We start from the raw sequence: 57,671 nt of genomic DNA on the forward strand, positions 1-57,671 counted from the left end.
TGGTTCGAACGTCTTGTTAGAAACATTGGATGTTTACCATTCAATATTCGTAACCAACAGGAGCATGTTCCACCTAATCTAATAGTAAGTTACTTTATGAGATTAAGTGGCTTGGTCGAACTATAAGCCATTCAAGCAGGACTTTTAACAGTTGGTTAGGTTCCGCTTCGCTTCACATTTTAACCAACAATTAAAAGCCTCTTAATGGGGCGTTGAGGCTGTAGAATAACTAATTTAGTCAAAATCGCTGATTTTTCATGTTCCTGTATCGCACTGTGGACGATTAACTCGATATAGGTAATGCATTTGTGCCCTCTATTTTTTGGGGGTATTCATAATAAGCGAGTTATTCTACAAGCTCGTTATGTGTTTAGGGAAGGTTAGGTGAATAATCAACGTGATTTCAGCAATAGGCTTACATTCGATTTTGAGAAAATATCCTCATCTGATTACGCTAAAATAACCAAATCTGTTGTCGCCGAGTTTAAATTAAGTCCACACACTGAGTTAATTAAAGGTCTCGATGAAGCATTCCAAGACTTTACATTTAATCAATCAATTATTGGTTTAGAGTGGGATATTTGGTCTGGCTATACTGTTAATGCTAAAAATAGTGAAGCCAATAGTTTAGTAGAAAAAATAGCAACTTACATTAGAGTTAACAACACATAACAAGCTGTTCAAGTGGGACAAATTACAGTTGGCTAGTTCCGCTCCGCTTCACATTTTAGCCAACTACAATTTGCCCCTTAACAGGGCGTTGGTAAACAAGGAGAGTTTTGTGATTGGTGTTATTTTAGTTTCAATTGTACTATTTTTTGTAATAAATAAATTTGCTGTAGAAAAAACTACATTTAAAGATGTTTTGTTTTTCCTAGCTATTCCTTTTTTAGCTCTGTTTACTACTCGTTTGTTACTTTGGATAACGGAGGCGGATGCAATAGTCAATTTAGCTATATTATTATCACTTATTCTAGTTACAATTTTTTATGTCTTTATGCGCTCTAAATCTAAATTTGAGCTTTCAAATAAGCATGCTGTAATTGTTTCATTTGTTTATTTTTTTAGCTTATGGGCTTCAGAGTTTTTATCTGGTTTAGCTCAGGTGCTAATGTTTACCTAACAAGAACTTAAAGAGGGACAAAATAAAGTTGGCTGTTTTGTTCACTCCGTTCACCTATTTTAGCCAACTCTATTTTGCCCCTTAAGTGGGCGTTATCATTTCCCTACCTATATATTATTCCAGTACAGTTATTTACAGAACTCCAAGTAAAACCTTCTTTGCCAATATTGGTAAGTGCTTTACTAAAGCTAAAAGGAGTGTGATTTTGTTTTTATTGATAAGAGCTAAGGCCTATTTAATAGCTAAAGCCTATTTTGATGTTTCTTTACGTAGTTATTTTACTTTGTCTACCAGCTAAAGCCTAATGGGTAGCTTTAGTCCATAGCGATTAGGCTAGTCGCTCAATACGCCATTGTAGTTTTCGTGTTATTAAGGCTTTACCATCGAACCATAACCCTTTTATTTTTGTGACAAGCTCACCATCATAATAGCTTTGTGAACATTCCCCCGTTTTTGTATTAATATCTACATCGTAATGTAATTTTATTGGGTGTGATTTCGGTTTTGATTCAATTCCCCCCATCGCAACAATATAGCCCTGCCAGTCACTTGTATCTGCCGCAATGCGCGCTTTTTCAATGGTAGATTCAGGGAAGAACTTCTCTTTTAATCGCCTTAGCTCACGCCAAACAGAAACACTGGCTCCACCAATTTGTTGAAACTGACGAATACGCCAACATGAAGCCCAAGCTTTAATACGTTTAGCCGTTGTAATGGCATCATTACCAAACTTATCTTCACCTAACCCTTTACCATCAATATTCTTAACGATGTACTTTAAGATATAACCTGTTGCTGAGCCTTTTTCAGGGTCAATGCGTTTAAAGTCACAACGGTTTTCCATCGCGCCTTTTTCATCACCATCTACTTGGAGTGAATAAAAACGAATAATATCCTCTAAAGGTTGGACTTGCTCAGGTTTTACAAAAAACAAACAATGCCAATGTGGTGTTCCATCATGTTGAGGCTCTACAACACGAAAGCCATAAGGTTGAATATCCTTACGCTTAAGTTCAGCTCTAATTTTTTGCCACTGTTTATTTAAATATCGTTGTGAATCATCAGGCATGTATCCTGCCCACTTAGGATTTCTTGCACCTGACTTTGAAAATGATGAATGATATTTTGATGGACACGTAATAGTAATAAATAAGGCTTCATGCCCTAATGATTCAGCTAAGTCTTCAAAACCTCTAGCTCTGTTGATGAGCTCTGCTTTTCTAACTTCTGGATTTGAGACATTTACGTCTGAAATTTCCTGTAATGAAAACCGCTGACCCGCATCATTGATTATAAAATGAGAGCTTAGTAATTCTCTATTCATCGCTACACGTTCAAGATAATTTCTTGTGGTGATATTACTCGCATATATCTGTTTTGTTCTACTCACAACATTGGCAGTAATTGCGGCACTTTCGTTTGCTTGAGTAACAAGTTTTTGAATGCTTCGTTTCCACCAACGATTATCAACCAATCTTTTCAAACAGCCTGATATCTGTATTTTATTTGTGGGTACGGGAGGAGTTACGCCAAACTTTATTACGTAACGACAAAGAAATTCGTATACGCGTTGTTGGTCATACATGCTTTTCGGGAATTTATTTACTTTTCTGTTAACGATATAATTTTTTGATGTTTTTTCGTTAACGGAACTCAACACTGAATTATTTTCGTTAACGGAATTTTCCGTAACGGGATTTGTATTATTCGTTGGTTCAAAAAATTTAAGTAACGCTTCATTTTTTGGGTCAATCACAATAACGCGACAATACTCAGCACATGACTTTGCATACTGCTGAATTTCATATTGTTTAGCAAAATATAAATGAGCCAGTTTTTGGGGCAACAACCTAACAGCATTAATATCTGTGATTTTACATTCAATATTATTAGGTAAGTTACGTGAGTCAGCCAATTCAAAAATATGATTTGGCTTTCTCAATAACGGCGAATTGATATCATGCTTATTCATGAAATTCTTTCGCTATCGAAAGTAATGAGGCTGTTACATCACCTTTTTCCGTTAATGTGTATTTCTCCCATGGAATGCCAATATAATAAACAATCTCACCTTTGACTAATCCTTCCCCTTCAAGTGCATATAAGGTAAGAATATCAAACTTATAGAATCCACCCTGTTTTTTCGCATAACCTTGTAAACCATTATATTCATCATCCATAAAACCAACCTTCCTTGATACTTCTAAAAAAGAGCCGGGTAATGACAACCAAAATAAGAAACGTAACTGTTGATGAGTTAATTTAGACATGTGACGCCCCTAAAGGGTTATATTCACATGAGATACTTTTAAATGAAGGGTTAAGTACAGTCATTACGCTACCCCACCTTCACTGGTTGAATAACATAGATTATCTTCAATGTACTTTTCGATATCTTGTAAGCGATAACGTATGGCTCTTGCGCCTACTTTGATAAAAGGGATGCGTGCACCCGCCCATCTATCACGTTCAAGGAAGGCTTCGCTGACACTTAATATTTCAGCAGTTTCTTTGGTGTTTAGTAATTTGACTAACATGGCTCTTTACTCGTTGTTTTAAAAGACGAGTCATTTTTGAGCATGTGCTAATTTATATGAATGGCTGTACTTAGCAGAGAAATCATTATGCTTAGCAGGAGAATTCTTCTACTAAGCAAATGAATTTTTTGATTACTTATTGAACGGAAATTTATAGCTACCATTTAAAAATGAGCCAATCCATTTAGAAAACTGTAAATCTTTATCTTCAGAATATGATAATAATAAAAGTGGATGATCCTCTATCGTTAATTCTTGCTCAATTGCTCGCCCTGCTTTTTTCTTATTAAAGTGAGCGTAGCTTTTAAGATACCTTTCAATGACTTCAATTTTTAATGGTTCGATATTTTTAGCTTTACCTTCTCCCCCTGCTTTAGCAATCAATGATGAGGCTGACTTTTTATCAAACAAACACTCAGCACGAGCAATACTATCAATAATTTCTTCAAGTAAATCTCTAATAGCTCTATCTAAACTGGCTTGTTGCATAATCGAGAACTGTTCATCACCGACCTGTTCTTTTAACAATAAAGATAATGCGTCTTCTTTAAGGCGATTGTCGTAGGTAAATTTTATTTCAGCCGAATGCATTAACGTTAATGTGGCAAATATTTCGCACCACTGGAGGTTTTTAATATCAATAGTGTTTAAGTCAAAATAATCACACAACAAATACAAGGCTCTACCCTTAGATAAAGTAACACTCTGTCTTGTGCTTTTTTCGTTAAGTAGTGTTAACGATAATTCATTTAATAATCCGTTTCCTAACTTCAACATTGAATCAATTGCTTTAGAAAGAATGACAACATCTTCATTTGTTCGCTTTGACAAAATATCACGCGCTAAATGTGTTGCATCACAAGCAAATTCATAAGCTGTAAACGTTAATGGCTCTAATAAAGTGTATTCAAATACATTGAATCGATTTTCTGTATACACATTAGAAGCGATTGCTGTTTTTACTTTTTGTTCTATTTTATCTTGATACATAATCATCCATGTTTATTTTGCAGTTTTCTTTAAAAAAATCGGTTATGCGTTGCATAGGCGCTCTTAAACGGTCGTGATTGTTAATAATATAACCTTCTGTCACGTCTGAGCCGTTTTTGTGGTTAACGAGCCGTTTAATTGCATACGATGATATATCTAATGACTCAGCCACCGTAATAAAGGTTCTACGTAAGTCATGAAACGTAAATTTAATGTCTGATGTCTCACATAAGTGTTTTAGTGCTTGCTCTGGGTGCGCTAGATACTTTGCTTTTCTCGATGAAAAGACGTACTCATTGGTTTTGAATCGTAACCTGTAATTGAGTATACCAACAAGAACATCTGATAAAGGTAATGTTAACGGCTCTTTGTTTTTAGTATCAGGTATATAAATTGTTCCCTCCTCTAAATCTACGTTACTCCACGTTAATGTAGCCCCTTCATTTTTTCGTAGCCCTGTCAGTAATAAAAAAAGTAAATAATCTGCAACAACATGATGTGACTCTGCCCCCGTATTAAACTTCATTTCTTGCAGTTCTTTATACCAACGCTCAAATTGTTTGGGTTTAATCACCGTTTGGCGTCTTGGCTCTTTCGCCCATGCTTTTATTTGCCCTAAACGGTCAACGGGATTATGCGGAAATAGGCTTAAACCATTGTTATCTTCATATTGGTCTTTTGCAAACTTATAAATCGCACTCAATATACGCATAGCGGTATTGGCATAAGAAGGACTATGGCTTTTTAGTAACCTACCGTGACGAGTTGAAATCATATCTTTGGTAATATCAACAAGGCGCTTATTCTTCCAATCTTCTAATTCACCGTTCAGATACATTTCATATTGAACATAGGTTTTATCTTTTAGGTAGGACTTTATACGTCGGTAATCTTGCCAGACTTGCCAAAGCGTCATTTGTTCGGCTTGGGCTTGTTGGCGCTTTGCTATTGGGTCAATACCCGTTGCAATTTCACCTAGGTATTTAAGGGCTTCTTTACGTGCCATTTCGACCGTAATTTCAGGGTAACGCCCAAGCGTAATTCGTTTGAGTTTTCGGTTGATGCGTTTTTCTAAAACAAACGCTTTACTACCGCCCGTAGTGACACGAACAGCAAAGCCTTTAAGCTCTGAATCTCGATAGAAAACCTGCCCTTTTTCAGGAAGTACAAGTTTGTCTACAAAAGACTTGGTTATTTTGCATGTAGACATAGTGTAGTCATGCTATATAAAAAACAGGTGGGCTATTTAAAACAAGAAATAGGTAAGAAGTCAATTGAAATAAGGGGTTAATGGTTTATTGGTATTACTTCAAACTAGTTAAAACAACTATAAATAAAACAGTTTATTAGAAGGAAAAAGTTAGTAAATAGCACTACTCACCGTTCCTTCATTATTTACAGTTATAATTATCACATTTTACAACTTAATAACAACACTATCATTTTATTATTCTTAAATATTTCAAAAGATGTAACACCGAAATTGTCGTTATATTGGCAAAAGAACTGAAAACAACCTAAGCTGTATGTAATCACAGTGCTTGGGTTTTATATTATGGACGCTAAATCACCTTTTTTAATGAGTATCGTAGAACATATGCGTAATTTAAGATACGCAAAGAGAACGATAGAAACCTATATCCACTGGATAAAATATTTTATCAACTACTCAAATAAAACTCATCCCGCTCTCATGGGAAACACCGAAGTTGAAAGGTTTCTCAGTTATTTAGTTAATCAACAAAACGTTTCAACAGCAACCCAATCACTTGCACTCAATGCATTAGCTTTTTTATACAAAGAAATTTTAAAAAACGAATTAAGTCTAAACCTAAACTTTAACTTAAGTCGCCGACCTAGAAAATTACCCGATGTGCTTACGCCTACAGAAGTCATGAAACTTCTCACAAGAATACCAGCACAACATCATTTATTAGTAAGCCTTTTATATGGTAGTGGTTTGAGGCTTATGGAAGCTATTCGTTTAAGAGTTCAAGATATAGACTTTGACTATCACTGTATTGCAGTTTGGAATGGTAAAGGAAACAAACATCGTCGAGTTACGCTAGCCACTGAGCTCATACCCGAACTTTACCTTCAAATCCAAGGAGCTAAAAAATATCATACTCTCGATTTAGAGAATACTGAATATAAAGGTGTATGGATACCGAATGCACTCAATCGAAAATATCCTAATGCCGCAAAAGAATTCAAGTGGCAATATTTATTTCCTTCTGCTCGATTAAGTATCGAACCAGAATTCAAACACCTAAGTCGTCATCACCTCAATGAAAGTAGTATTCAAAAATCAGTCAAAAAAGCAGCGAATCAATTGAAGTTAAATAAGGTAATAACTTGTCATACTTTAAGGCATTCATTTGCTACTCATTTGTTGCAACGAGGGGCTGATATAAGAACAGTGCAAGAACAATTAGGGCACAGCGATCTACGTACAACCCAAATTTATACCCATGTACTTGAGCATGGTGCTAATGGTGTTAGAAGTCCTTTATCAGACTTACTTTAGCGGTTATAGATGTTTCTAAAGGTTTTTTTTAATACGCAATATTTCTACCCATGAATTTAATAACTTTATCGCTTCTTTTTTATCTGAAAATTCACGTTTACTATTAACAACTTCTACCAAGGTATTGAAGGCTTCTTTTTCACGATTAAGCGCTTTTAAAGTCAATACTAAGTGATATTTAATTTCAATCTTAGAAAAATCTAGCGCCAGTGCTTGTCGAAATAACGGTAGTGCCTTATCAAATTCTTGAGTTTGATAATAAACCCACCCTAGTGTATCAAGAGAGTCAGGCTGACTACTGGTAATATCTAAAGACGCTAAACTGTACTTTTTTGCATCATCAAAAAGCGATAACTTTGAAGCAATAAACGCTGTATTATTTAGTAGCATTGCTTGCTGAGGAAACTCAGCCAATAAATGAAGATAAATGTCATAAGCGCTCTGCCATTGATCTTTATTGATATGTATTTCAGCGAGTGAACTGTTAATTAAGAAGCTTTCGGGCTTATCTTCTAAAGCATTCATTAGCAGTTTAATTGCCTTATTATCTTGATTCTTCGCTTGATAAACCAAGCTTAAGCCTGCAATAACATTGTCACGATTATTTGCTTTCGCAGGAACTAATATCAATAATTTTTTATAACTGTCTTCAGCTTCATCATATTGTCCAGATAAGTAATAAGCGTGTGCTAAAACCATATTAAGCTGTATAGAATAATCTTCTTTTGTTAAAAACTGTTCAACAATTTTAATAGCTTCAAGGGGGTTTTGTTGTTGATTTAATAACTGGCTTAGCGAAATCAATGGTGCTTGTTTATTGTTAGACCAAGCAGCAGACTTTTTGTACATTTCAATAGCATCGCTGTACTTGTTCTGTTTTTGATAAAGTTGGGCAATCAAAAAATATATATCACCTTTATTACCCTCTGCGCGTATTGCGCTATTAAAGTTTTGTAGCGCTTTTTCAATATTATTTTGCTGTTGATAATACTGTGCTAATAAAACATACAGATCAGCTGTCTTTTGATGATTTGTTAAATAGCTTTCAATATTTTCTATGGCTTCTAATGGTTGACCTGCGGCTATGTAACTGAAAGACAACTGTTTGAGTAACTCTTTGTTATTATTATCTAACTGATAAGCTTTTTTAAACCAAACAACAGATTGCTCATACTGCTGTGTTCGTGCATAAATTTTAGCTAAAGCGTTAATAAGGGAACTATCATTTTCTTGTACCAACAATGCTTGTTCTAAAAGTGTGAAAGACTCTTTAACCTGCCCCATTACTTGCAGAGTTTCAGCTAGGCTAATAATAGATTTAGTGTGTGCAGTATCAATCTTTAAAGCTCTTTCAAACGACAATTTTGCCTTTGGAAAATCGGCAATTATTTGGTAAATAAAACCTAAATGATGAATAAACTCTTTATTACCCGGTTCAACTTGAACTAATTTTTCTGCAATGGCTAAAGCTTTACTTTTTTGTCCTGATTTGACATAAGCTTGAACGAGTAAAAAACTAATTGTTGATTGATATTGTGATGAGGAATTAATTGCCAGTAATGTGTCTATAGCTTGTTGATACTCGCCCATATCTATGTTGTTTTTGGCTAATTGTTGAGATGCAATTGAAGATTCAGGAAGCAAGTTAACAACTTGTTGAAAATAAAATTTTGCTTTTTCGTGCTGGTTAAGTTCTGTACTTACTAGCCCTAACAAAGAAAGTACCTTAGGGTTATTTTCCTCTTGTAAATTAGCCGTATTTAAAATGGATTGTGCGGCAGAATAATTTTTCATTGCTATATGAATAGTAGCCGAAAATGTCATTGCTTTAATGTTTAAACTGTCTATTTCAAGATAGTTTTTAATGTATTGCTCGGCTGCTGAATAACTTCCTTGCTGAAATGCAACAACACTGGCTAGGTAATAGTAATTAGGATTATTAACTAACGTATCGTTATCTAACCTCGAAATAGTCTCACTCAGCAGAGCAAATTGTTGCTTAGTGCTTATATCATCATTGGCTTTAGATTCTATTAAAGCGGCCAAAAATTGAGCTTTAGGCTCATTGGGGACCAGTTTAAAGATACTGTCTACGTCAGTTTGAGCGTTTAAATAATCACCTAGCTCTATTAACAAACTAGCGCGGATAACTAAAGCTTGAACATGTCTTGGGTTTTCTAACAATGCTTTGTTAATTGCTTTTAAAGCGGGCTTCAATTCAGCCAAGCTTTGATGAATACTCGCTTTTAATATCCAAGCGTTAACCGGAGGGAAATATCCTTTGAGCACATCATTTACATAAGTTTGAGCTTCATCAAAACGATAATAATTTAAGGCAACTTGAGCTAACCCTAATTTTGCATCGATATTATTAACATTAAGTGACAACGCATTTTTATAGCTTTTCGTTGAGGATTTTAATTGCCGTAACCCTAGCTGAGCATGCCCTCTTAACACATTAACTTTAGCTGCCAAAATCACTTCTTGAACGGGGTTATCTAAATGTGTCATCACCTCATTATATTTGCCTTGAAGCAAATAAGCTTCGGCAAACAATAATAACGTGAGGTTTTTATCTGCACCTAAACGTTCGGCGTTAACAAGCTCTACTTCCGCCGCAGCACCTTTAGCTGAGGCAATAAGGACTTCGGCCATTAATAGTCTTGCGGCTAAATTATCGGGGTCTGTTTGAGTTAAATTTTTAAGATGAATTAACGCTTCATTATAATTATTATCTTTAAAAGCAATATTAGCTTGTTCGAGTACATTTTTGTCACTTGCTTGCGCACTACAAGTTAACGCAATCAGTATTAAAAAAAAATATATTCTTGAGGTTGGTAATTTCTGGCTCATTAACGTCTCGGTAAATTTAAAAGCTATAGATATAGTGCTTTTTATCTGTTTATATTTCAACAATAACCCCTACTTTATATTCGTAATTTTAACTTTTGATATAATCTGCTAACAAAGTCAATGCTATTACCTTTATTTAACGTATTGTTTACATTGTACTTTTGTGTCGAAATATTTTACAGTTTTTAAAATAACATTCAATACGCTAGCCGAGGATTCTTTTTACCTATTGAATTAAAAGCAATTAATTTTTACGGCGTGATTTTTGCTTAGATTAAGTTTAATGTTATAATGATCTTCTAATTATATGGAAGTTTAGAATGAAAATTTTAAGTTCTCTCAAAAAACACACTAAAACGCTGGTAGTTTTATCATCAATAGTGATGATTTCATTTCAAAGCCAAGCTGGACAAACCACCGTCACTGACATAGTAACGAATTCAAAGATTGTAGTGAATACTTCTGGATACACCTCAGTATCAGTAGATATTCATGTAAATAACGATTGCGGTGGAAATGGCTATTATGACGATATAGGCAATGGTTTTAATACTTGCCGTATTACAGTATTAGATATCGGTGGAAACCCCCAGTATCTTGCCAATGTTATTGCAAAGTTTGACGCCGATGAAAATCGTGATCTGTCTGCAGTTAATACTACAACTACTGGACATCAAAAATATGAAGAAAGCTCTAAATATATGGATTACGTTGAAAAAGAAATGTGGGATTTTAGTGGTTTAAGTGAAGAAAACAAAACAGGCACTTGGTCTTATGACAATGACTTTCCTGATATTCGATTTTGGATATCAAAAGCAGGTTCCGGTAATAATAATGATGGTCTTCGTTTATTTTGGAACATTAAAACTTCTGACAACACCAACAACGTTTGTGCTAATGAAAGCAATACTGTCGATGGGGATTTTAACCTCCGTCTAGAATGTATGAATTTAGCACAATCAGTAACCATCGGTGATTGGACTACACCGAACAATAAAGGCTTATCACATATCACCTTTTTTGGTGGACTATGCACTTATGATTGCCCTGGCCCCGTGACAACCCCAGTTTCAGAGCCAGCGACTATTGCGATTTTGGCGTTAGGTCTATTAGGCTTAGGTGTACGTCGTAAAAAAACAATTAAAACTGAAAAATAAACGTTTAATCCGTTAACTAAACCGTTAAAACTAATTTGCCGATATTGCTATTTTCTAACATACGTTGATGAGCTTTATCGGCATTTTGCCATGGGTAGCAAGTATCAATTACCGGTAGTAATTGTCCTTCACCGAGTAACTTTCCAAAATCTTCTTTAAAATCAGCCACTAATTCAGCTTTATAGTTATTGCTTCTGTTTCGTAACGTTGAAGCTGTAATACTGATTCGCTTTGCAAGCATTTTGCCCATGTCTACTTTTTCGCAGTAGCGACCTTGCAAAATAGACAAAATAACAAGATGGCCATCCACTGCTGCAACATTTATATTTTTTTGTAAGTAATCTCCTCCTACCACATCAATAATGACATTAAAGCCTTCGGGAGCGTGTGCTTTTTGCCATTGTTCAAAAGAGTTTTGATGATAGTTAATCGCAACATCTGCACCTAAAGTTAAACACGCTTGGCATTTTTCTTCACTGCCAGCAGTTACAACAACAAAACAGTCTTTTGCTTTGGCAAGTGCTATTGCGGCACAGCCAACACCACTCGCGCCAGCATGTATCAATACTGATTGTTTTGCTTTTAACCTAGCTATTGAAAATAGGCTTTGATAAGCCGTTAAAAAAGTTTCAGCAAAACCCGCACCTTGTTGATCAGTGAATATGGCTGGTAGACAAAATAACTGACTAGATTTTATAACAACATATTCCGCATAACCGCCACCAGCAACCAAACCAAAAACCTTATCATTAATTTTCCAGTCAATGACCCCACTGCCGCAAGCAACAATATCACCACAAACCTCTAGCCCTAAAATAGTAGACTCACCTTTAGGCGCCGGATACTTGCCTTGTCGCTGTAAAATATCGGCGCGATTTACACCAATAGCTTTTACGCGAATTAAACATTCATCGGCTGAAAGCTCAGGCACTGGTGTTTCAGCGAAGACTAACTGTTGATCGGTCGTAATCGTAATATACTTCAAGTAAACCTCTAAATTGTTAAACACTTATTCATTTTACTAACGATTAAATAACCATTAGCTGATTGCAAAAAAGTTATGTTGCTGCCATTTAATCTGTTTTTTCTCCATACTCACTACGTCAGCTTCTGGCGGTCCGTGTGCCAACCATGCTAACATTTTATCGACGTCTTTTTCTTCACCGCACATTAAAACTTCTACATCTCCATCATCCAAATTTTTTGCATAACCACTTAAGCCATAATCAATAGCGACTTGTTGGCTAGACGCACGAAAATAAACCCCTTGTACTTTTCCGCTAACATGGGCGATATAACTAACATTCATACTTATTGTTCCTTAACGTAAACTGAAATAACTTAACGTGAAGATTGCACCCGAGCTTGGCATTGACTACACTCTGCGCAATTTCATTTACCAATTCATTAAGTATAGTCACATGTCAGCAAGAATTTATTTAAAAGTAAGCCGAGAGAAGTCTTTATTACGAAAACATCCTTGGATATTTTCTCAAGCGATCAATAAAATTAAGGGAAACCCGATGTTGGGCGATACCGTTGATGTATTTGATCACAAGGAAAAATGGCTTGCTCGCGGTGCTTACTCGCCAGAATCTCAAATTCGAGTCAGGGTTTGGAGCTTTAATGAAAATGAAGAAATCGACAGCGAATTTTTTCGTAAAAAATTAATAAGTGCTCAATCTAGACGTGAATGGTTTATTGAACAAGGCGGTTTGACCGGTTATCGTTTAATTGCTGGTGAATCTGACGGTTTACCGGGTATAACGATTGATAAATACGATAACTTAATTGTTTGCCAACTATTAAGTGCCGGTGCCGACTTTCAACGTTATACCTTAGTTGAAGTGATTAAAGAGCTCTATCCACAATGTAGCATCTACGAGCGCTCTGATGTTGACGTACGTAAAAAAGAAGGCTTAGAGCCTATTACTGGCTGGCTAACAGAACCGCTTGAGTCAACCGCATGTGTTATTAAAGAGCATGGATTATCCATTAACGTTGATATCGCAAAAGGCCATAAAACCGGTTTTTATTTAGATCAACGCGACTCTCGTGTTACTGCTGGTCGTTATGCTAAAAATAAGTCGGTACTTAATTGTTTTTCTTATACGGGGACATTCGCCTTACATTGTGCGGCAAATGACGCTAAAGAAGTGATCAATGTTGATGTTTCTCAATCGGCACTCGACTTGGCCGAAGAAAACATTGCGCTTAATAATCTTCAAGACAAGAATGTTTCTTTTGTTAAAGCCGATGTGTTCAAGTTACTCAGACAATACCGCGAAGAAAAACGTCAATTTGATATGATAATTTTAGACCCACCTAAATTTGTTGAATCAAAAGCGCAATTAACTGGTGCCTGTCGTGGTTATAAAGACATTAATATGCTCGCCATGCAATTACTCAAACCAAACGGTATATTGCTGACCTTTTCTTGCTCTGGTTTGATGGAAGCTAGCCTATTTCAAAAAGTGGTTGCAGATGCTGCTCTTGATGCTCGTCGCGAAGTGCACTTTGTTGAGCGCTTGCAACAAGCTGGCGATCATCCAATATCGAGTAACTACCCTGAAGGTTATTATTTGAAAGGTTTGGTTTGCCAAGTAAGCTAGCTCACTATTTTTGACTGACATCAAAATAAAAACGAGCACTTAGTGCTCGTTTTTTGTTAGGTTATCTATGGCTTGTTTAGTGCTTGAACTTTAGTCTATTTCAGCAATATTAATGCCAATTAAAAAGCACTCTTCACCCTCTTCGGTGACTCGTACTATTTTTCCTGAAACTTCCAATGGTTGTACATTACTGCTTGCAGAGCGCACACTAACTTTAACATGGGTATTAAGCTCTAATGGGTGTGTCATTTCAATCGCCATACCCGTCGCACTTAAATCTCGACAAGTCGCTAAGATTTGACTGTTCGCTTCATCGTCGATAATGGTCACGGTTACATCACTATTTAACATCATCCGATAGAAGTCTCGTTTATCATCAAAGTTAACCATTATTACTCCATATTATTATTTAATTTTTTATTGTATCTTTTATACCCATTGCAACGTTTACTGTCAAATTTTCAACGTTGAAATTGTTGATATAATCCGCTTAATTAGCTGAAATTTCTTTCAGATGATTTAAAATTCGCTTGGCCGATACCGGATAAGCTGTTTTTAAATTTTGCGCAAATACCGAAACACGAAATTCTTCCATCATCCATCGCACCGCTAAGACTTCATCAATTATAGGCTTGCCTTTAGTTTGCTTGGCAAGTAACGCTATATAAGCATTATTAACTTTCGCAACCTCTAACATTTTCAATCGGTCTTGGTTAGGGTCAACCGGTAGCTTTTCCATACGTCTTAACATCGCTTGTAAATAACGGGCGATATCTTCTAATCGTTGATGACCAGAGGCGGTCACGAAACCTTTAAACACCAATAAACTAAGTTGTTCTTTAATGTCGGCTTGTGCTTGAATGACTTCTAACGACATTCGACCTTTTAATTTTTTCCCTATTTCATGGGTTAAGGTTAAGACTTTCTCGACTTTTAACGCTGACGCGAGTACACAGTCGGCAAGTTCAGCACGAACATGGTCTTTGGCTTTTTCAAAGTCGTTTTGATTACGTGGTATGTCACCGTGCTCTTTCACTAAGTGTTGGCAAGCAGCAACTATACAATCGTCTAATAAGTCAGGTATTGAACCAAAAGGGTTAAAATATAAGCTTAACTTAGCTTTATTAGGCAATTTTTGTTGGAGATATTTAACCGGTGAAGGTATGTTTAACAAAATTAAACGACTCACACCATTGATCATCGCTTGCTCAGCAAGACTTTCTTGTTCAAATAATTCTATAGCAACCGTTTTATTTTTATCAACTAAGGCTGGAAAAGCTTTTATGGTGATATTAGCAATATTTTTCTCATAGCCTTTGGGAATATCATTAAAATCCCATCTGGTAATTTGTTCACGTTCTATGCCTTTATCAGCCACTTTCTTAATTGATGCTTTTACTTTGCCTTGCAAAGACGCTTTTAACTGCTCAAGCTTACGGCTTTGATTAATAAGCACGCCTTTTTCGTCAATCACCTTAAAATTCATTGTTAGATGAATGGGCAATTCAACATCTTGCCAAATATCTTCGGGTAAACGCACCCCCGTCATTCTTAATAAATGTTTTTCAACGGCGGCAACTAACTTACCGTCGTGCTCACTAATTGCTGATAAACAAGCTTCTGCGTAGTTAGGCGCTGGCACAAAGTTTCGTCGCAATGATTTAGGCAAACCTTTGATCAGGGCTATAATAAGTTCTAAACGCAGCGCCGGAATTAACCAATCAAAATCACGGTTTTCAATTTGATTCAAAATACCAACCGGAAGATGTAAGCTGATCCCGTCATCTATATCACCTGGGGTAAAATGATAACTTAACGGTAGCGTTAAATTGCCCTGATGCCATACATCTGGATAATCGCTGGCCGATAAGACTTTAGCCGTTTCATTCAATAAAAAGGCTTCAGTAAAATTAAGTAACTGAGCATTTTTTTGTTTCGACTTTTTCCACCACGACAAGAAACTACGTTGGCAAATAATGGTTGCTGGCAGCTTTTCATCGTAGAACTCAACTAAACGTTCCTCATCGACTAGGAAGTCTTTGCGACGAGCTTTTTGCTCTAACTTCTCAATACTGGTCACGAGTTGGTGATTGTGTTGATAGAATTTTTCATTAAGGGTGCTATCACCATTGACTAATGCTTCGCGAATGAATATCTCACGGCAGGTATGTGGCTCAATGTGATTAAAGTTAATCTTTCTTTTGGCAACTATGGTCAGGCCATATAGCATCACTTGTTCAAAAGCCATTACCGCGCCTTGCTTCTTCTCCCAGTGCGGTTCACTATAGTTACGCTTAATGAGATGTTCGGCTAAAGGTTCTATCCACTGTGGGTCTATCTTTGCCACCATGCGCGCAAACAAACGGCTGGTTTCAACCAATTCAGTTGCCATGATCCACTTAGGTGATTTCTTTGCGACACCCGAACCCGGAAAAATAAAGAATCGACTATTTCGAGCACCTTTATATTCTCTATTTTCATCAAGTTGTCCTAAATGACTGAGTAAGCCCGACAAGATCGCTTGATGAATAATATCGTTATTATTAGTTTCTGCTGATTCAGTTTTTTTAACCACTTCGCTATTGCTAGCATCGAATGATGGCGGAGTATATTCAACTCGGCTCATCGGAATGTTTAAATCGCGCAATGAATATTTAAGCTGGCTGAAAATGTCTTGCCATTCACGAATGCGCATATAAGCTAAAAACTCTTTTTTACACATATTTCGAAATTGGTTATTGGTCAGGGCTTTTTGTTGCTGTTGAATGTAGTGCCATAAATTAAGCAAACTAATAAAGTCAGACTCTTTGTCTTTAAAGCGATTATGTTTTTCATCTGCCGCTTGCTGTTTCTCATGGGGACGTTCACGCGGGTCTTGAATACTTACCGCACTGACAATAATAAAAATTTGCTCAATACAGCCCAAATCAATAGCAGACAGAATCATTTTTGATAAACGTGGATCGGTGGGAAATTTTGCTAACATCCGCCCCGCTTTGGTTAATACCACTTTATTTTGCTGTTTTTCTATCGCCGCTAATTCTTCAAGTAATGAAACGCCGTCATTAATATTACGACTGTCAGGTGGTTGTACAAATGGAAAGTCACTAATTTCACCTAAATCAAGCGCCAGCATTTGTAAAATAACTGTCGCTAAGTTGGTGCGCAGTATTTCAGGGTCGGTAAATTCAGGGCGACCAAGAAAGTCGTCTTCACTGTATAAACGTAAACAAACACCGGCTGAAACACGACCACAACGCCCTGCTCTTTGATTAGCGCTGGCTTGAGAAATAGCTTCTATAGGTAAACGCTGTACTTTAGTGCGGTAACTGTAACGAGAAATACGCGCTGTGCCTGGGTCAATAACATACTTGATACCTGGTACGGTTAAACTGGTTTCTGCAACGTTAGTGGCAAGCACGATATTACGGCCACTGTGTGGTTTAAAAATTCTATTTTGCTCTTGCACTGTCAACCGTGAATATAAAGGCAACACTTGAGTGTGTCGTAAGTTTGCTCTTTCTAAGGCTAATGCGGCGTCTCGTATTTCTCGCTCGCCGTTAAGAAAAATAAGAATATCGCCTTGGCTAATATGGCCAAGTTCGTCAACGGCTTGCAAAATACCACTGATGATATCGTTGCTACTCACTTCTTCTGTTTCATCGCTATTGTCAGCATTAAGCGGGCGATAGAGGATTTCAACCGGGAACGTTCGCCCCGATACTTCAATAATAGGGGCGGGTTTACCGTCTGCTGAAGCAAAATGCTGTGAAAATCTTTCAGGGTCGATGGTTGCCGAAGTAATAATGATTTTTAAATCAGGACGTTTCGGTAATATTTCGCGTAAATAACCCAGTAAAAAGTCTATATTTAAACTACGTTCATGCGCTTCATCAATAATAAGGGTATCGTATTTTCGCAGTAAACGGTCATGCTGCATTTCTGCTAATAAAATACCGTCGGTCATTAATTTTATATAGCTATTGTCACTCACTAAGTCATTAAAACGGACTTTATAACCAACCGCGTCGCCTAAGGTTGTCGATAATTCATCGGCAATACGTGTCGCAACCGTTCGCGCCGCAATACGACGGGGCTGAGTATGGCCAATCATGCCATCAATACCACGTCCTAAGGCAAGACATATTTTTGGAATTTGCGTGGTTTTCCCCGAGCCCGTTTCACCGGCAATAATAATCACTTGGTTTTCAGTTATCGCTTTGGCAATAACGTCAGCATTTTGTGATACCGGTAAGTCTTCTGGATAAGTTATTTTTGGAACACTTTGAATTTTATGCTTTTTCTTCTGAACTGACTCATCAATATGGGCAGAAATTTGACTGAGTGATTTTTGCTTTTTATCACTATCAGTTATTGTTTTACTCGACATTAAGCGTTTTTTCAAACGAAATTGATCAGCCTTTAGGCACAGTTTCAGGCGACTAAAAAGCTTATCAATATTAATAGCTTGGCTGCGTAAAGGCTCAGAAGAAGGAGTAGTAATAGATTTTTCAGAAGACAAGGTTGACTCAAACAAAATAGCAAAAAATAATTTTACCAGCTTTATTAAGTCTGTACCACTTCAATCAAGTGGTACAAATAAACAGCTTTAATATTAAGAGGCTTAAGACTTAAAGCTACTACGCATATGTTTATCAATAGCATGCAGCACATCGTTCCGACATATTGTACCCAGTAAATTACCGTCATCATCAACAACTGGGTAAACTTTTGGTTTGTTTTGTAACATGGTTTGCGCTAACTCAATAACACTATCGTAAGGTTTAACCGACAGTACTTCTTTACGCATTAAAGCCGCGACATCTGTTACGTGTTCATTATGATAAATAGACTGCAACATTTTTGCTAAAACGTCACTTTCTGATAAAAAGCCAATTAAATGATAATTAGCGTCAACAACAGGCCCACCAATTTGTTTGGTTTTTAAAAATCGTAACGCCGCCTCTTCAACCACCATTTCTGAAGTAAAAGTAACCGGATAGTGGTTCATATAGTCTTTTACTTGGATGCTCACCATAGTTATTTCCTCAATAAAGTCAAAAAACAAAATGCCCTACTAATAAAAATAACTGTAGACGCTTTTATTTAATAAATCATGGATTTAGTAAAAATAGATCATTTTATTTTCAATAAGCATATCTTGATCAAAGTAAAGACAGTAAAACGGGATCCGTAGAGTTTTTGATTGTGTTCGATAAGGCATGATAGGAAAGCGAAAATTGTTTTCGTAAATGTGATTTTAAATGAGGTTTTACCGCGTTAGGTTTTATCGCTTTCAATAAGCAAAATAGCGCTAAAGCATGTAATGTTTCATTCTCGGGGAGTGCCGACTGACGGTTTGCATTAGGATTATTACACGAACCACAACCGCCTTTAAACTGATAAGCGGTGTTACTAAATATAACACCAAAGCCCATAAAACAAGCTATAACATCAACGGCTTGTGGAATAAATTCTTTCCCGCCTGGTGGTAAACTTGTTTGTTGAACAATCAGTATATTAGCAAGGTTTTGAACAATGGATGAAATAAGGTCTTGTGGCTGATTAACTTGACTTTCGCCGTAAGAAAGCATGATTGGCTGTTGCTGGAGCTTTGCTGTGTCTTCTTCATTTAGTTTAGCAAAAGGGGTGTTTTCACCACGGCAATGGTCGACCATATTAAACGGTGGTATGGCTATTTGTTGACTACCCGCAAAAAATTGCTCTGGTGTGATCAGTATAATTGGCCACTGCTGCATACCGGCATAGGCGGTGGTTTGCTTAAAAATACTCAGCGCCATTTCATGGACACTATTCACGCTCCCTTGATAAAATTGATTATTAGGTAGCACAAGCTGACTATTACTTTTAAATTCTAAAACATCAAAATGTGTGATCGCCCACGAAAAAGTATCGAGGATCCATTGATGACTATCTTCATCAATCACATCACTCACCTCAATTTGACTAGCTGGTTTTATGATATTTAATAGTTTAGCTAACATAACTAATAATTACTCAGTAAGGTGCGGTTCATCAGTTGTCTGAACAGTCGCTGCTGTTTCTTCTAAAAGTACTCGATCAGCTTTTGAGACATAGCGTGGCTTATTGCTGGTATGCAATTTAGCATTGGCTTTTTTTAACTTACTTTTTAACGCGGCATTTATTTTTTTCTTACGATTCATTGTATTTTTCTATAGTCAAATTTATAAAGCGTTATGTAAACGCACATTACCTACCATCAAGATAGGCGTTTATTACTTAAGTAACGGATGATCTTCAGGTAATTGCTTTGCTATCCACATCGCTAATCTGTGCTTCATACTGAGCAAGTCTTCACCGTCAGCGGGTGATGCTTGAATAAGCTTGTCGTTAACTAATAAGCGATATAAGCTTTCAACCTTATCTTTTGAAGCATTCGTGGCAGAAAAACCGTTATAACCTCGGTTCATCGCATATTTTTCACCAACTTCAATCGCTTTTTTTAATAAAGCAGTTTCATTTTTTAATTTTTTAGGTTTTTTCATTTTGCTTCTTTTATTGTGGCTTCATATCAAAGTAACAGGCATGTAATTTATTGCCATCAAGGTCGAATCATTATTTATAGTTCGAAAGTAACACTTTGGTAAACTGCTCGGTAGTAATTTCTTTGCCATTTTCAGCGATTAATTGCTCAAGAGCGACAATATTAGCCTCTAATGACGACATAGTCAGCGTATTGTCATCTAATAAATAAAGCTGTTTTAGGCTAGCATAATAAAATTTCAAAATGATTAAGGCCTTTTCATCGCCATCAACACTCGCCTTTTTAATTTTTTTCAAACGACGATAGATAATATTTTGGATTTGCTTTAATTGCCAAACATAATAAATTTCATTAAAAAAATGGCTGTTTTTTAATTGTTGTAGTATCCCAGCACACGCTAATAATGACAGAATAACGCCTAAAAAGTTATAACGAAAGTTACTGGTTTGCTGTCCCGACTCCATCGCAGTATTAAGACTCGCTTGGCTAATACTATCAAGCGCTAAGGGCTCTGCAAATAACGCAATCAATATAGTACCAAAGGCAATGGCAAGTATTGCTAAGGTGATAATAAAACCAATAATCACTTGATTAAGCTTACTGCGATAAGTCTTTTTATCGATGTCTTTTAACGTCATGCTACAACTTATTTATAGGGTTACTAAAATTAAAGCGTTATTCTAACGCAATTTCTTTAAGGAAACCCTATTCTATGGCTTTATTTTTTATAAAGATCGACACCTGAATAGCGCGTTGTTTTAGTCATGACACCCTGGCGCCAAACATTGGCTAAAGTCGCGATACTCAGTTTTTGTTTAGCACGGGTAATAGCGGTGTACATTAATTCCCTAGAGAGTAATTTATTATCGGTTTGCTCAGGTAATACCATCACGACATGTTCGAATTCACTGCCTTGGGTTTTATGAATAGTCATCGCATAAACAGTTTCATGTTGCGGTAAACGCGCAGGATTCACCCATTTATATTCATTATTTGCTTGCTCAAAAACAGCCATTAAATGGCCCGCTTCATTTTTCCACAATAAACCGATATCCCCGTTGTATAAACCTAATGAATAATTATTAACATTGATCATGATAGGTTGCCCGCAATAGCGAGTCTCAAAAGCATTAATGTCGCCGCGTTTAATGAGTATATTTTGCACGTGTTCATTTAACGACTCAACCCCTTGCTCGCCAACTCGGGTTGCGCATAAGATACGAAACTTTTGTAATTGTTTAAAAGCAGCAGACACTGTTTTTTGCGCGAAAATAGGCGCGTAATACTCACTGACAAATGCAGGTAACCAAGAACTGGCTTTGCCTTCGAGTAAGCATAAGGTGTTATCAGACTTAGTCACGTTTTGGTGGTTATTGTCTATGACTGGTTTTTCCGTTAATAATTGCCAACTTTCGCTAAAGTGGCCATTAATAACATGGCTCGCTATTTTCCCAATCCCGCCTTCACCATCAAAACGTCTACTTTTATCAAGAAAAACCACGTGATCTGCCGCGAGCGTCAAAGCCGATGATTTCGATGGCTTTTGCCATTGAGGCAGATTTGAACACTCGCTGACTTGGCTTAGATATTGCTGATTTTCAGGGCTGTAGCCACGATGTGGTTTTGGCGCTAAATCGTTAAGTACGCTACCAGCAGCAACAGATGGCAATTGGTCCGCATCGCCTAATAGTATGATTTGGCAACGGCTGGGCAAGGCTCGAAAAACCCTGACCATTAACGCGAGATCGACCATTGACACTTCATCAATTAACAGTACGTCAATATTAAGTAAATTGTCCTGGTGGTGGCGAAAATTAACACTATTAGGAATAACACCTAATAGTCGATGCAGCGTTTGTGCCTCCTGCGGTATTTTTGATAAAACTGCTGCGCTTATTTGTCCTGTAAACCCTAGTAAAGCATTGGTGACTGATTCAGATAAACGCTGAGCCGCCTTACCCGTTGGCGCGACCAAAGCTATTTTTAAGTCTCCATTGAGCTTTTTATTCGAGCTTGAACTTGAGTTCAACATCACCAAAGCAGCTAACAGCTTAGTCACCGTATAGGTTTTACCGGTACCTGGCCCACCGGCAATAATACTAAATTTCTTATTAATGGCATTCGCTACCGCAACTTTTTGCCAATCAATTTCATCTTTATCATCTGCTGACAGTTGTGCTGGAAAGAGTGCTGCTAAGCAGTTTTTAATATCAAGAGCTTCAAATATTTGAACATTTGCATCCTTGGCTTGAGCACTTTTTGCTGAAATGAAAGTCAGTAACTCTTGCTCAAAATGGTAATAACGACGCAAGTACACGTTATTTTCATAAAAAACAATAGCGTGATTATCATCCGGTTTAATAAACAGCTGTTCACATAAGCTGACTAACTGTGGTTGCTCGGCAAAGGTAAAACCGTTATGAGTAACAATACCTTGTTTATCGCAACTGTAACCAAAGCGCGTACTCGCGATAGTGGCTAAAGGTAAACAACTATGGCCTGCCCTAAGGCTTTCACTGAGGGCGATAAGTAAATGAAAAAACTGTTGGTCACTATTATTATGCTTGTCTAAGCTTTGTTGAATTTCTTTTGCAAAAAAGTAATCAACTGCTTCAATATTATTAAGCTGCTGTTGAGCATGATTGAACTGCTTATATAACGCTGGCATATGATTATTCGTCCCCTAAAAACAATTGGTCAAGTGCGGCAAGTTCTTGCGCCTCGATTTTTCGATAGTAGACGCCACAGTTTTTATGTTGTTCATCATCAGTCATACCGCGTAAATATAAATAGTAAGTGCCGCCAAAATGCTGTTCTACATCATAATTATCTAAGCTGTAACTTAAGTAACGGTGCAAGGCTAATGCATAAATCAGGTATTGTAAGTCATAGTGATTTTTTTCGATATTCTCTTTCATTGCTTGCTGGTTATAATCACTGAAATCATTGCCTAAATGGCTCGACTTATAATCACAAATATAATATTTATTATTATGCTCAAAAATCAAATCAATAAAGCCGTGCATCATACCTTTTAATTGCTGGTATGCCGGTAAGCGAACAATTGATTGCTGTGTTGACTGACTGTGCATATTACGATGTTTTGATAATATCTGAGTTAATTTATCGGTACTCGCTGAGCGCATTGGATAATAAAACTCACTTTCTCGCAGTGTTTTTCCCTGCTGTAAATCAGCTAAGCTAAAGGGCTCGCTATTATCAATCGCTAATGCGCTATCACCCAAGGGTGAATTAATTATTTGCGCTAGCCAGCACTGCAAATCTTCAGCTTGGTAACCCGCGGTTAATGCTCCATATTTTTGCAAGGGCCAATGCATAGCTTGTTGCCAGTCGGGCGCATTAAAATCGGTATGTTCTAAGATATCATGCAATAAATTACCGGTATGAGCGCCTTTTGCTAAATTAAAACGTAATAAACTACTCGCTTGCATCGCGCTAGACTGAAGGTCAGTCATACTATTTTTTTCGAGTGGGTTATCACGATCAGGCGAAGATACTCCGCCGTGACGTAAATTTCGACTTAAGGCTGAAAATGAACTTAGCCACCAATCGCGTTCTATTTTTCCGTTAAAATGGGCAACTTGACCGGTTTTGTCGCTAGCTTCAGTTAATGGTGCTTGTTGAGCAATAAGCTCACTGGCGTTTGCTAATGTTGATAGGGTCACTAAACTGATATTGTTAGGTTCATCATTGACCAGTTGGCGTAAGTTTTCTTCAATATTTTGCTGACTTTGCCATTTTAGCGCCCTGCCCAGTGGCGAATGCTCGGTTTTATCAAAAGCGGTTGTTAAGATATAACAACGTTTTTCTGCTCGAGTTACCGCAACATATAATAACCGAATAGCTTCGGCATAAGCTTCATTGGCCATTGAGGCTTTAGCATGTTCAGAGCCATCTAAACTTAATTTTAGCTGGTGGTTTTTATCATGATACTCAATAAAGGTCACCGAGCTTGCACCGAATTTAAGCGGGTCTTTATGACGGGTAGCAAAAGGCACAAACACCACCGGATATTCTAAACCTTTTGAGCCATGCTGGGTGATTATACGTATTAAATTATCATCACTTTCTAAACGCAACTCGGCTTCAATTTCAGGGTCGTCCACCCGACTTTGTTGCTCAAGCCAATAGAGTAATTCTTGTGGTTGACGGTGGCGTTGACTGGCCGTTTGCAATATTTCAAATAAATGCAATAAATTGGTTAAAATACGATCTTGGTTTTCATCGGCGATACAAAAATGATCATGCATTAATTTTAATGCCATCGAAATAAAACCTTTATACAACCATTCGTTACGCAGTTGCTCAAAATCAAATTTCAATGCTTGCCAAGCAAGTTCGTTTTCTTGTAATTTACGGTATTTTTCAGGATGATAGTCGAGTAAGTCACAGGCAATGGCAGCACTGAAGTAGCGTTCATTTTCAACGAACAAGATCCCTCTTAGCAGCTGTATCAACTGCTCTGTTTGCTCACTTTTCATTAAGTTAGCGCGATTACTCATAAAGACTGAGGCTAAATTAGCCTGTTCTAATGCTTGTTTTATATCGCGTGCTTCAGCGCCATCACGCACTAAAATAGCAATATCTTTTGAGCTTAATTTATCGTTATTTTCGTCAGCTGGTGCATTGAGTAAATTGATAATTTCATTGGCACACCAAGTAGCCATTACCGGGCGGAAACTTTGGGCAACCGATTTTTTAGCTTCTTCATCAACAAAGTGCACAAATTGTAAGGCGTTATCGGTAATTGCTTTATATTTAGCAAGCGCTGGCGGTGAAGCTCTTACCGGAATATAAGGAATATCGTAACCAAACACCCGACTATTTCCTTGGCTAGCATCAGTTTTATCGGTGATCGCTTCGCCGTAAAATAAGCGGTTATAGCCGGCGATCATTGCTGGTGTTGAGCGCCAATTGGTATCCATTAACCACTGTTGATCACAATCTTTTCGGGCAGATAAATATGCAAAAACATCGCCACCTCGAAAACCATAGATGGCTTGTTTAGGGTCGCCTATCATGTACAAAGCCGCCGTACTTTGATGATAATATATGGCTTCTAATATCGAGAATTGTAAGGGATCGGTATCTTGAAATTCATCAACTAACGCCACCGGATATTGTTCGAATAGTGTTTGAGCTAGGGCTTGTGCGTTACTGTTTTTCGCTTGTAAGCAAGTGGCCAAGGTTGAAATAAGATCGTCAAAGCTTAAAATGTTGGCGATGCTCTTTTGTTCAGTAATGTTGGCGCGTATTTGATAAATACCTTCGCGGACAATAACCAGTGCTTTGGCTTTTTCAATCTTTTTAGCCAGTGACTTCAATTCTTCTTTAACCATTTTTACCGGTTCAAATACCGCTAACAGTTCTATTTTACCCACCGAGCGCGCGTAACGCTTACCATCAATAAAACCATCTGGCATTTTTTCATTAGCAACACTCAGTTTTTCTGCAAGGCGATGTAACCATTGTATTAAGGCATCAAGCTCTTGCTGGCGTTTTTCACGCTCACTGCCTTTTTTAACATCGATAAGATATTGCGTAAGCAGTGGTACGTTGTTTTCGAGGTTATAAACCGCTTGCTGTACTAATTCGGTAAATAACTGTTCTATTTCATCAACATTGACGACATCAAGCGCATTATGTTTACCAATGGCTTTGGAGAATTGACTGAGAAAGTTTAATGGGTTTGGCCAAAACTGCATCACTTGCTTAAAGTGTTCTGGACTATTTTTTGCCAACACTCGATACCAATCTTGGCAAGCTTGTAGTACTAGATCTTGACAATTGGTTTCCATTTGCGCATTAAAAGCCACACCACTCGCAAAGGCATGTTGGCTTAAGACCCGCTTACAAAAACCATGTATGGTTAATATCGCCGCTTCATCTAAATATAACAGTGCTTGGCGCAAGCGTATTTTTGCTGATTTTTCATCAATGTGCTGACTTATCGCGTTAAAAAATTCATCGCTGACAATTAACTCGTCCCAGTGGTTAAGCGCTTGGCGAATAAAACTGTCGATACGGCCACGTAGCTCCTCGGTCGCATCTTTGGTAAAAGTCATCACCAGTATTTGTTCAACGGGCAATTGCTTTTCGAGTAATAACCGTAAGTATAAACGAGTGATATTAAAAGTTTTACCGGTACCGGCACTGGCTTCAATTAAGTGTTTACCCTGCAATGGGATCTGGTGAGCAATCAGATTATTGATCTTCATTTTATTTGCTCCTGAGCTTGCCACATCGGTTGATAAAGTTTGGTGAATGTTGATTGGTGCTCTGAAAATTCAGGACATTGCTGCCAAAAATAATGCATGTAAGGGTCTTGTCCTAAGGGTTTTACCACACTAAGCATACCGCCACTGTCAGACCATAGTTTTTCAAAACTATTTTGCGAAAAGGCTTTAGCTTTAAAGAATTTCTCAATTAATTCAGTATTAAGCAGTAAAGCTTGCTGTTGCCCTTTAAGATAAGTCTCAACAATAAAAGCTAATTGTGCTTGGGCATTGTCTATTTTACTAAAACGATATTGTGTCGGTTTTTGATTCTTAGTATCAAAATAAAAACCTTTAGTGACCTTCACTTGCGCAAGCATGTTCTGCTCTTCGGTTAAGTGAGTCGCATTTAAGCTCGCCGTATTTTCTTGCCAGCACTGCATAATAATTTGATGGAGATAAAGGCCAAACAAGTCTTTGCCTTTTGCCGACGAGCTGCGATAGAACATTAAGCAATCCGCTTGCACCGGAAAATTAGCACTGAGGGTAAAGTGGCTGTTATCGCTAAGCGCCACATCAAGCTCGGTATTAATAAACGTGATAGCTAAGCTGTCGGTGGTTAATTGACTTTGAATAAATTCACTAAAGGTTTCACTGTCTTCACGCCAGCGCTCTAGACTGTCATGGGTACTGGGTAAATCAGGAAAAACGCCACTCACCCCAGCCGCACTTACCGCAGAGCAAATTTCATCTTCGCTGCTACCAACAAGATAAAGTGCTAACAGTTGCTGACGTAATAAATAACTTTGTAAGAAATTTTCACTAAATGGTTCTGTATCATCAAGTTGCGTTTCGCGGTTTTCAAAAAACAACTGTAAATGTTGTTGAGCAAAGGCTTTTGCTGGGTGCTGAAAAAAGCGGATCAGTTGATTGATATCGACGACTTGCGGCTCGTCATCCGTAGTGGTGGCAAGTGGTAATAGTAAAGCATTGCTTTGTTGCGCCTTTTTAGCCGCTTTAAGTTTCAGCCAATTAGGGTCAAAACTTTTCAGTTGCCCGAAGTAGTTATGCTCGCTAAATGCTTGCATCGGTAATTGTTTAATATCTGAAGATCGATCACCATTACCGTTTTCTTCATTGCCAATCTCACTATTATGTAACTGCCAGCCATAACCTGCTTCCAAATACTCCATCAATTCTTTCAGGACAACCGACGGCTGCTTTTCATTATTATTACGAATATTACGGCCTTGATAGCTTAAATATAATGACTGTCGCGCCGATATAATAGCTTCTAAAAACAAGTATCTGTCGTCACCACGGCGCGATCTGTCACCCAATTCGCTTTTACTACTCGCCATAAGATCAAAGCCCAGCGGTTGACGCTGTCGTGGAAATTCGCCATCGTTCAGGCCTAAAATAGCAATCACTTTAAAGGGAATACTGCGCATCGGTAACATCGAGCAAAAGGTTATTTGCCCAACCATAAATTGCCGACCGGGATCGGGCTGACTAAAATGATTTGTCAGAAAGTCACGCACCACACTCAAACTTATATTGGGCTGGTAATTGGCATGTTGACAGTATTCGGCTAAAGCACCAATCGCTTGGTCAATAACGTTAAAGGCCGTTTCATCAGTCACTTCAAAGAGACTATTTAACATCGTTAATAAAAATTGTTGCCACTGACTCGCTGATTTTTCTTGGCCGAGATGTTGGGAAAAATGTTGTAATTGCTCAATAATCAACATTAACTTACCCAGTAAAATGGCATCGTTACCCTCGACATCGGGTAAATACAATTGTTCATCGACATACATTGGGCTGTCAGAAAAAGCAAAGCCGCGCATTAACCGCGACAAACCTTGTTGCCAAGTAAAAGCATTATTAACGTCGATGCTATGCAAAACTTGTTGTTTATGTTGCTGGTCAACCCCCCAATGCACACAAGCTTGTTCAAGCCAAGCTGACATTTTGTCTAGCTCTTCAAGACTGATTGAAAATTTATTTTGCATGGCCGGTAAACGTAACATGCCAATTATTTGAGAAACTTGAAAACGACTATCAGGTAAACTCAGTAATTGGGTAAAAGCGGCAACCACTGGTTCTGCATCTTTGCTGACTCGGTCAGCAATAGAGCAAGGTAGTGGTGGAATTTTATCCGCGATGTCTTGCCAACCTCGGGCAAATACAGCGCTAACGTAAGGGGCGTATTGCTCAACTTGTGGGCACATCACTAACACATCTTTGGGAGTTAAGGTTTTATCATCATTAAACTGATGCAATAACCAATCGTGCAAGCCTTGTACTTCACGTAATGCACTGTGTGCGCTGGCAAAGACAATCGAGTTGTCTTGCTGATTTTTAGCGGTGCTTCTTTGGTCGGTTAAGGTTAAAATATCTTGTTGAACTTGATGTAAAACCGATATATTTTCAGCTTCATCACTTTGCTCAACTGCATCAAAAACGTCAATATTGACCGTTGAATAATCGTTAAGCAAAGCCATAAACTCACGGCCCTGCTGACCTAAATTAGCCAACAAGGGGTTACCAACATTGACAGTAATATCATTGTGCCCAACGACCCATTTTGAGAGTAAATTAATGGCTTGTTTTTCTGATTGTATGTCGCCCCAATAATCGAAACAGGGATTAAGGTGGAAAAAATGTACGTCAAGATGTGCACTTATCGCTTCAATAAACGACAACCACATTGGTGCCATCGCATTAATACCAAAAAAGGATAAGCGTGGTGGCAATAAATGTTTTTTGCTGACAATATTTTCAATGGCTTTATTAACTAACTCAAGTGGATTATAACTTTGCTCTTGGGTTAACAATTGCCATAGCTTTGCTTGCCATTGTTCAACGGCTAACACTTGCTCTTTGCCTGCAAAACTTGGACTGGTTTTTCCTTGATGCCAATCATTAATCCACTGCGGCCTAAAAATCAAATATTGCTCATATAAATCGGCTAATTGACAGGCGAGTTGATAACGTTTTAAGGTTTGCTGTTCGGTAAATATTGATGGGTTGTCTTGCTTTATGGTCACTGAATCGGCATCAGTGTTATCTGCGGGATGATCTTCGTCAATAGTTGCCCCTAACCAGTATTGGCTGGCACTGGAAAAATCGGGGTCTTGTATAACCACAGCACTACCGAGTAGCTCATCTATTCGCCATGAAAGTACTTCACGAGAAAACGGCGATTGCTCGGGGACATCTTCATCACTGGCCATACTTCTGACCAGTTTCCATAAAAACTGCGATGGTAAGGCGTAACTGATATTCATACTAATGCCGCGTTGTTGGGCTAACGACATATTAAGCCAATGCTGCATACCGGCATTTTGCACAACGATCATTTCTTGGCTGAAGATAGGAAGTGGTGAAACCTGTTGGATTTTATCGAGCAGTGCTAATAAATTTTCCATTTTATTAGCGGGATAAAGATAGAACAATATGAAGCCCTTAGATACAATATTTTCTGGCTAAATTTAAGCATAACAATACTGATAAAGCTATAGAAATCAGTATTGTTATTGTCCTGAAATAGCTTTTTTTATTTAATAAAGTCTAATTGTCTTTGAAAATATTCACCTAAAAAAGGCACTAAATATTTTTTGCCTAACACGGCATAATAAATAGCCACCAGCCAAATAATAAAGACAAGAATACTGACTGCCCAACCAATAAGTGGAATAAAAGACAATAGCGTAAATGTTAAGGCCAGCCCTAAAGATTGTTTTAAATGAAAGGTCGAGAAACTTGAACGATTACCGCTATAAAGCACTATCGCGATACACCAACCAATGACCGTAAAATAACTAATCACCGCAACAAATTTTACCATGTCGAAATTCGATTTACTCGGTATATGAAATTGTCCCATAGCCAAATACTCAAATGAAGTCATAAGTTAAGGTTAGTTGAAAAAGACTCTTTCAACAAACGCATTACCGAGTCACTTTTTAGTGCTTGCCTTAAATAAGTACCTTTAGTAAAAAATAATTCAAGCTTTTTTCATCATTATTGACCCTAATCAACAAAGACTTACCCCAAGTTGTGGCATGCTAATTTATCGAACCGCTTTCGATAGATATTTTACTGATAAAGTATCTATTTATTCATGACTACCACTTTAACAAACAGGATATTGGGCATAGCTAATGGATATAGATTTTGACGAAATCACTTATTTAAAAAATCCAGATTCTCTTGTACTGAAAGCCGATTACATACAGTTTTTAATGACGCTAACCGGCCCTACAGTCATTGATATTACCGGCAGTGATCAGGGTAAATGTCGTGTATTTACCACTTTATTACATGGTAATGAACCTTCAGGGTTAATTGCCATGCATCGTTGGTTAACGGCTAATGAGCAATTACCTGTGCCAACCACCAATGTCCGCTTTATTATTTGCTCGGTGGAGGCAGCTAATATTTCGCCATTGTTCAGTCGGCGTTATCTAGATGGTGGCAAAGATATTAATCGCTGTTTTTCTGGCGATAAAATTGCTGATTGTGGTTTTTGCCAGCGAGCCTTATTGATAGAGCAAGCGATAAAAGAGGTTAATCCCGAATTTCTCGTTGACTTGCATAATTGTGCAGGGTCTGGGCCGGCCTTTGCTGTAACACCGATGATAACCCCTGAGGTATTATCAATAACGTCTTATTTTTGCCAGACCCTTATATTATCGGGTTTGCAATTGGGGGCGTTAATGGAAAGAAGGTTTGATTGTCCGATGATCACGGTAAAATGTGGCGGCAGTAACGACGAACAGTCACATCATGTTGCTTACCAAGGTTTAAAACAATTAACTTTAAATAAACAAGCTAAAAACTTTCAGCAAAATAGAGCGGTTGATATTATTTATCGGCCATTACGTTTGGAGTTAAAACCGCACACCTGTTTAACTTATGGCGACCACGACGAGGGGGTTACCGGTGTTTGTATAAAATCAAATATTGAGCAGTTAAACTTTGGTATTTCTAGAAAAGATCAGATGCTAGGTTGGCTCGATGACAAAGGACTTGATAATTTTGTCCTTATTGATGAGCATGGCAATGATGTCATCCGTGATCATTTTAGCTGTCGTAAAAACATTTTAACCTGTGCCGTTGATTTACGTATCTTTATGGCAACCAACAATGAAAGTATCGCCTTAAACGATTGCTTATTTTATGTGGTAAAAGTTTAGTGGACTGTCAAGTGGCTAAAGGTCAATGGTTTCGGCGTTGAGCGATAAATACAAACACTCTATTAAATCTTTGAGGTTAGCTCAAGAATCACTAGAATCGTGTTTGACTAGCGTTAACTCAGCGCTAACCACACACCTACCGCGGCCATAAGTGTTCCTGCTATGCGATTCATCAGTTTGACGTTATCGCCCTTAGAAAGAAATATTCTCAGCGTTTTACCACCACTTGCATATAACATCATGCAAGTGAATTCTGAAACCATGATCACGCAAACTAACACGATTAACTGTGGTGTTATCGCTAATTCAGTATTAATAAACGGTGGTAAAAGTGAAACCATAAATGCCCATCCCTTAGGGTTTGAAATAGCGGTAAACAGACCTTGATTAAATAAAGTAAGTCGACCTATATTAACCGGCTCTTGAGAACTGCTCAGCGACATTCGTCCCTTTGACAACCACATTTGTATACCTACATAAGCCAAATAGGCTCCACCCACATACTTGACTACAGCGAAGACACCGGGATATTTAAGCATAATTGAAGCAACACCAACAACGGCTGCAATAGCGACCGCAGCAACGCCAATGAGTTCTCCTAGCATCATCCACAACGTTCTTTTTACACCAATACTCATACCAAGCGTCAGCGCCAACGTCATACACATTCCAGGGGTAATACTGACAAAGAAAAATGTTGGTATAAAAATAACTAAGGTGGTGTAATCAATCATCATGGTAACTATATGGGTAAAAGGAGGCGTAGCTTAGCAGAAGATATAATTAAACTAAAAGCGACTCGACTGAAAATCTATAAAAAAACTAGTTTGTTGTTTATCATCATTAGCTGATGTTTTTTCTACAGTTAACCATAACCGCCACGTCATATTATCTGCAGAGCAACTGCCTAACATTGTTTGTGCAACAAAACCATTGTGCTTACTGTTAACTGTTTCATTAAAAAATAACGGTATCTTGCCCATAAACATCGTTTTTCCTTCCATATAACCAGCCACGCTATATGAATTTTCAGGGCGAGAGTTATTGCGGGATAAATGATCTTTTTTAAATTCAACCCGTACATTAAAGGGCAACTCAGTTAGCACTTTGTCGACATTAAACTTAACGAACATTGTGCCAAATGTGGTGTTAACCTCACAAGTGCTTTGTGAAGTTAAGCACTTAAATGGCTGACTCGCTTGTTGAGATTTTTTGTCAGCGTCACAACCGGCAATACTGGCTAAAAAAAAAGCGACAAATAGTGTTTTATAAAGCAAATTTTTAATGGAAAATACTCTCTTTGATGCATTATGTACATTATTCGTACTAAGCAATAAAATATTATTGATCTACAACAATATTCACATATATTTTAATGACTTTTCGTTGCAAAATTATTATTATATACAGGAGATTTTTTATCGCTAGGTGAAATTTATATTTTCAACTACAACTTAGCACCAGCACTTAATTTTTTAAGTGATAAAAAATCGTTTTACGTTAATAAATATAACAGCGGAAACCATAACATGTCTCAGAGTAATGCGTCATCAGTAGACTACAACTTTGATGTTGTACGTCAATTTACTGTCATGACAGTAATATGGGGAATCTTCGGTACACTTGTTGGTGTTCTAATTGCGGCTCAATTAATTTGGCCTGCGTTGAATTTCGAAACACCTTGGTTGACTTACTCCCGTCTTCGTCCACTTCACACTAATGCTGTTATCTTTGCATTTGGTACAAGTGCCTTATTTGCTAGTTCTTATTATGTTGTACAGCGCACCTGTAAAACAACATTATTTGGTGGCAAACTTGCTTCATTTACCTTTTGGGGCTGGCAAGCCGTTATTGTCCTTGCCGCAATCACGCTGCCAATGGGTTATACCTCAAGTAAAGAATATGCCGAACTAGAATGGCCAATTGATATTTTAATTGCTGTTGTATGGATAAGTTACGCTATTGTTTTCTTTGGCACGCTCGTTAAACGTAAAACATCGCATATTTATGTTGCTAACTGGTTTTTCGGTGGTTTTATTCTTACAGTTGCGGTATTACACATTGGTAATTCAATGGTAATTCCTGTTTCTATGATGAAGTCTTATTCGATATACTCAGGTGCTATCGATGCGATGATGCAGTGGTGGTATGGACATAACGCCGTTGGTTTCCTACTAACCGCAGGTTTCTTAGGGATGATGTATTACTTCGTACCTAAACAAGCTGAACGTCCGGTTTATTCTTATCGTTTATCTATAGTGCATTTTTGGGCGTTAGTTTCATTGTACATTTGGGCTGGTCCACATCACTTACATTATACTGCGTTGCCTGATTGGGCTCAGTCTGTAGGTATGGTAATGTCTATCGTGTTATTTCTGCCTTCTTGGGGTGGTATGATTAACGGTATTATGACCCTTTCTGGCGCATGGCATAAACTTCGCCATGACCCTATTCTTCGCTTTCTTATTGTTTCATTGTCGTTCTACGGTATGTCTACCTTTGAAGGTCCAATGATGGCAATTAAATCTGTAAATGCACTTTCTCATTATACAGATTGGACTATCGGACATGTTCATTCAGGTGCTTTAGGCTGGGTTGCTATGGTTTCAATTGGTGCTATGTATCACTTAATTCCAGTGTTATTTAATCAAGGCCGTATGTATAGCATTAGGTTAATCAATGTACATTTTTGGTTACACACCTCAGGTATCGTTTTATACATAGTTGCTATGTGGATTTCAGGTGTTATGCAAGGGTTAATGTGGAGAGCTGTTAACACTGATGGCACCTTAACTTACAGCTTTGTTGAAAGTTTAACCGCATCATACCCATTTTACTTTATCCGTTTCGTTGGTGGTGTATTGGTTGTTGCTGGTTTCTTATTGATGGCTTACAACATGTTCAAAACTATCTATGCTAAAGACAACAGTCTTAAGCCCGTTGCCATAGATTAGGAGACTGACGATGAAAAATAAACATGAAAAATTTGAAACAAATGTTGGTTTGTTTGCTATTTTTACTATTCTCGCGATAAGTATTGGCGGCTTAGTTGAAATAACACCGTTGTTTTTTCAAAAAGCAACGACAACGCCTGTTGACAACCTCAGACCTTATACCGCTTTAGAGATGGAAGGTCGTGATATTTATATCCGTGAAGGTTGTAATGTTTGTCATAGTCAAATGATACGTCCTTTTCGCGCTGAAACAGAGCGATACGGTCACTATTCTGTAGCTGGCGAAGGCGTATGGGAACATCCTTTTTTATGGGGTTCTAAACGTACAGGGCCTGATTTAGCCCGTGTTGGTGGTCGTTATAGTGACGATTGGCATCGTGCGCATTTACTTGACCCTCGTTCAGTGGTTCCAGAGTCAAACATGCCTTCATTTAGCTGGTTGGATGAAAACAAGCTAGACGGCGAATTAACCGAGAAGAAATTAGCTACTTTTAATTTCTTAACGCGTAATCGCAGCCATAAAGATGAACAAGGTAATCGTATCCCGTTATATTCAGCAGCAGACTTAGCCGGTGCTAAAGATGCTGTTAAAGATAAAACGGAAATGGAAGCTCTTATTGCTTATTTGCAATCTCTCGGTCATGCGTTGAAATAATGATGATGGATTATGGCACCCTCAGAGGGTTAATAGCTTTATTAATATTGGCACTATTTATTATTATTGTGGTTTGGTCTTATTCTAAAAAGCGTAAAAGCGCTTTTGATGAAGCTGCAAACTCTATCTTCGAAGAAGATAAAGAACAGACTGAACTTAATGACGTGAATGGCAAACAGGAGACTAATAAAAATGTCTAGCTTCTGGAATATATGGGTTTGGGTTCTGACCCTTGGAACTTTAGTCGGTTGTTTTTTACTACTACGCTATTGTTTAAAGAACTTTGCGGGTGTTCCTGAAGGTGAGTCAATGGGACACACTTTTGATGGCATCGAAGAGTTAAATAATCCTCTACCCCAATGGTGGAGTACATTTTTCTTACTCACTATCATCTGGGCTTTTGGGTATTTAGCCCTCTATGGTTTAGGCAATTGGACTGGTTTTATTGGTTGGAAAAGCTCTAACCAAGGAATTTTGAATCTTGCTGAGTCAAAAGCACAAATAATTGCTGCCAAAGAAAATGGCTATTTAGTGCAATACGATCGAGAAATTGAAGCCGCTGATATAAAATACGGTCCAATTTTTGATGCCTATGCTGCACGTACCATTGAAGACTTAGCCACTGATGAAGAAGCGTTAAAAGTAGGTCAACGCCTATATTTACAAAATTGTTCTCAGTGTCATGGCTCAAATGCAAGTGGTACCACAGGCTTCCCTAACCTAACCGATAAAGACTGGTTATATGGCGGAGACCCAGAATCAATTAAACATACCCTTTTATATGGTCGTAATGCTAATGGTATGATCGCTTGGGGCGCTGCATTAGGTGGTGATCAAGGCGTTAAAGATGTTACCGCTTATGTATTGAGTTTGAGTGGTCGTGAAGTTGATGTTGCAAGTGCTGCTGCTGGTAAAGAAAAGTTCGCTCTGTGCGCAAGTTGCCATGGTGCTGACGGCAAAGGTAGTTTAGCAATGGGTATTCCTTTAGGAGCACCTAACTTAACCGACAACATTTGGTTGTATGGCGCTTCTCCACGTGCTGTTGAGTCATCGATTAAAAATGGTCGAGCAGGTGTTATGCCCGCATGGAAAGATATTTTAGGTGAACAAAAAATACATGTAGTTAGTGCATATGTTTACAGTTTATCGCAAAAATAGTTCAGGTAATTTGTCCTGAAATAAAAGCCTTGCCGTTTAATTACCGCAAGGCTTTTTTATATCTTTGATACCACAAAAGTTGCTAGATTAGTGGTTTTTTAATAGTTCCTGTTCGAAAAAAGTCGTATAATATGCGCACTTTTATCGACTGAACTTTTAACATGAAAACATCTTGGTATAAAGAGCCTTGGGCTTGGTTCGTTTTTATTCTCCCCGCTACAGCAGTTGTTGCTGGTATTGCGACTTATTTTATTGCCAACCATAATCCTGACCCGTTAGTCGTTGGTGATTATTATAAAAAAGGTAAAGCGATTAACTTAGAAGTTTCTAAAGTAAAACTTGCCCAAAAATTAGGGATGCGCTTTGCATTAAAACTGGTTAATAACGAATTAGTTATCAAACCGACCGGTATTGATAAAGTATTTCCTGTGTTAAACCTTAATTTTTATCACCCGACTCTTGCTGAAAGAGATTTCTATTTAGCACTCACGGCTGATGGTAATGGTTATTTTAGGCATACCTTTGATGAACCGGTAAAAGGGAAGTGGCGCTTAACCATAACTCCTTTTGAAAATCACTGGAAAATTCAGAATACCATCACCTTACCCCAAAGTGAGTTTATCGATATTATTCCTAATGTTAGAGAAGCTAACTAAGCGCCAATAGTCACTATTGCTTAGGTGTTGGTTACATCACCTAAGCAATAATCCTACAAAACATCCGTTATTTGCTTGGCCTCAATATATGAAAACACCTTGTTATCACTGCGGTGAAACTATCCCTAATGGGCTAAACTTATCGCTAAAAATTGAGCAAACTCTGCAGCCAATGTGCTGTATTGGGTGTCAAAGTGTTGCTCAAGCCATTATTGATAACGGCTTGGGTGAATATTATCGCTTTAGAACCGCCCCCGCACAAAAAGGCGAACAACTCATCCCTGAGCAATTGCAACGTAATAAATTGCTTGACGATGAAGGCTTACAAAGTGAATTTGCCTATAAAACGGATGATTATAACGAAACCATTCTAACCGTTGACGGTATAAGTTGTGCGGCTTGTGCTTGGCTTATCGAAATGCAACTTATTAAGATAAACGGTTTAATTAAAATTAATGTTAATGCTACTACCCAACGTGCAACCATTCGATGGGATAATACTCAGGTGCAACTTAGCCAACTTATTAATCATATTGCCAATATTGGTTACCAAGCGCTTCCCTTCAAAGCGAGTACCGCAGAACAACTTAATAAAACTCAAAGTAATAATTATATAAAACGCTTAGGTATCTCTGGCATTTTAATGATGCAAGTCATGATGATAGCATTTGGTCTGTACTTTGGCGCTTTTTCAGGTATGGATGAGTACAACTTAATCTACTTACGTTATGCGAGCTTGTTTTTAACGCTACCCATAGTTACTTATGGCGCCTTACCTTTTTATAAAGGTGCCATTAATGCTTTAAAAGCTAAGCGTTTATCAATGGATGTTCCGGTTGCTATTGCCATTTCACTGGCTTTTTCAGCCAGTGCTTGGGCAACGATTACTCAGCAAGGTGAGGTCTATTTCGAATCAGTGTCAATGTTTACCTTTTTACTACTCATTGGTAAGTTTTTAGAATTTAGAGCACGCAGCCGCGCTGCCGAAGTTTCCGCTAATTTACTCAAATTAATGCCAATGACAGCAACAAAACTCATTGATGAAAACGGCATAAAAAAAGAGCTACTGCTACCTGCTAAAAAACTTTGTCCTCTTGATATCGTCTTAATAAAACCAGGTGAAGTTGTTCCAGCAGATGGCACCATTATTTCGGGCAATAGCCAACTCAACGAAGCGATGCTATCGGGTGAGCAGTTACCATTAAATAAATCTGTCGGCGATACGGTCTTTGCTGGCACTATAAATGGTGACGGTAATATCAACGTTGAGGTTAAACAAGCCACTGAACATTCTTTTTTAAGTCAGCTGATCAGATTAAGTGAATCGTCTCAGGCGCACAAACCCAAATTAGCGAAATTATCAGATAAAATAGCCCAATATTTTGTCGCGGTTATTTTGTTAACCGCCATAGGTACAGCTTTCTATTGGCAACAACATTTACCTGAAGAAGCTTTTTGGATCACCTTATCGGTGTTAGTTGCGACCTGCCCCTGCGCTTTGTCACTGGCAACCCCAACCGCGTTAACCTGTGCAACAACCCGCTTAAATCGTGAAGGTATCATGATAAAATCGGCACATGTTATGGAAACCTTACCGAAATTAACCACCATTGCCTTTGATAAAACAGGTACCTTAACTTCAGGTGATTTTTCTATTAATGAAATAAAACACTTTAATAATGAAAAGATTAATTATAGTAAGCAGCAGGTTTTATCTATAGCAGCAGCGCTCGAATCATATTCAGAACACCCCTTAGCAAAACCGTTTAAAGCATTTCGGGATTATTCCTATCTTACTGAAGCCGTTGAAATTAAATCAGGTGCGGGCATTCAAGGTAAAATAAACGGTAAGATTTTTCAAATAGGTAAGCCTAATTGGTTACTTAGCGAATCAGAAATGTTGCCAGAATTTGCGACGGCTTCATGTCTATTACTAGCCGATAACATCTTAGTGGCGGCTTTCTACTTAAGCGATGAAATTCGTGATGATGCTAAAATACTGCTAAATGATTTAAAGAAAAGTAATATTTATACCATCATGCTATCGGGCGATAACCCAGCTGGCTGTGAAAAGGTCCAAGCGTCATTAAATTTAAATGAAGTACATAGCGCTTTAACCGCGACAAATAAAATGGCGGTAATAAAAAACCAACCTAAAATATCAACGGTTGCTATGGTAGGCGATGGCGTAAATGATACCCCCGTATTCGGCGCAGCTCATGTGTCCATTGCCATGGGCAGTGGCACCGATATAGCTAAAAGTGGTGCTGATGTTATTTTACTTAATAATCGTTTAAAGTCGATAACAACACTAAGGCGGGTCGCCAATAAAACCCGTCGCATTATTTGGCAAAATTATTTTTGGGCATTTGGTTATAATGCCATCGTATTGCCTCTTGCTGTTTCAGGCTTCATAACCCCCTATATGGCGGTTATAGGCATGTCAGCGAGCTCGATATTGGTTATCACTAATTCATTACGTTTATTAAAAAAGTAAACGGCAACCTAAATAGAGCATAAAGACCATGAGCATTATTTATATTTTGATCCCTATTGCGATAATACTTACCTCTATCGCTATATATCTATTTTTCTGGGCAGTAAAAACTGAACAGTTTGATGATTTAGAAAAACAAGGCATGAGTATCTTGTTCGATGATAATGAAAAAATTGTCACTAAAGATGCCACTGAAACTAACAGCCCAAAAACAGCTAAAAATAATACGGGTAGTAAATAACGGCTATGTTAAGTATTGATTATTTATCGGCATTCATTATTGGTTTGTTAGGCTCTGGGCACTGTATCGGTATGTGTGGTGGTATAACCACGATGTTAACATCAGCTATTTCACCACAACAAAAAGGCAGTGACAAATTTAAACTGGTCAGTGCTTATCATGTTGGTCGAATTTTTACTTATAGTTTAATTGGTGCAATCGTTGGATTTAGTAGTTCTATTGCAATAAAAAGTATTGGCGTTCCGTTAGGTTTTTTACGCTTGTTCGCCGCAGTATTTTTAATTTTATTGGGCTTATATCTAGGCCAATGGTTAATGTGGCTATCAAAAGTTGAAAAAATAGGTAAATTCCTTTGGCGCTATCTATCCCCGTTGAGCAAAAGATTTATTCCCATTAATAACGCTAAACAAGCTTTAGCATTAGGTGCGATCTGGGGATGGTTACCTTGCGGTTTAGTCTACTCAACCTTAACCTGGTCATTAGCCAGTGGAAATGCCCTAAGTGGCGCCCTTATAATGACCAGCTTTGGTTTAGGTACCTTACCGGCATTATTAAGTATTTCATTAGGTTCTTTCGGTATAAAGTCTTTGTTAACAAACATTAAATTTAAAAAAATAATGGCTTTAATGATAATTTTATACGGAATATACAGTTTAATGTTTGCATATCAGCAATTGTTTTAATATGATCTATATCATCGAAGATAACTCACTTAGGTTAATATGTATAAAAAGCCATGTTCTACATCTCAACATATCCATTGTCAAAATTGTAGTATCAGCGAGCTGTGTTTACCGTTTTCTTTAAATGATAAAGAACTGGATACACTAGACAGTATTATTGACCGAAAACGCCCTATCCATAAAGGTGAACAAATTTTCCAAGATGGCGATAAAATGCAAGCTTTGTACGCAATACGCTCTGGAACATTCAAAACATTTACGGTAAATGAACAAGGTGAAGAACAAATTACTGGTTTTCATTTAGCGGGAGATTTATTAGGTTTTGATGCTATTGCTGAGTCAGAGCACCCTAGTTTCGCCAAAGCTTTAGAAACATCTATGGTCTGTGAGATACCTTACAATACCCTAGATTCATTATCGAATACCATGCCTAAGTTAAAGAAACAAATTCTTCGCATGATGAGCTCAGAAATACGTTCAGACCAAGAAATGTTAACACTACTTAATCGCAAAAATGCCGAACAACGCTTAGCGACTTTTATTTCAACATTGGCGAGTCGTTACCATGCCCGTGGCATGTCATTGACAGACTTTCGCCTAACAATGACTCGCAGTGACATTGGTAATTATATTGGTTTAACGGTTGAAACTATCAGTAGATTATTAAATCGTTTCCAAAAAAATGAATTAATTACGGTAGACGGAAAACTGATCACTATTATTAATATGGATAAACTTAACGAGTGTGCTTCATTGTAGTTTATCGCTTTTATAAAAAAATTATGAAAAAATGCTTAACATTAATAATGTTAAGCATTTTTTTTATTGAAATATTATGATTTAAAGCAAATAATATTTGCTAGTTATGGTCTATTATTAATATTATTTAATAAGTTAGGGAGTAAATGTTATGGATAAGTATAAAAAAATATTAGCGGTTATTGATCCAACCACTGAAAATCAAAAAGCATTAAAACGTGCGATTGAGTTAGCACGTCATAGTGGCGGACAGATCACGGCATTTTTAACCATTTATGATTTATCTTATGAAATGACCACCATGCTTTCAGGCTCAGAACGAGAAGCAATGCGTCAATCGGTCATTAATGATCGCCAACAATGGTTAGAAGAAAAAATTGCCGAAACCGATCACGGTAATATGACCATAGACATTTGTATTATTTGGCATAACCGTCCGTTTGAAAAAATCATCAAAAAAGTAATGGCTGAAAACTTTGATATTGTCATCAAAGGTACCCATCAACATGATAAACTCAAATCGGTTATTTTTACCCCAACAGATTGGCATATTTTAAGAAAATGCCCGTGCCCAGTATTACTGGTTAAAGACCATAGCTGGCCAAACAATGGTAATTTACTTACCGCGCTCAATATCGGTAGTGATGATGAGGATCACAAAGCATTAAATAATAAATTAACCCAAGAATCAATGCTGCTTTCTTCACTCATTAAAGCCAATGTTCATTTAGTCAATTCTTACCCAGGTACACCGGTGAATATTGCCATTGAAATCCCAGAGTTCAATGCCTGTGAATATAACGATACTATGTTTAATCATCACAAAAGTGCTATGCATGATCATGCGAATAGCTTTAATATCCCCCTTGAAAACACCCATGTTAAAGAAGGTTTACCTGAAGATGTCATTCAAAGTATATCTAAGTACATTGATGCTGAATTAGTTGTTTTAGGTACTATTGGTCGTACTGGGATTTCAGCGGCACTTATTGGCAACACCGCAGAGCATGTCATTGATCGTCTTAACTGTGATGTATTAGCGATTAAACCCGATGGTTACGTATCTCCATTGGCCTAATGACCAAGGCATTAGTGCCACTTGCTTAATATTTAAATATCTATTAAAAAGCCAAGGATTTTCTTGGCTTTTTGCTATACTACGCGCCGTAAAATTGATCTTTTTTATTTTAAACATCTCTAGGAAACACTATGAGCGCTCAATCAGCGACACCAATAACATCTTTAACACCCAGCCAAAAAATACAGCTGAGTAAACTTGAGAAGCGCTTAAGACGACATGTTGGCCAAGCTATCGCACAATACAATATGATAGAAGATGGCGATAAAATAATGGTGTGCTTATCGGGTGGCAAAGACAGCTATGCCCTACTGGCTATTTTAATGTTGTTGAAAGAATCTGCGCCTATTCATTTTGATATAGTTGCTGTAAATCTCGATCAAAAACAACCAGGCTTTCCTGAACATATCCTTCCCGAATACTTAGACGCTTTGGGAATTGAATATAAAATTGCACAAGAAGATACCTACTCCATTGTTAAAGACAAAATACCTGAGGGGAAAACGACCTGTAGTTTGTGTTCTCGTTTACGACGAGCTATTTTGTACAAGGTCGCTGCAGAAATTGGTGCAACTAAGATTGCCTTAGGCCATCATCGTGATGATATGGTTGAAACGCTGATGCTAAATATGTTCTATGGCGGTAAATTAAAATCAATGCCAGCAAAATTGGTTTCCGATAATGGTGAGCATGTCGTTATTCGACCGTTAGCTTTTTGTAAAGAAGCAGAACTTATCCAATACGCACAACTAAAAGCGTTCCCTATTATTCCTTGTAACTTATGTGGCTCTCAACCTAATTTACAACGTCAAAACATCAAAAAAATGCTACAAGACTGGAATGTTAATCATCCAGGACGTATTGAATCGATGTTTACTGCAATTCGCAACGTGGTACCATCACATTTGTGCGATAGTGAGCTCTTTGATTTTAAAGGGATTAATGCTGATTCAGGTATTATCAATGGTGGCGATACCGCTTTTGATGATGAACCTATTATTGCCACGCAATTAACAAACAATGGCAATTTTGAAGATAATTCAAAAGCAACATTCTCATTAAGTAACAGTTTAAATGTTATAGAAATAAAGTAAAATCTATCTTAATTGCTATTAAGTAACTAAGCGCGATAACAACACCGGTAAAGAGGAGTTGATGTTATCGCTCTTTATCATTATCTGTTGACCATAAATGAGCCGCGCCTAAATAACTTTAGGTTTTGGCTTCGCCAATATCTTGTCAAAATAGACTTTATTATGACGGATCATTTCAGTTATTTCTAAGACATAATCAGTGCCTCTAATAGAATAACGTAACAAGCCTGTTGCTAATATTTGTGGAGATAGTGGCTGTTTTTGCGCGCGTAACTGCCCTCTAATTGAACGGAAAACACCATAAGCGTGATTGGTATTAATATTGTGTAAATAACGCTGTACCGCATGTTCTACACTATTAAATGCTGCTACTTCATGCTTAGCACCGTCATCTCTTCCTCTTGGCACCATGCCACAGCCTTTTTTATAACACCACATGCCAAAAAAATTCAAACCAACTCGAGCAAAACGAGAGGTGCCCCATGCGGATTCATTGGCTGCTTGCACTAACACTAATTCAACAGGCACTATATCAATACGCAACAATAGTTCATTAAGCTGCTGCAGCGGCGAATGCTTTTTATTAACTTTATATTTGTTAATTAAACGGTCAAGTAAGGCTTGTTGATCGGCTAAAAGATTTTCCTCGAGAAAAAGTGTTTCTATCATCAAGGACACTTCGACTCTTAACGCAAGTATATTGCTATTTTCTTGCGCTATTGCTGGGTAAATATAATGGAAAAATTGACGCTTCTTCGCTTTAATATCCCGTATTGAAGCAAAGTTGGGGATCTTCACATTATGAAGTGGTTGCTCAACCACTTTGACTTTCGCCTTTGCCACGGGAGCAATAACAACCTTTATCACTTCCGGTAAAGGAAGGTCAAACGTTGGTGTTAAAAATGTAAAAGGAGCAATAAGCGCAATAAAAAAAACACTTATTAGCAGGGTTCTCATCAAATATTGAATGATCATAATAGCCTTTTTGTTAACAATAAGGTTTGCATAGCGCTTTACGCTGAAAATGTATCACTCGTTTGCTGAGGGGCTACATCAACGGCTTGCAGCTGCATACCAAAAATTTCTCGGTATAAAATACCTTTAACATTATAAAATAGTGGTGCTATAAAAGTTAATGCCAATAAGAAAAGCATAACACCGATAACTGAAAACGAAGTTTTAGCGAGAATGGCTAAGGGAACTAACGATAGAAATAAGGTTAACAGCAGTAAGCTATAAATAGAGAGTAATTTAAACCACTGAAAACGTGTAACTTGTAAACTCAAGGTGATAGCTTTTATTGGTGATAGCTTTTTTTCTACCACTAAAGGTAAAGCTAATGATAAAGCAACCGCTAAATAAATACCTGGAAAGAAAAATAAACTCATGCCTAAGGTGATTAATACTGACGTTAACAGCGCACAAACAGCAACCCAACTGCCTCGTTTTAAGAAAGCAAAAATCAATTTACTGTTGGTTTTTAAACCAACCGCATGAAAAACGCCCATCATTTCTACCCCCACTAAAAAAGGATAGATGACCATAGTAACAACAATATTCAATAATGTTGTTGATTGTGGGTCTTTAATGACTTGATCAATGCCGCCCATAGTATTACTGATCAAAAATGAGACAACAATGCCCAAAATAAGCGTAAAAAGTAAGCCTAAGTTAATAGCGATTCGCGAGCGAAGTGTTAATTGCCATGCCTCTTTTAAGACCGAAGGAACGTCAATGGTATATTCACCTTGCAGAGATTTCTCTATGCTACCACCGATTTGTACTACTTTTTTTTCATCCACGAAAATGACTACCTTTGTCTAAGTTTTTCAACATTATAGCAAGTTGATTTGATATTGGAAAATAGCATAAACTTTCACCTGACTTATTGGTGTAATTTAGCAATGCGCTTTAAGATATTTTGAAAATAATGAGCACCTTTTTCTTGGGCTAAGGCAATATTATTATCAGGTATTTTCTGTGGGTCTTTATAAACAGATAATACTTTTTCCATACTTGCTTCACGTATTAAATGCAGCGTGGGTAATGGCGATCGGTTGGTATAATTAGAGGCGGCGTTAAACGGCTCGCCTTCAAAATAATAGTCGGGGTGAAAACTAGCCAGTTGAAAAACGCCTTCATAACCTAAAGTGAACAATAGTTCATTAGCCTCATCAAGTAAATCAAGATAGCTTTCAAAGCCTTTAAATCCTTCATTAAAGATCAATAAAGTCGTTTCTATATTCGGTTCAGCCACTAGCTTTTCAAATTGCTTGGTTAATACGGCTAACGCCGAAGCTATTTTTGTTTCCGAGCATAGTTGATAATGTATAGTGTTATTAACGAACTCTTTTTTAGCAAAAGGACAAAAGTTCAAACCAATAATAATTTCTTCTAGCCACTGTTTAGTTTGTAAAATTTCTACCGGGTATATTTTTTGACTAATCATCTTCAACTCAAAATTTTGTTTATCAGGCATTTTGTTGTAATTGCCACATAGTCGCATAATGACCATTTTTACTGAGTAAGGTTTGATGATTACCCTGCTCTATTATTTCTCCTTTGTGCAAGACAATAATATTATCGGCATCAATGATGGTTGATAATCGATGAGCGATCACTAAGCTGGTGTGATCTTTAGCTACCTCTTTGATTGCTTTTAAAATAGCTTGCTCTGAATGACTATCAAGTGACGACGTAGCTTCATCAAAGACCAGAATAGCAGGATTTTTTAAAATAGTGCGGGCAATGGCAACCCGTTGCTTTTCGCCCCCCGAAAGTTTTAAGCCTCGCTCGCCAACAACGGTTTCAAAACCTTTGGGTAATGAGGTAATAAAGTGACTTAAATGCGATAATCTCGCGGCTTCCTCAACTTGTGCATTACTCGCGTTTACATTGCCATATTTAACATTTTCAAATAAGCTTTCATTAAATAGCACCGTATCTTGTGGCACTATGCCGATATTCTTTCTTAATGAATGTTGCGTGATGTCAGTAACCGCTTCACCATCTATTTTAATCGAGCCTTGTTGACAGTCATAAAAACGAAAAAGTAGTTTCACTAAGGTAGATTTTCCAGAGCCACTCTCACCAACAACGGCCACTTTTTGCCCGGCTTTAACCTCGAAAGAGACATTTTTTAAAATCGGTCTTTGCGCATCATAAAAGAAGCTAACCTTATCAAACTTGATAGCTCCATGGCTTATAACTAGTTCTTTTGCATCTTTTGCATCAACAACCTTAGGTACTTTTTGTAATAAGGTAAACATTTGCTCAATATTGGCTAAAGAGCCTTTTATTTCTCGATAAACAAAACCTAAAAAATTTAAAGGGATAAACAATTGCATCATAAATGCGTTGACCAACACAAAGTCCCCTAAGGTCATTTGTTGATGGGTAACTTGGTAAGCGGCTAACGCTAACATTGCCGTCATGGCTAACGACACAATAATGGCTTGACCACCGTTTAAAGCAAACAGCGACAAGCGGTTTTGCATTTTGGCTTTTTCCCAATCTGCTAATTGACTATCGTAAGCTTTCGATTCATATGACTCATTAGTGAAATATTTAACCGTTTCATAATTTAACAGGCTGTCTATTGCGCGAGTATTACTTGATGAGTCAGCTTTATTTGCGGCTCTAATATAGCGCGTCCGCCATTCTGTTGCGTAAATAGAGTAAGCGATATAGCTGGCAATAGAGACTCCGGTGATCAACGCAAACCAAATACCATAATTCACCCATAATATGGTAATAACCATGATTATTTCCAGTAAGGTTGGCACGATATTAAAGACCATAAAACGCATTAAAAAGTTAACCCCAGAAGTACCACGGTCAATATCTCGTGACAGTCCTCCTGTCTGGCGGTCCAAATGAAAGTCTAAATCAAGTTGGTGTAGGTGTTCGAAAACTTTCAAACCAATACGGCGAATTGCTCGTTCGGTAACACGGCCAAATAAGGTGTCGCGGATTTCTGCCAGTAACACTATGGTTAGCCGCACTAAACCATAAGCGGCAACCAATGCAAAAGGAACAATAAAAATATTGTTTTCTTGTTGAGCGTTAAGTCCATCAACAATATCTTTTAAGATAAAGGGCAGATAAACACTGGCAATTTTAGTCAAAACCAAGCATAACAGGGCAAAACCTATACGTGCTTTAAATTCGAGTAAATAAGGGATAAGTGATGTCAGCACTCGCCAATTAATGGTGGTGTTTTCAGGTGATGGATAAGAAGAGCGACGCATTTAAAAATTTGACTCTGGAAGGAATTAATCAAACTTTAACGGCTTTAATCACTTAAAGCAATCAAGAAAAAACAGCCAATACCGAACAAAGCGTCTGTATTGGCATTTATAACAATTATTGGCTTTCGCAAGCAGCTTTATTAGCCAAAGAGTGACAAAAAAAAACTTGTTAGTTGTTAAAATTCCTAACAATTTACAACCAAATTGCTGATTAATATATTTATAAAACTAAAATAATTGTGTCAGATACCTTTATCAACGTTTCCACTACGCTTTAAATTGTTGGGTTAATTTATTAAGCTCATCTGATGAGTCTTGCATCAGTTGAGAGTTTTTTGTCATTTCATTAAGTTGCTCTAAGCTACTATGGCCGGCACTAACGATCCTATTTACGTTACTACTAAGTTCTTCTGCAACTGTGCTCTGCTCTTCAACGGCGGTAGCGATTTGCGTTGCCATTTCGGTGATTTGTTCGGTCGAGCTTAAAATACTGTTAATGGACTGGCCCGAACTTAGGGCATTTTCTACCGAAGCTTTACTTTTAACTTGGCTATCTTCCATGACATGTACGGCTGATTTTGCTCCTGTTTGTAGGCGCTCAATGGTCTGTTGAATTTGCGCCGTACTTTCTTGCGTTCTACTGGCTAGCGCTCTGACTTCGTCAGCGACCACAGCGAAACCACGCCCCTGCTCTCCAGCCCGGGCCGCTTCAATAGCAGCATTTAACGCTAATAAATTTGTTTGTTCAGCAATCCCACGAATAACATCTAAGACCGACACGATACCTTTAACATCGTCTTCTAGTGCACCCACAACCTTGGTTGCTTCGTTAAGATGTTCAGATAAACCATTAATTGATTCAATAGATTCTTTGATAATAGTTGATACCGCTCGTGCATCTTGGTTTGCTTGTTCTGCTGAGCCCGCGGTTAACTGAACATTATTAGCAATTTCTTTTGCTGACGCTGACATTTCAGTAATGGCAGTCGCCACCTGATCTGTTTCAGATTGTTGATTTTCTAAATGGCCTCGACTAGCCTCAGATGCTTGACATACGTTATTTGAGACCTCTGAAGTTTGTTGTACCGATTGTTGTATCGCTTTAACAAGTAACTGAATTTTATCAACAAAAACGTTAAATGATTCAGCAACCAAGCCTATTTCATCTTCACGTTTCACCCGTATCCGCTGAGTTAAGTCCCCTTCGCCACGGGCAATATTCTCTAGTGCAGAAGCAACTTCACTTAATGGCTGAGTCACTAATTTAGCAAATAATAAATAAATGGCTGAAATTAAAAAGACATCGAGTAATACCCCTTTAATAATAATACGGGTGGCTAAAGAAGATAGCTCGCTATCTATCGAAGAGCTGTCTATAAACAAGGTAACATTGCCGACATTGGTGCTTTGACCATCTTCGAGATGCTGTAGTTTAAAGGTAATCGTTTCGCTGGTTTTCATGCCTTTTGATTGAGAAATTATTTTCTTATCCTCATTGGTTATTTCTATCAGCGCGATATCCTCTGATTGTTGCTCTGAATTTAAAATACCCTTCATTTGGTCTTCTTCATAATTCCAGACAGCAGAAGGTAAATTAAGCTTTAACCGAGATTCAACTAAAGATAGTTGATTTTTTTGCTTATTTTTTAGTAGATTACTTTGCGCCATATAATCATAGACACCAAAAGAAATAACCAGTGCAGTGACAATAATCAGTGCTGAAAAAATAAGTTTAAATGAAATAGATTTAGTAACGTTCATATTATTTTTATACCTCTTTACTGCCAGTCTTTCAGGCCATATTTATCTAGAATAACTTTAAGTTGTCCCGATTCTCTCAGGGTTACTGTACCTTTTTCGACTAATTCGATATACATTTTACTGGTTGATTTCACAGGGGAACAAGCAATATAAATCGGTGCTTTTTCCGAGTTGGTCCCAGCGATCTTAAGTGTTGAATTAAATCCTAGCGCTTTCAATTTTGCATTAGCTACCGCCACCGATTCAACCACAACATCAATACGGTTGTTGGCGAGTTTTTTAAAGTTTTTTTCCAAAGCATCTTTTCCTGAAACATCTTTAAATACATCAGGTCGACTTTTTATCAGTGCATCAAACTCTTCACCATAGGCATAACCGCTGATAACGCCAACTTTCTGCGATAAAAGCGAATCAAAGCCGGTAAACTGCCACGCAGATTCATTCTTTACGTAATAACCAGTGCCATCCATGCCCCAGCTGACAGTAGGGAAAATAAAGTCGGGTGCATCTTCAGGATATGCACCAACCACACAGTCAAATTGACCTTCGCGTACTGATTTAACTGCTCGCTCCCAAGGCATGACTTTATAATCTACGGTATGACCTGCGGCGGTAAAAATTGCCGTCGCCATATCTATCATATAGCCTTGCTCTTTGCCACTAGGATCACCATTCATCGGGAACCAGTCATCTGCACGAATACTTACCGTTGCTGCATCAGCGGGCAACAACATAGCAGTAAACAGTAAACCAATAGCTAATTTCATGATATTCACCTTATCTTTTAAATAAAAGTCAAAATATTGATTAGTAAAAAATTATAGCTGTTCACATCAATCATCGCCGGTAGTTACATCAATTGACTGAAATAGTGTTCGAATAAATCTTTTCTGTGATTATTGACGTTAATACTATTTATTTAAATATTTTTCCATGACGGCATTAATATCTATTTTATCTAAACCTTGATTATAAATAGTTAACCATTGTTGCCCTTGTTTGCTCTTTTTAAAAGCAACAAACAATTCCTTCTGTGTCAACAATTTGCTATTCATTTGCACTTCTCCTTGTACCTTAGCTAAATCTTCACTGTTCGCTAACAAGTAATTAAAAACATTGCTATCGATGACAGCAGCGTCAATACGCTGCCCCGCAACTTTACGAATATTGGTTTCATCAGAGGTCGCTGTTTTTGCTTTTATCTCGCCACTGGCAATAAGTGCATCAACTTCAGCGGTATTGACATAATCTTGCACCACGCCAATTTTATATTTTGTTAAATCTTTCACTGAAGACCAAGTAATCGGCTTATTTTTATTCTCAATTAAACCCAAAGGGCCTTTTCCCATCGGATTAGAAAAAGAAAACTCATCCGACTGATAGTAATACTCGGGAAAATAACCCACATATTTTGAATCTGATTCCGATGCCAGTTTCACCGCTCTGCTCCAGGGGTAAAAGTCTACTTTTAATTCATGGCCCATGGCTTTAAATGCTGCTTTAGCTACCGCAACTGATGCACCTTGTTCATTTAAAGCCTTACCAGAATAAGGCGGCCAAGTTAGTGATGTCAGGTAAACGGTGTCACTAAAAGCGGGTGTACTAAAAGACAAAATCAAGATAAGTTTTATTACTTTATTAAACATGGCTATCTCCTAAAACTGAAATGTACGAGCAACGGTAAGCAATAGTGTGGTATCGCCATAAGTATCTAAATCAGTGCCGTGCAGCCCTAATGAAAAATCAAAACCTTTGGTACTAAAGTTACTGGTTACTTGCCAGTGGGTGTAACTATCAGTACCGGGCTCCCATTGCCATTTGTTATCATCTAAACTACTCGATCTATCGATGCCAACTAATAGAGTCAAATCATCATTAATGGTGAAGGTATGGTTTAGCATAACAATATAATGACCAGCCCCAGTGCCAAAGTAATCCCACGCGTACCAAATATTTAAATCGGTCGCGCCAAAATTCCACTTAGTATAAATTTCACTATAATTACCATCAGAGCTATAACTTGCGCCGTTGTAAGTATATTGGGCGACACCAGCATCAAGGGTAATTTCTTCATTTATCGCCATTGAGTAGCCGAGGTAAACATCGACTTCAAAGCTGGTATCATCACCAAAGTCGACATTCGACGCCCAAGCACCCGCATACCAACCCGAAGCATCTGACCAATCAAGGCTGCCCTGCAAGGCCGGACTTTCATCTGTCTGGCTTACGCCATTAAAAAGATAATCACTTGCTAGCGTCACTGTCGAAGAAAGATCAGCGAACGCAGATGTAGATATTGTTAATAGAGTTGTCACCAATAATAAACGTTTTTTCATTATGTTAGTCCGATATAATTATTATATAAAATTATAGTCAGTGATTTTTTAATAACAATATTTTACTGATATTATTTAGATAATAAGATGATTCTGCTCATTAATATTGGCAAGTAGAGGTTATTTCTAACCTTAAGTGATTTCCAGTTAATTGCGATGAAATAATAAGGAGGAAGGTAGCCTTTTATCATTGGCGCGTACTGCGATCATCGAATTCAAATCAACTTGACTTTTTAACAAGAGAAAATGGTTGATTCGATAAGTGAACGATTATTAAGAGGCTTATTTATTTAAGGCGCGGTTAGAGAGCCACTTAAAGTAACTTAAAATATAAGGACGACAATCGGTAATATAATAACCACAAACGCCATGAATAATTATACTATGACCGTCGCCAAGAATAGCCAAAATTAGCGACAGAACGATAACCCCGATAAGGTCTTAAATATACCTCGAGTATATAGAAAGTAATATCTGCTAATAAAGATCAAATATAAAGTTAGCTAGATTAAACTGATTGTCGAAAATCAATAATCGCTTTACGACCGCCACACCGCTGATTATTTTGATATGACCAGTGCATTTTATTAACGATTTTATCGACTAATCTTAGGCCCAAGCCATAGCCATAATCGGCACCGCTGTGATCAAGCTCTCCCTCACTGATATTGATATTTTCAACAATGACCATACATTGGCTACATTGAATGATAACTTCACCGGCGGCGGTATATTGAAAAGCGTTACGAATTAAGTTGTTCAGCACCAAGCGGCAAGGTGTTTCAAAGACTTTAATATAAGTAGGTGTCAATTCAAGTGTGACCTTGACCTGCTTGCTTTGCAATAAGTACGCATTGTCTTCGACTAAATTGTCTATCATCAAATTTAAATCTAATTCGGCTAACGCTAATGTTTGTTGACTTCCTTGTGCTGTCGATTGCTCCTGACTTAACCATAATAGCGTTTCAGTAGTATGTTGCATATTCAGTGCAGCTCTACTAATACGAGCTAACGACTGATCTCCCTTGTCTTTATTATTTTCGCTCGATAGTATTCGTGTTAATAATTCACTATTACTTTTAACAACCGCAATAGGCGTGCGTAATTCATGACTTGCATGGCGTAAAAAGTCTTGCTCTTTATCGAGTATCGCGCCGAGCCTCAATAAGGCTTTTTTTTGCTGATTAGCAATGACTGTTAGTTCATAAAATTCAAAATTAGGTGTTTGCTCGTTAACATTTTCAAGCGTTAAACTTTCAACCCAATCACCAATTTGATAAAAGGGTTTTAGCGTTCGCATTAATAATAACTGCACCGAAAAGTGCATAATGATTAAAAAAACCAATGCTATTGGCCAAGTTAACTGAAACATTTTACTGATACCCATTTGGCTTAAGGCATCATATTGCTTAATGTTGATGCTTCTGACTAAGTAGAATGTTTTACCATCAAATAATGGCTGAGCTATAATAAAAATCGCTTGCTCTGGCCATGAAATAAAAGTGTCGTCCGTAAATATACGCATGTTGTCCATGGTCATTTTGTTAACATTTTCGAAGTCAGCAAAATGTTCTTGAACGTTAGTTGGGAGATTTTTCCAGCCTAAAAAACCTTGAAAGTGAATGGTATTGGGCAGCGGATGATGGTTGTTTATTTGATATTGACGTGCAAAGTCATTACTTTCTAAATGCAAGTCCTGAAAATTAGCTTCATCTAGGCCATGAATAAAATAAAAATTAATCACTAAGGTGTAACTAAGTACTATGATTAAAGCAATCATGCTCTGTACTTTTAAGACATAACGTCGAAGCGTTTGTGGTTGTTTTTTATCGTTACTCATATTAATTTTTTACTAAAAAATTGATTTTTATCAGCCGCGAAAAACAAAACCTTGTCCTGGCACCGTGTGAATAAGCTTATTTTCGTTAGGGATATCGACTTGTTGCCGTAACTTAAAAAGATGTACTTTTAAGCTATCACTGTCGGGTAAATCATCCCCCCAAACAGCTTGTAATAGTTGCTTTTTTGACACCACTTCTGGTGATTTACGCATCAACACTTCAAGGATTTTCCAACCGGTTGGCGATAATTGTACACTACGTTGCTGCCGTTTTAAGGTCTTAGCATTAAAGTCAGCATCAAGACCGAACAATGATAATAGTGTTGTTTGACCACTACGGCGATTTGCTAACACCTGAATACGGGCAATCAGCTCTTGCATTTCAAACGGTTTAACCAGGTAATCATCTGATCCTGCTGCAAAGCCGGCCAATTTATCATCTAAAGTATCTCGAGCGGTCAACATTAAAATTGCGGTGCTATTACCTTGCTCGCGCATCTTTTTACAGACGGTTAAACCGTCCATACGCGGCATATTAACATCGAGGATCATCACATCAAAATGGTGATTACTGAGTAATTCTAAGCCAGCAATACCATTGGCCGCGTGATCACAAGTGATGCCTTCTAAGTCGAGATAGTCGATAACTGTAGTCGCTAAATCAAGATCATCTTCAACTAATAAGACATGAATTATCATCGACTTATCTTAAAGAAGCTGGCATATAAAACAGGTACAACCGCCAAAGTTAACACCGTACCGACACCTAAACCAAATGCTAATACCGTTGCCATACCGTAAAACATTGACATCGGGTCTATCAATAACGGTAATAAGCCCATAATGGTGGTAACGGTTGTCATCGTTATTGGTCGTAACCGTGTTAAACAAGAATTAACAATCGCTTGGTAGTCACCAAGTCCTGATGCACGTTCAATTTCAATCCGGTCAATTAAAACAATCGCATTGTTAATAATAATACCCGCCAAACTATAAATACCTAAGGTCACCATAAAACCAAAAGGCGCACTCATCACTAATAAACCAACAACTGTACCTATTAGTGATAAGGGAATAGTTAAGACAATAATGGCCGCTCGGCGAAATGAATTAAATTGCATCACTAATAGTATTAACACCAAACCAATAACCATCGGCATACTGGCACCAAGCGCCTGTTGTGCCTCTTTAGACTGGACAATAACGCCATCGTATTCAATTAAATGGTTAACGGGTAAATCTTTCTTTAATGCTTCAATATCAGCGTCGATAATACCTTTTAGATCTTCAGCCGTCATTTGGGTATTACTGGCTTCAATGGTGATGGTGGTAAACATATTCTCACGTTGAATTTTTGCATACTGATTAACCGGAATAAAATCGGCTACTTGAAATAAGGGCACTGATGCCCCTGTTTGATTAGAGAAGATTGAAACAGTTCGCAGCCTATCTAAATTAAAACGCTCTTCTTCTTCAGCGCGAAACACTACAGGAATAATATCATCGCCATCACGATATTCAGTAACATTAGCGCCGCTAAAATAGCCTTGTAATGCCGTTGCTACGTCAGAAGAGGTAACACCGGCGCGACGGGCACGATGTTGATCAATTTTAACCTGCATTTTAACAATACGATTTTCCCAATCAGTACGGACATTTTTGGTATAAGGGACCGCTTGTAAAACAGCCATAATTTCTTTGGCTTTTTCATACAAAATATCTTTATCTGGACCTTTTACTTGAATACTTATGGTGCTTGAATCAGAAGGACCGGCAAACATCCGCTTAACGCGTCCAGAAACATTAGGGAAATTTTCAATAATACCGTTATGTAATTTATTAACAAACCTATTAATCTTTGTCTCATCTTTAACGTTAATGACGACAAAGCCTTTATTATTCGCGGGATCTTCTGGGTTAAGAGTCAAGACAAAACGCGGACCATTAAAACCAGAGTACCCCGAATAGTTACTAATTTCAGGAAAACTCGCCTCATCATCTAACCAGGTAAACACCTCTTGCATTTGACGGTTAGTTTCTCTCGCCGAAGTTCCATTAGGTAAGTCAATGTACATCATTACCTGAGTGCGGTCAGAGTCGGGAAAGAATTGTTTTTTCAACAAGCCAAAACCACTCAATGATACGATTAATGCGATCACCATCAGCGCCATAAAAATCGCTTTATGCGCTAAAGCCCAATGAAGAAATTTTTCATATACTTGATAAAATTTCGTTGAATTTTCAGTCGCTTTATCTGTGGTAGTACCGTTATTTTCAGCTTTAATAAAGAAATAACAAAGCGTCGGCGTTACACATAAGGCTAAAACCCAACTGGTCATTAACGTTATCAGTATAACCAGAGAAACTGAACGGGTGAACTCTCCCGCAACATGCTCAGCAAGCATTAAGGGTAAGAAAAATAAAATCGTGGTTACCGATGAACTGAGCAATGGCATGGCAAGTTCTTTACCGCCTTGGCACATAGCGTCAAAGCGGTCTATGCCTTGTTCAATTCTTCGTTTGAAGTCTTCTGCGATAACAATGCCGTTATCAACCAATAAACCCAGCGCAATAATAAGTGTTGCTAGGCTCATTTTTTCTAACGTCATGCCAGAGAATTTCATAATTGCTAATGTAGTTAGCATCACAAAAGGCACAATTGAACCAACAATTAAACCGGTACGTAAACCTAAAAAGTAAATAACAACCAGCAATACAATCACCAGTGTTTGTATTACATTGATTGAGACCCCTTCAATAGATTTTTGCACTTGATCTGCTTGATAAGTCGCAATATTTATTTTGTAACCAATCGGCAAAGTGTTTTCAATATTGGTGACCATATTTTTAACTCTTGGCGCATATTCCAATAAATTATATTTTTCCAGCATGGAAACCCCAAACATAATAGCAGGCTCGCCATTAAAATAAGCTGGTTTGTCTGGCGGATCAATAAAGCCTCGGCGCAGGCTAACAATATCTTTTAGCGCTATAGTATCGTCAGTCCCGGTGATCCTAATATGGGTATTACCTATTTCTTCCAGTGAAGAAAAATTACCGGTCGGCTCAACCACAATAGAACGTAAACCGGTATCGATTTGTCCACCTGGACTAATAATATTTTGATTTTGCAGTTCACTGATAATGCTACGCGGAGAAATACCCAGTTGAGCGAGTTTGGCCGTTTTCACTTCAAGGTATATTCGCTCAGCTTGAACGCCAATAATATCGACTTTTTTGGTGCCCGCAACACTGTATAAATTGTCGCGAATATGTTTCGAAATATCATACATTTCACCTAAGTCAAAACCGTCAGCGGTTAAGGCTAAAGTCACCACAGAAACATCACCAAATGAGTCATTAACAAAAGGAGGACTAGTCCCTTCTGGCAAATTCAATTGCGCTTGTTTAACTTTATTACGTAAGTCTTGCCAAATATTATCTAGATTAAAATAGCGATCGTAAATTTCGACGTGTATAACCGATTGTCCAGTCATTGAGGTCGAAGTGAGCTTTTCAACTTCAGGAATTTTTCTAATTTCTTTTTCAATGGCACGGGTAATTAATTGTTCAACACGTTCGGGGGCCATGCCAGGGTAAGAAGTGGTAATAATGGCTTTACGTATAGTTATTGTTGGGTTTTCTTGTGCCGGTAATGTTAAATAAGCAAAAACACCGTTGATCAATAATAAGGCAAGTACCATTAAAATGGACTTTCGGTAGGTAAAAGCAATTTTAGTTAAATTCATAAAAGTCTCTAAATTTCAAGTTATACGGGAACGTGATTAATTAAAACGCTTTACATGTTTATCAAGCAACCGAACCGATTGACCATCACGTAAAAACGAGACTCCGGCAATCGCAATGATTTCTCCTGACGATAAGCCAGCAGAGACCAAGACTTCATTGTTTAAAATACTTTCTGTTTGCACCATACGTTTTTG

General features: G+C 37.7%; 50 protein-coding genes (1 of these 50 running past the window's edge). 17 read left to right on the forward strand and 33 right to left on the reverse strand.

The window, feature by feature from the left end:
• Positions 1-384: 384 nt before the first annotated feature.
• Both ESZ26_RS01160 and ESZ26_RS01165 read left to right on the forward strand, forming a co-directional pair.
• A complete protein-coding gene (locus ESZ26_RS01160; RefSeq protein ID WP_146797586.1) occupies positions 385-672 on the forward strand; it encodes a hypothetical protein in 288 nt (95 codons plus the stop codon).
• 109 nt (positions 673-781) lie between these two features.
• Positions 782-1,123: a hypothetical protein gene (locus tag ESZ26_RS01165; RefSeq protein WP_146797583.1), complete on the forward strand. Its 342-nt coding sequence runs from the start codon at positions 782-784 to the stop codon at positions 1,121-1,123.
• A 328-nt stretch (positions 1,124-1,451) separates the two neighbouring features.
• On the opposite strand, the gene ESZ26_RS01170 is transcribed toward ESZ26_RS01165, so the two are convergent.
• The 5 genes from ESZ26_RS01170 to ESZ26_RS01190 form a co-directional block, all read right to left on the reverse strand.
• Positions 1,452-3,095 (reverse strand): replication endonuclease, encoded by a 1,644-nt coding sequence (locus tag ESZ26_RS01170; protein WP_146797580.1) that lies wholly within the window; start codon positions 3,093-3,095, stop codon positions 1,452-1,454.
• A complete protein-coding gene (locus ESZ26_RS01175; protein ID WP_146797577.1) occupies positions 3,088-3,393 on the reverse strand; it encodes a hypothetical protein in 306 nt (101 codons plus the stop codon). The genes ESZ26_RS01170 and ESZ26_RS01175 overlap by 8 nt, the downstream gene beginning before the upstream one ends.
• Positions 3,394-3,456: 63 nt before the next feature.
• Positions 3,457-3,660, reverse strand: coding sequence for a helix-turn-helix transcriptional regulator (locus ESZ26_RS01180; RefSeq protein ID WP_146797574.1), 204 nt, complete (start codon positions 3,658-3,660; stop codon positions 3,457-3,459).
• Between the two features lie 132 nt (positions 3,661-3,792).
• Entirely contained in the window at positions 3,793-4,650 is an 858-nt protein-coding gene (locus ESZ26_RS01185; protein ID WP_146797571.1) for a hypothetical protein, read from the reverse strand.
• Positions 4,637-5,860: a tyrosine-type recombinase/integrase gene (locus ESZ26_RS01190; RefSeq protein ID WP_146797568.1), complete on the reverse strand. Its 1,224-nt coding sequence runs from the start codon at positions 5,858-5,860 to the stop codon at positions 4,637-4,639. The genes ESZ26_RS01185 and ESZ26_RS01190 overlap by 14 nt, the downstream gene beginning before the upstream one ends.
• Before the next feature lie 345 nt (positions 5,861-6,205).
• Here ESZ26_RS01190 and ESZ26_RS01195 point away from each other — a divergent pair, with 345 nt between their 5' ends.
• A complete protein-coding gene (locus tag ESZ26_RS01195) occupies positions 6,206-7,177 on the forward strand; it encodes an integron integrase (protein ID WP_146797565.1) in 972 nt (323 codons plus the stop codon).
• Positions 7,178-7,192: 15 nt separating this feature from the next.
• Here ESZ26_RS01195 and prsT read toward each other — a convergent pair whose 3' ends face one another.
• Positions 7,193-10,030, reverse strand: a complete 2,838-nt coding sequence (gene prsT, locus ESZ26_RS01200; RefSeq protein ID WP_146797563.1) for an XrtA/PEP-CTERM system TPR-repeat protein PrsT — start codon at positions 10,028-10,030, stop codon at positions 7,193-7,195.
• A gap of 320 nt (positions 10,031-10,350) precedes the next feature.
• Here prsT and ESZ26_RS01205 point away from each other — a divergent pair, with 320 nt between their 5' ends.
• Complete coding sequence (locus tag ESZ26_RS01205) at positions 10,351-11,187, forward strand: PEP-CTERM sorting domain-containing protein (RefSeq protein ID WP_146797560.1); 837 nt, start codon at positions 10,351-10,353, stop codon at positions 11,185-11,187.
• Between the two features lie 16 nt (positions 11,188-11,203).
• Here ESZ26_RS01205 and ESZ26_RS01210 read toward each other — a convergent pair whose 3' ends face one another.
• Together ESZ26_RS01210 and ESZ26_RS01215 are read right to left on the reverse strand one after the other, a co-directional pair.
• Positions 11,204-12,172, reverse strand: a complete 969-nt coding sequence (locus ESZ26_RS01210; protein WP_170246280.1) for an NAD(P)H-quinone oxidoreductase — start codon at positions 12,170-12,172, stop codon at positions 11,204-11,206.
• A gap of 54 nt (positions 12,173-12,226) precedes the next feature.
• On the reverse strand, positions 12,227-12,496 hold the full coding sequence (locus tag ESZ26_RS01215) for an acylphosphatase (protein ID WP_146797553.1): 270 nt from the start codon (positions 12,494-12,496) through the stop codon (positions 12,227-12,229).
• Positions 12,497-12,608: 112 nt separating this feature from the next.
• Between ESZ26_RS01215 and ESZ26_RS01220 the strand changes: the two genes are divergently transcribed.
• Complete coding sequence (locus ESZ26_RS01220; RefSeq protein ID WP_070376725.1) at positions 12,609-13,799, forward strand: class I SAM-dependent methyltransferase; 1,191 nt, start codon at positions 12,609-12,611, stop codon at positions 13,797-13,799.
• A 90-nt stretch (positions 13,800-13,889) separates the two neighbouring features.
• Here ESZ26_RS01220 and ESZ26_RS01225 read toward each other — a convergent pair whose 3' ends face one another.
• The 11 genes from ESZ26_RS01225 to ESZ26_RS01275 form a co-directional block, all read right to left on the reverse strand.
• The gene (locus tag ESZ26_RS01225) at positions 13,890-14,189 is read right to left on the reverse strand and encodes a PilZ domain-containing protein (protein WP_070376724.1); all 300 of its coding nucleotides are present in this window, start codon (positions 14,187-14,189) and stop codon (positions 13,890-13,892) included.
• Positions 14,190-14,289: 100 nt separating this feature from the next.
• Entirely contained in the window at positions 14,290-18,321 is a 4,032-nt protein-coding gene (hrpA, locus tag ESZ26_RS01230) for an ATP-dependent RNA helicase HrpA (RefSeq protein ID WP_223271670.1), read from the reverse strand.
• Between the two features lie 102 nt (positions 18,322-18,423).
• Positions 18,424-18,837, reverse strand: coding sequence for a CBS domain-containing protein (locus ESZ26_RS01235; protein ID WP_146797550.1), 414 nt, complete (start codon positions 18,835-18,837; stop codon positions 18,424-18,426).
• Positions 18,838-18,964: 127 nt separating this feature from the next.
• Positions 18,965-19,804, reverse strand: coding sequence for a hypothetical protein (locus ESZ26_RS01240; protein WP_146797548.1), 840 nt, complete (start codon positions 19,802-19,804; stop codon positions 18,965-18,967).
• Positions 19,805-19,813: 9 nt separating this feature from the next.
• Positions 19,814-19,984, reverse strand: a complete 171-nt coding sequence (locus tag ESZ26_RS01245) for a DUF2986 domain-containing protein (RefSeq protein WP_146797545.1) — start codon at positions 19,982-19,984, stop codon at positions 19,814-19,816.
• A 72-nt stretch (positions 19,985-20,056) separates the two neighbouring features.
• Complete coding sequence (locus ESZ26_RS01250; protein WP_070376721.1) at positions 20,057-20,326, reverse strand: DUF5062 family protein; 270 nt, start codon at positions 20,324-20,326, stop codon at positions 20,057-20,059.
• A gap of 70 nt (positions 20,327-20,396) precedes the next feature.
• A complete protein-coding gene (locus ESZ26_RS01255; RefSeq protein ID WP_146797543.1) occupies positions 20,397-20,963 on the reverse strand; it encodes a DUF3087 family protein in 567 nt (188 codons plus the stop codon).
• A gap of 80 nt (positions 20,964-21,043) precedes the next feature.
• Complete coding sequence (gene recD / locus ESZ26_RS01260; RefSeq protein WP_146797539.1) at positions 21,044-22,993, reverse strand: exodeoxyribonuclease V subunit alpha; 1,950 nt, start codon at positions 22,991-22,993, stop codon at positions 21,044-21,046.
• 4 nt (positions 22,994-22,997) lie between these two features.
• The gene (recB, locus tag ESZ26_RS01265; protein WP_146797536.1) at positions 22,998-26,564 is read right to left on the reverse strand and encodes an exodeoxyribonuclease V subunit beta; all 3,567 of its coding nucleotides are present in this window, start codon (positions 26,562-26,564) and stop codon (positions 22,998-23,000) included.
• Positions 26,561-30,022, reverse strand: coding sequence for an exodeoxyribonuclease V subunit gamma (recC, locus tag ESZ26_RS01270; RefSeq protein ID WP_190278371.1), 3,462 nt, complete (start codon positions 30,020-30,022; stop codon positions 26,561-26,563). The genes recB and recC overlap by 4 nt, the downstream gene beginning before the upstream one ends.
• A 101-nt stretch (positions 30,023-30,123) precedes the next feature.
• On the reverse strand, positions 30,124-30,477 hold the full coding sequence (locus ESZ26_RS01275; RefSeq protein ID WP_146797530.1) for a hypothetical protein: 354 nt from the start codon (positions 30,475-30,477) through the stop codon (positions 30,124-30,126).
• A 253-nt stretch (positions 30,478-30,730) separates the two neighbouring features.
• On the opposite strand from ESZ26_RS01275, the gene ESZ26_RS01280 reads away from it, so the two are divergent.
• Positions 30,731-31,765: a M14 family metallopeptidase gene (locus ESZ26_RS01280; RefSeq protein ID WP_146797527.1), complete on the forward strand. Its 1,035-nt coding sequence runs from the start codon at positions 30,731-30,733 to the stop codon at positions 31,763-31,765.
• A gap of 113 nt (positions 31,766-31,878) precedes the next feature.
• Here the strand turns inward: ESZ26_RS01280 and ESZ26_RS01285 are convergent, their stop codons facing one another.
• Together ESZ26_RS01285 and ESZ26_RS01290 are read right to left on the reverse strand one after the other, a co-directional pair.
• Complete coding sequence (locus ESZ26_RS01285; RefSeq protein ID WP_146797637.1) at positions 31,879-32,499, reverse strand: LysE family translocator; 621 nt, start codon at positions 32,497-32,499, stop codon at positions 31,879-31,881.
• A 54-nt stretch (positions 32,500-32,553) separates the two neighbouring features.
• Entirely contained in the window at positions 32,554-33,042 is a 489-nt protein-coding gene (locus ESZ26_RS01290) for a hypothetical protein (protein WP_146797524.1), read from the reverse strand.
• 252 nt (positions 33,043-33,294) lie between these two features.
• Here ESZ26_RS01290 and ccoN point away from each other — a divergent pair, with 252 nt between their 5' ends.
• The 11 genes from ccoN (at position 33,295) to ttcA (ending at position 43,540) form a co-directional block, all read left to right on the forward strand.
• Entirely contained in the window at positions 33,295-34,719 is a 1,425-nt protein-coding gene (gene ccoN, locus ESZ26_RS01295; RefSeq protein WP_146797521.1) for a cytochrome-c oxidase, cbb3-type subunit I, read from the forward strand.
• A 10-nt stretch (positions 34,720-34,729) separates the two neighbouring features.
• On the forward strand, positions 34,730-35,374 hold the full coding sequence (ccoO, locus tag ESZ26_RS01300) for a cytochrome-c oxidase, cbb3-type subunit II (RefSeq protein ID WP_146797517.1): 645 nt from the start codon (positions 34,730-34,732) through the stop codon (positions 35,372-35,374).
• A complete protein-coding gene (locus ESZ26_RS01305; protein WP_395880524.1) occupies positions 35,374-35,574 on the forward strand; it encodes a cbb3-type cytochrome oxidase subunit 3 in 201 nt (66 codons plus the stop codon). Before ccoO ends, ESZ26_RS01305 begins: the two co-directional genes overlap by 1 nt.
• On the forward strand, positions 35,567-36,532 hold the full coding sequence (ccoP, locus tag ESZ26_RS01310; protein WP_146797515.1) for a cytochrome-c oxidase, cbb3-type subunit III: 966 nt from the start codon (positions 35,567-35,569) through the stop codon (positions 36,530-36,532). The genes ESZ26_RS01305 and ccoP overlap by 8 nt, the downstream gene beginning before the upstream one ends.
• Positions 36,533-36,693: 161 nt before the next feature.
• Positions 36,694-37,188, forward strand: coding sequence for a FixH family protein (locus tag ESZ26_RS01315; RefSeq protein ID WP_146797512.1), 495 nt, complete (start codon positions 36,694-36,696; stop codon positions 37,186-37,188).
• Between the two features lie 88 nt (positions 37,189-37,276).
• On the forward strand, positions 37,277-39,685 hold the full coding sequence (locus ESZ26_RS01320) for a heavy metal translocating P-type ATPase (RefSeq protein ID WP_146797509.1): 2,409 nt from the start codon (positions 37,277-37,279) through the stop codon (positions 39,683-39,685).
• Between the two features lie 28 nt (positions 39,686-39,713).
• Positions 39,714-39,926, forward strand: coding sequence for a cbb3-type cytochrome oxidase assembly protein CcoS (gene ccoS, locus ESZ26_RS01325; RefSeq protein ID WP_146797506.1), 213 nt, complete (start codon positions 39,714-39,716; stop codon positions 39,924-39,926).
• Between the two features lie 5 nt (positions 39,927-39,931).
• Positions 39,932-40,609 carry a sulfite exporter TauE/SafE family protein gene (locus ESZ26_RS01330; RefSeq protein WP_146797502.1) on the forward strand — a complete coding sequence of 226 codons (678 nt, stop codon included), beginning with the start codon at positions 39,932-39,934 and terminating at the stop codon, positions 40,607-40,609.
• Positions 40,610-40,648: 39 nt separating this feature from the next.
• Positions 40,649-41,368, forward strand: a complete 720-nt coding sequence (fnr, locus tag ESZ26_RS01335; RefSeq protein WP_146797499.1) for a fumarate/nitrate reduction transcriptional regulator Fnr — start codon at positions 40,649-40,651, stop codon at positions 41,366-41,368.
• 151 nt (positions 41,369-41,519) lie between these two features.
• Positions 41,520-42,446: a universal stress protein UspE gene (gene uspE / locus ESZ26_RS01340; RefSeq protein WP_146797497.1), complete on the forward strand. Its 927-nt coding sequence runs from the start codon at positions 41,520-41,522 to the stop codon at positions 42,444-42,446.
• A gap of 131 nt (positions 42,447-42,577) precedes the next feature.
• A complete protein-coding gene (gene ttcA, locus ESZ26_RS01345; protein ID WP_146797494.1) occupies positions 42,578-43,540 on the forward strand; it encodes a tRNA 2-thiocytidine(32) synthetase TtcA in 963 nt (320 codons plus the stop codon).
• 108 nt (positions 43,541-43,648) lie between these two features.
• On the opposite strand, the gene ESZ26_RS01350 is transcribed toward ttcA, so the two are convergent.
• From ESZ26_RS01350 to ESZ26_RS01405, 12 genes are all read right to left on the reverse strand, one after another.
• Positions 43,649-44,515 (reverse strand): glucosaminidase domain-containing protein, encoded by an 867-nt coding sequence (locus ESZ26_RS01350; RefSeq protein ID WP_146797491.1) that lies wholly within the window; start codon positions 44,513-44,515, stop codon positions 43,649-43,651.
• A gap of 38 nt (positions 44,516-44,553) precedes the next feature.
• Complete coding sequence (locus ESZ26_RS01355) at positions 44,554-45,342, reverse strand: YciC family protein (RefSeq protein WP_146797488.1); 789 nt, start codon at positions 45,340-45,342, stop codon at positions 44,554-44,556.
• Positions 45,343-45,425: 83 nt separating this feature from the next.
• A complete protein-coding gene (locus ESZ26_RS01360; RefSeq protein ID WP_146797484.1) occupies positions 45,426-46,019 on the reverse strand; it encodes a DUF1415 domain-containing protein in 594 nt (197 codons plus the stop codon).
• Complete coding sequence (locus tag ESZ26_RS01365) at positions 46,012-47,790, reverse strand: ABCB family ABC transporter ATP-binding protein/permease (RefSeq protein WP_146797481.1); 1,779 nt, start codon at positions 47,788-47,790, stop codon at positions 46,012-46,014. Before ESZ26_RS01365 ends, ESZ26_RS01360 begins: the two co-directional genes overlap by 8 nt.
• 267 nt (positions 47,791-48,057) lie before the next feature.
• Entirely contained in the window at positions 48,058-49,551 is a 1,494-nt protein-coding gene (locus ESZ26_RS01370) for a methyl-accepting chemotaxis protein (protein ID WP_146797479.1), read from the reverse strand.
• Positions 49,552-49,568: 17 nt separating this feature from the next.
• On the reverse strand, positions 49,569-50,318 hold the full coding sequence (locus ESZ26_RS01375; RefSeq protein WP_223271671.1) for a substrate-binding periplasmic protein: 750 nt from the start codon (positions 50,316-50,318) through the stop codon (positions 49,569-49,571).
• A gap of 144 nt (positions 50,319-50,462) precedes the next feature.
• Positions 50,463-51,197 (reverse strand): substrate-binding periplasmic protein, encoded by a 735-nt coding sequence (locus ESZ26_RS01380; RefSeq protein ID WP_146797476.1) that lies wholly within the window; start codon positions 51,195-51,197, stop codon positions 50,463-50,465.
• A gap of 9 nt (positions 51,198-51,206) precedes the next feature.
• The gene (locus tag ESZ26_RS01385; RefSeq protein ID WP_146797475.1) at positions 51,207-51,887 is read right to left on the reverse strand and encodes a TorF family putative porin; all 681 of its coding nucleotides are present in this window, start codon (positions 51,885-51,887) and stop codon (positions 51,207-51,209) included.
• A gap of 508 nt (positions 51,888-52,395) precedes the next feature.
• Complete coding sequence (locus ESZ26_RS01390; protein WP_146797472.1) at positions 52,396-53,727, reverse strand: sensor histidine kinase; 1,332 nt, start codon at positions 53,725-53,727, stop codon at positions 52,396-52,398.
• A gap of 30 nt (positions 53,728-53,757) precedes the next feature.
• Positions 53,758-54,426, reverse strand: a complete 669-nt coding sequence (locus ESZ26_RS01395; protein WP_190278370.1) for a response regulator transcription factor — start codon at positions 54,424-54,426, stop codon at positions 53,758-53,760.
• The gene (locus ESZ26_RS01400; protein ID WP_146797470.1) at positions 54,423-57,476 is read right to left on the reverse strand and encodes an efflux RND transporter permease subunit; all 3,054 of its coding nucleotides are present in this window, start codon (positions 57,474-57,476) and stop codon (positions 54,423-54,425) included. Before ESZ26_RS01400 ends, ESZ26_RS01395 begins: the two co-directional genes overlap by 4 nt.
• A 36-nt stretch (positions 57,477-57,512) precedes the next feature.
• Positions 57,513-57,671: the 3' end of an efflux RND transporter periplasmic adaptor subunit gene (locus ESZ26_RS01405; RefSeq protein ID WP_146797467.1), read on the reverse strand. 945 nt of this gene lie beyond the right edge of the window; only the last 159 of its 1,104 coding nucleotides appear in the window; the start codon falls outside the window, past its right edge; its stop codon occupies positions 57,513-57,515.

The sequence above is a fragment of the Colwellia hornerae genome, from assembly GCF_007954355.1.
Lineage (GTDB): Bacteria > Pseudomonadota > Gammaproteobacteria > Enterobacterales > Alteromonadaceae > Colwellia_A > Colwellia_A hornerae.

Coding starts and splice junctions, on each gene's coding strand:
- ESZ26_RS01350 (WP_146797491.1), bottom strand. CDS start 44,515: ATGATCATTCAATATTTGATGAGAACCCTGCTAATAAGTGTTTTTTTT.
- uspE (WP_146797497.1), top strand. CDS start 41,520: ATGGATAAGTATAAAAAAATATTAGCGGTTATTGATCCAACCACTGAA.
- ESZ26_RS01395 (WP_190278370.1), bottom strand. CDS start 54,426: ATGATAATTCATGTCTTATTAGTTGAAGATGATCTTGATTTAGCGACT.
- ccoO (WP_146797517.1), top strand. CDS start 34,730: ATGAAAAATAAACATGAAAAATTTGAAACAAATGTTGGTTTGTTTGCT.
- ccoS (WP_146797506.1), top strand. CDS start 39,714: ATGAGCATTATTTATATTTTGATCCCTATTGCGATAATACTTACCTCT.
- ESZ26_RS01255 (WP_146797543.1), bottom strand. CDS start 20,963: ATGACGTTAAAAGACATCGATAAAAAGACTTATCGCAGTAAGCTTAAT.
- ESZ26_RS01370 (WP_146797479.1), bottom strand. CDS start 49,551: ATGAACGTTACTAAATCTATTTCATTTAAACTTATTTTTTCAGCACTG.
- ESZ26_RS01285 (WP_146797637.1), bottom strand. CDS start 32,499: ATGATTGATTACACCACCTTAGTTATTTTTATACCAACATTTTTCTTT.
- ESZ26_RS01190 (WP_146797568.1), bottom strand. CDS start 5,860: ATGTCTACATGCAAAATAACCAAGTCTTTTGTAGACAAACTTGTACTT.
- recD (WP_146797539.1), bottom strand. CDS start 22,993: ATGCCAGCGTTATATAAGCAGTTCAATCATGCTCAACAGCAGCTTAAT.
- ESZ26_RS01315 (WP_146797512.1), top strand. CDS start 36,694: ATGAAAACATCTTGGTATAAAGAGCCTTGGGCTTGGTTCGTTTTTATT.
- ESZ26_RS01180 (WP_146797574.1), bottom strand. CDS start 3,660: ATGTTAGTCAAATTACTAAACACCAAAGAAACTGCTGAAATATTAAGT.
- ESZ26_RS01245 (WP_146797545.1), bottom strand. CDS start 19,984: ATGAATCGTAAGAAAAAAATAAATGCCGCGTTAAAAAGTAAGTTAAAA.
- ESZ26_RS01275 (WP_146797530.1), bottom strand. CDS start 30,477: ATGACTTCATTTGAGTATTTGGCTATGGGACAATTTCATATACCGAGT.
- prsT (WP_146797563.1), bottom strand. CDS start 10,030: ATGAGCCAGAAATTACCAACCTCAAGAATATATTTTTTTTTAATACTG.
- ESZ26_RS01305 (WP_395880524.1), top strand. CDS start 35,374: ATGATGATGGATTATGGCACCCTCAGAGGGTTAATAGCTTTATTAATA.
- ESZ26_RS01195 (WP_146797565.1), top strand. CDS start 6,206: ATGGACGCTAAATCACCTTTTTTAATGAGTATCGTAGAACATATGCGT.
- ESZ26_RS01205 (WP_146797560.1), top strand. CDS start 10,351: ATGAAAATTTTAAGTTCTCTCAAAAAACACACTAAAACGCTGGTAGTT.
- ESZ26_RS01215 (WP_146797553.1), bottom strand. CDS start 12,496: ATGAATGTTAGTTATATCGCCCATGTTAGCGGAAAAGTACAAGGGGTT.
- ESZ26_RS01385 (WP_146797475.1), bottom strand. CDS start 51,887: ATGAAAAAACGTTTATTATTGGTGACAACTCTATTAACAATATCTACA.
- ccoP (WP_146797515.1), top strand. CDS start 35,567: ATGTCTAGCTTCTGGAATATATGGGTTTGGGTTCTGACCCTTGGAACT.
- ESZ26_RS01225 (WP_070376724.1), bottom strand. CDS start 14,189: ATGGTTAACTTTGATGATAAACGAGACTTCTATCGGATGATGTTAAAT.
- ESZ26_RS01400 (WP_146797470.1), bottom strand. CDS start 57,476: ATGAATTTAACTAAAATTGCTTTTACCTACCGAAAGTCCATTTTAATG.
- ESZ26_RS01360 (WP_146797484.1), bottom strand. CDS start 46,019: ATGCCTGATAAACAAAATTTTGAGTTGAAGATGATTAGTCAAAAAATA.
- ESZ26_RS01170 (WP_146797580.1), bottom strand. CDS start 3,095: ATGAATAAGCATGATATCAATTCGCCGTTATTGAGAAAGCCAAATCAT.
- recB (WP_146797536.1), bottom strand. CDS start 26,564: ATGAAGATCAATAATCTGATTGCTCACCAGATCCCATTGCAGGGTAAA.
- ESZ26_RS01320 (WP_146797509.1), top strand. CDS start 37,277: ATGAAAACACCTTGTTATCACTGCGGTGAAACTATCCCTAATGGGCTA.
- ESZ26_RS01240 (WP_146797548.1), bottom strand. CDS start 19,804: ATGTTAGCTAAACTATTAAATATCATAAAACCAGCTAGTCAAATTGAG.
- ESZ26_RS01220 (WP_070376725.1), top strand. CDS start 12,609: ATGTCAGCAAGAATTTATTTAAAAGTAAGCCGAGAGAAGTCTTTATTA.
- ESZ26_RS01380 (WP_146797476.1), bottom strand. CDS start 51,197: ATGTTTAATAAAGTAATAAAACTTATCTTGATTTTGTCTTTTAGTACA.
- ESZ26_RS01365 (WP_146797481.1), bottom strand. CDS start 47,790: ATGCGTCGCTCTTCTTATCCATCACCTGAAAACACCACCATTAATTGG.
- ttcA (WP_146797494.1), top strand. CDS start 42,578: ATGAGCGCTCAATCAGCGACACCAATAACATCTTTAACACCCAGCCAA.
- ESZ26_RS01175 (WP_146797577.1), bottom strand. CDS start 3,393: ATGTCTAAATTAACTCATCAACAGTTACGTTTCTTATTTTGGTTGTCA.
- ESZ26_RS01235 (WP_146797550.1), bottom strand. CDS start 18,837: ATGGTGAGCATCCAAGTAAAAGACTATATGAACCACTATCCGGTTACT.
- ESZ26_RS01280 (WP_146797527.1), top strand. CDS start 30,731: ATGGATATAGATTTTGACGAAATCACTTATTTAAAAAATCCAGATTCT.
- ESZ26_RS01390 (WP_146797472.1), bottom strand. CDS start 53,727: ATGAGTAACGATAAAAAACAACCACAAACGCTTCGACGTTATGTCTTA.
- fnr (WP_146797499.1), top strand. CDS start 40,649: ATGTATAAAAAGCCATGTTCTACATCTCAACATATCCATTGTCAAAAT.
- ccoN (WP_146797521.1), top strand. CDS start 33,295: ATGTCTCAGAGTAATGCGTCATCAGTAGACTACAACTTTGATGTTGTA.
- ESZ26_RS01185 (WP_146797571.1), bottom strand. CDS start 4,650: ATGTATCAAGATAAAATAGAACAAAAAGTAAAAACAGCAATCGCTTCT.
- ESZ26_RS01375 (WP_223271671.1), bottom strand. CDS start 50,318: ATGAAATTAGCTATTGGTTTACTGTTTACTGCTATGTTGTTGCCCGCT.
- ESZ26_RS01250 (WP_070376721.1), bottom strand. CDS start 20,326: ATGAAAAAACCTAAAAAATTAAAAAATGAAACTGCTTTATTAAAAAAA.
- ESZ26_RS01330 (WP_146797502.1), top strand. CDS start 39,932: ATGTTAAGTATTGATTATTTATCGGCATTCATTATTGGTTTGTTAGGC.